This window comes from Pseudomonas sp. S36, from assembly GCF_016647875.1.
GTDB lineage: Bacteria > Pseudomonadota > Gammaproteobacteria > Pseudomonadales > Pseudomonadaceae > Aquipseudomonas > Aquipseudomonas parafulva.
Genome location: NZ_JACVVG010000003.1, coordinates 1 through 57,671 on the forward strand (window position 1 = coordinate 1; position 57,671 = coordinate 57,671).

Genomic DNA, 57,671 nt, shown 5'->3' on the forward strand with positions numbered 1-57,671 from the left:
TGCCCGTCACCTCCCTCCGCAATCCCTACGCTCGGCCTCCTGAAGTCGCAACCTGTGTTGCCTGAACTACCGCGCGCTTAGAAGCAAGAGCGGTCGACTTCATTTAATTAATACGTGGATATGTTTAGGGTTGCAGCTGCAGCTGCAGTTTTCACACTATAACGCTTCTTCATTAAAGCCGAATGAAAGTGATTCACCGTCTCTTACAGATGACATAAATACACCGATAAAAACCATCAACTTCAACCCTGGCCACCGACGGCGCTTTCGCACGCTCCGCAGCAAACGGTTAGACTGTGCCACCTGCCACCCACATTGGCAGGCCCTACCCCGACCCGCCGGAGCCCGTCACCCGATGTTCATCCTGAGCCGCCTCGACAGCGTGCCACCCGAGTCCTTCCAGAACCAGATCCGCGAGCTGGTGATTCATGCCGTGGGCACACTGAGCAGCGTCGCCATCACTGCCGACAACCCCCTCTACCCGCTGTACCAGTACGGCGTCGGCATGGAGGTGCACCAATACCTGCAAGCGCTGGATGGCACACGCGGCCTGTCAGTGGCCCTGACACTGGCACTGGACGCCGATGCACCTGACAAGCTGCTGGGCTTCGCCCTCACCCTGCCCGCCCAGGACGATGACCAGGCGTGCGAGCTAGCCTTCCTGGCAGTGCACCCCGACCACCGCCGCCAAGGGATCGCCCGGGCCCTGTTGGGCGACCTGCAAGGCCGGCAAGCCTGTGTGGAGCTGAATGCCTTCGTCAGCCAGGTACAGTGGTTCGAAGCCATGGGCATGCAGGTAGTGGCCGCCAACGGTCCGCAGGTGCTGATGAGCAGTACCGGTCAACCAAGCGGCGCCCTGATCGGCCGCCTGGACATCGCGCCCATCTACGAAACCACCGAGGTCATGCAGATTCACACCTACCTGCTCAACCAGCAGGGCGAAGATGCCATGATCGAGGCCGAACAGCAGCGCGACGAACGCCTGGACGCGTTGAGCCTGCAGGCCCAGGCCTGTGTGCGCCAGCGCCAGACAGTCCATTGAGGCGGCGCGGGCTGCCTGCGCAGCCCGTTTGTTTCAGGCGTGCACCCAGCGGCGATGCAACCCACGCGCCACGGCATCCAGCGCGAACCCCAGTACACCAATCAACAGCACCATGGCCATCAGCTCGGAGTACGCCAAGCGGTCGCGGGTATCAAGAATGAAGTAGCCCAGGCCCGCACTCACGCCCAGCATTTCGCAGGGCACCAGCACGATCCAGAGAATACCGATGGCTAGGCGAACGCCTGTCAGCACATGCCCGATCACCCCCGGCACGATGACCTTGCACAGGGTTTCCCAACGGGTGGCACTCAGGCTCCGGCTCAATTGCAACCAGCGCGGGTCCAGTTGGCGAACACCTGCTGCTGTGTTCAGCAAAATCGGCCACAGCGCGGCGAACGCCAGCAGAAAATAGATAGGCTGGTCCCCTACCCCCATCAGCATCACCACCACGGGCATCCAGGACAGGGGCGAGATCATGCGCAAAAACTGGAACGCCGGTGTGGTTGCGGCTTCCAGGTGGCGGTAGCTGCCCACCAGCAAACCCAGCGGTACGCCGATCAACAATGCCAGTAGCAGGCCCACCAGAATACGCTTCAGGCTCACCCAGATGTGCCCGTATACCTCGCCCTGCCCTAACAGTTCGACCAGGCTGGCCAGGGTCGCCGCCGGTGAAAACCGCGCCGACAGCCCATCGGCCTGGCCGAACACTTCCACCCCGGCCCACCACAGCACCAACAGCGCCAGCAACCCGGCCAGCCCGAGGCTGGCATGAACGACATGCTTGCGCATCAGACCGCGAACTCCTCACTGCGCTCGAAGTTGTCGGCGATGCCGAACACCGAGGGCCCACCTACTGCCGCAATGGCGTTGCGCACAAAGCGGTCATCCACCAGGTCGCGGGCTATGTGGGCAGGGTCCAGATTGGCCAGGAAGCGGTTATCACCCTCGATCAACGTCGTCTTCAGGCGTTTCACCAGTTCTTCGGTATAGCTCGGGTAAGGGTACGGCTGGAAGTCGATACGCTTTTCATCCCACTGCTGATGGCGGATGGCGCCGCTGGCGATGTACCCGGCACGGTCGTCGGCAGCGGGCGCCAGCACCTTGGCCAGCACGGCGGGCTCATGGGGCGTGTACTTGTTGGGGCCGGCCTTGGACAGCAGCGCGGCCGCCTCGGCGCGATGGTCGCGGGTCCATTGCTGGGCCTTGACGATGGCGTTGACCACCTTCTGCGACCATTCCGGGCGGTTGTTGAGGTCGTGCTCGTGCATGAACACCACGCAGCACGCGTGATTGCGCCACACATCGCCGGTAAAGCGCTGCACCCGGCCCACCTTGAGGTTCTCGGCCAGGGCGTTGAATGGCTCGGCAACGATGTAACCGGCGATGCGCTTGCTGGCCAGGGCCGGGGGCATGTCCGAAGGTGGCAGCACCAGCAGGTTGACCTGGTTGGCAGCCAACGGCGCATTGGCGGGTTTGGAAACGGCTTCAAGGCCATTGTCGGTCAGTATCTGCTGCAACACCACGTTATGGATGGAATACCAGAACGGGATCGCTACGGTTTTGCCGCCCAGTTGCTTGATATCGTTTATATCTGGCGCCACCGTCAGCCCCGAACCACCCACGTGGTTCCAGGCGACCACCTTGGCCGGTACTTTGCTGCCATAGCGAGCCCATACGGTCATGGGCGACAGCAGGTGGATGACATTGACCTGCCCGGAGATGAACGCTTCGATCACCTGCGCCCAACTGCGCAGCAGCACCGGCCGCTCGGCCTTGATGCCTTCGGCTTCGAAAAGGCCGTTATTGTGCGCCACCAGCAACGGCGTGGCATCGGTGATCGGCAGGTAACCAATGCGCACAGGCGCATCCGGCTCGGCGGCAGCGCGCGCTTGCAGGCTGGACAACAGCGGCAAGGCGCCGGCAGCGGTGAACATGGCACCGAGCTTTAGAAAATCACGGCGTGAAGAAGAGGAGCAGCAGTCATCCATGCACATGGACAGCCTCCGAGGGCAATAGGGTTGGGTGGGGTTCGACTGTGCGGCTTGCCCGCCGAAGGGTTTTCAGAATGTCGATGCGCAAGGCGCCCAGCGCCTCGACCTGCTGCGTCCGCGGTTGCGGCAGGTCAATGGGCCATTGGCCGAGGACATGCGCTGGGTGATCGCCCAGTAGCAATACCCGATCGGACAACAGCAGGGCTTCGTCGATGTCGTGGGTAATCAGCACCGCCGCCGTGTTATGGGTGGCGATCAGTTGCAGCAGCAATTGCTGCATATCGGCCCGGGTCACTTCATCCAGTGCCCCGAACGGCTCGTCCAACAGCAGCACCTGTGGCTGGCGCGCCAGGCAGCGGGCCAGCGCCGTGCGCTGAGCCATGCCGCCCGACAGCTGCGCCGGGTACTGGTTGCGCGCATGGCCCAGGCCCACGGCGGCGATGGCATGGTCGACCCGTGCGCGACGCTCGTGCGCGGCCAGGTTGGGCTGGCGCGCAAAGTCCAGGCCGAAGGCGACGTTCTTTTCAAGGTTCAGCCAAGGCAACAGGCTCGGGTCCTGGAACGCCACCGCCAGGCGCGGATGCGGGCCCTGCAACGGTTGCCCATGGAGGCTCACGGTGCCGCCGCTGGGCTGCTGCAGCCCCGCCAACACCCGCAACAAGCTCGACTTGCCCACACCGCTTGGCCCCAGAATGCTCACGATTTCCCCGGGTGCAAGCTGGAGATCGAACTGGGCGAGCACCTGCTGCCAGCCGCCCTCGCGAGGGTAACCCAGGCTGATATCCCGGGCTTCCAGCACTACCTGCGTCATGCCGAGGCGGCCTGGCGCTGCAGCTCGGCGCGAAGCTGTACAAGGCTCGGCGTCACGATCGGCACAAAGGCCGACTCGCGCCAGCGCCGGGTAAAGCCTTCGCCATACTCGCTCAGGTAGGCCTTGCCACCGCTGGCCTGAAGCTCCAGCTGTACAGCATCGGCCGCACATTCGGCCAGGGTGATGCGCAGCTTGAACAGGGCTGCCGGCTGCTGGCGAAAGCGCTCGTCCAACAGCCCCTGCTTGAGCTCGGCAACGGTGTTTTCCAGCCGTGCGGCCAGCACCTGCTGCGCCTCCTCAAGGAACGACGCCCGCCCCTGCAGGTGCAGTTGCACCTCCTGCAACGCCCGGCGCGCAAGGCCGATGGCCATGCCACACTGCAGTGCGAGAAACGCAGGCCGGACCTGAGGCAGGAATTCACGGGCGTTTTCATGCAGCAGCCAGTCGCGGGCCAGTTGCACCTGGTGGAAGGCCAGCGCCGCCGTATTGCTGGACTGCAGGCCCATCAACTGCAGGTCGTCGGACCGTTCCAGGCCCTGTGCCCCGGACGGGATAGCCAGCACGAACGGAGCCCCCCCGGCATCGTCCTCAATGGCTGCGGCCACCACGAAGCCGCTTTTGCGCAGGTTGGTCACCCAGTGCAGGCGGCCTTCGAGGTTCCAGCCGTCATAGGTGGGGCGCCCACGCACCTGCAGCGCCTCGATGCCAGACAGGAACTTCATGGCATTGGACAGGCCGGTGGCGCCGGCCAGTTCACCCTTTAGCAGCTGCGGCAGCAGCCGCTCGCGCAGGCCCTGGTTAGGGCTGTGCAGCAGGTACTCGATAAAGGCACGCTGCCCCCAGCACACGAACGCCGTGGCCAGCGAGCGGCTGGCGATGGCGGCAATTGCCTCGACGGCATCGGTGACCTGGCCGCCGACCCCGCCCAACGCAGGGTCAACGCCAACCTGCAACAGCTGCGAGTCGGCAATGTGCGCCAGCACCTGGTGCGGTTCGCACTGGCCCCGGTCGATGGCTTCGGCGTTGGCATCCAGCCACGTCCGAAATGCACAATCTTGCATGATCTTGCTCCTTGTAAAACGCCGCGGCCGCCGGGCGACCCCTATGCGGCACCAGGCCGCTCCTACACCGACCACCCACCTGGCAGCCCGTTGGGTGAATCAGGCAGACGGCTGATGCCAGCGGTATTTGCCCAGCTCGTCATTGAGCGGCGTCTGGGCGAACACATTAGCAAAGTTGCACAGGGTTGCGAGGCTCACCCCCAGAATCACTTCCAGGGCGTTACCTTCTGTGAAACCGGCGTCAAGGAACGCCTGGTAGGTCGCGTCACTGACATTGCCACGGGTGGCGATGACTTCACGGGCAAAGGCCGCCAGGGTTTCATAGCGTGCATCGGGCAACTCACCGCGGGCACGCAGTGCATCGACCACCTCCTGGGGCAGCTTGGCCTTGTTCAGCGCCACGGCCGTGTGGCCTGCCACACAGAAGTCACAACCGTGCTGGGTGGCGGCAATCAACTGCACCACTTCACGTTCGGCGAGGGTGAGTTCCGATTTGCCGTTCAATGCAGAAACGGTCACATAGGTTTCCAGCGCAGCCGGTGCATTGGCCAGCACCCCCAGCAGGTTGGGGATGAAGCCGGAGTTCTTCTGGGCGTTTTCCAAAAACGGCCGGGCTGCCTCGGGGGCGCTTTGCAGGGTATGTAGGGTAATGCGCGAGGACATGAGGTAGTCTCCATACTGGGTGTGCCTACAGTCTGTTGGTTATAAGAAATTCGCTCCATATTCATCAGTCGCTTTTACTTGCTCCAGAGTGTTTGTATTAGATGATTTGCGCCAGCCACCTCGTTGAATGGTTATTAGAAAGCCTGGAACTCGATGCCAGCCTGTTCCACGTGGGCCGCTATTGCGGCGGCTGGCACGCCAGCACCCATGGCATGGGCCACGCCAGTTTTCACCTGGTGGTACAGGGCCATTGCTGGTTGCACGCAGCCGGGCAAGCGCAACCGGTGCGGCTCGAGCGTGGTGATGCGGTGTTTCTGTTGCGTGACATCGAATACCGGCTGGCCAGTGAGCAGGACACCGCGGGCGCCTGCGCCCAACCGCGCCAGGCCATGCAGACGCTGGATGCCGAAGCGGTGGACGGCGTGGGGCTGGTGTGCGGCTTTTTCCACTTCAGCAGCGGGTTGTCTACGCTGATTGCCGAAGGGCTGGCCGACCTTATCGTGCTCCGCGCCGACGACCCGGCGGGCAGTGCAGCCCAGGCGCTGTTCGGGTTGATCATGGAGGAATGCCGGCGCCCGGCCGGGCCGTCACAGGTATTGCTGGAGCGCCTGACTCATCTGCTGTTCCTGTATGCGTTGCGCCAACAGGTGCATGCCGGGCAGAAGTATGGGGGCTTGATCGCCCTCGCCCGCCAGCCCAACTTTGCCGAACTGCTGGAGCAACTGATCGGTGACCCCGGGCAGCCCTGGACACTGGAACGCATGGCGGCGTGCACCGGCCTGTCGCGGTCGGCATTTTTCAAACGCTTCAACGAACTGGCCGGCCAGTCGCCTGGGCAGGTACTGCTGGCGCTGCGCATGCGCCATGCCAGCCAGTTGCTGCGGGCGGGGCACACAGTGGAGCAAGTGGCCGTGCAAGCCGGGTACCAGTCGGTGGCCGCGTTCACCCGAGCCTTCACCAAGGCCATCGGCGTGCAGCCTGGGGCGTACCGGCGCCAGCACGACAGCCGTTAGGAGCGCGGAGCGCTGTCCAGCGCGCCCTGCCACTCATGCCGTTACGTTGTATGACTGTTCAACAATAATGGCTATATGTAATCATCCAAAGCAAAACAGTATTCGTGAGGGTACGGTCCACTCCCTAATCCGCAGCGCTTCCAGAGCCTGGCGCCTTTCCGGTGACTTGGCATCGCGTCACCAGCTCCCGAGGCCTGCCTGCCACCGTAGGAGCATCTGATGCAGTTGAGGAATATGAAAATCGGCGTTCGCGCAGCCAGCGTGTTTGCCGTGCTGGGTTTGCTGGTACTGATACTGGGCATGACCGCCCTGTATGAAACCCAGAAGATGGACCAGTCTACGGATGAAATACGCCTGACCTGGATGCCCACCGTGATGTCGCTCAGCGATATCAACAGCAACCTTGGCCGGGCCCGCGCACTCACCCTGCGCAGCGCACTGGACGACGACCCCGCTGAACGCAGCCGCAACCTGGAGCTGATCCGGGGGGTAGAAGCGCAGTTGCAAAAAGGCATCGAAGACTACGTCGGTACCATAGTCAGCGAAGAAGACCGCGCCCTGTTCGAAACCTTTAAAAGTACCTACCGGGATTACCTGCAGGTCCAGACCGAGGTGCTGCAGGACATCTCGGCCGGCCGCCTGGACAACGCCAAGCAGTCGATCACTGGCCCGCTCACTGACCGCGCCGACACCATGATGCAGGCCATGACTGCCCTGATCACCTTCAATGGCAAAGGTGCCGAAGCTGCTTCCCAGTTGAGCAGTGACGTGGCCGATGAAGCGTATGTGGCCATCATCGGCGCGCTGGTCATCATCATGCTGGCCTTGCTGGCCATCGCCACCCTGCTCACACGCAGCATCGTGGTGCCCCTGGCAGACGCCGTGGCCGTGGCCGAACGTGTCGCAACCGGTGACCTCACCCAGCAGATCCGTGTGGTCGGCCGCGACGAGCCAGCGTTGCTGCTGGCGGCGTTGAGCCGCATGCAGGGCAACCTGCGCGAAACCATCGGCAAGATCGTCGCGTCGTCCGACCAGTTGGCGTCGGCGTCCGAAGAGCTGCACACCGTGACCGAGGACACCAGCCGCGGCCTCCACCAGCAAAGCGCGGAAATCGATCAGGCAGCCACCGCCGTGAACCAGATGACCGCCGCTGTCGAGGAAGTCGCCAACAACGCCGTGAGCACTGCCGATGCGTCCAAAGGTGCCGACCAGACGACACGCGACGGCCGTGACCGGGTCAACCAGGCGCTGGCGTCCATTGAGCAGTTGGTGGCGGAAGTGACCGGCACCTCCGGCGAGATCCAGCAACTGGCCAGCAGTGCCAACGAGATCAGCCGGGTGCTGGATGTGATCGGCGCCATCGCCGGGCAAACCAACCTGTTGGCGCTCAACGCCGCCATCGAAGCGGCCCGCGCTGGCGAGGCGGGCCGGGGCTTTGCGGTCGTGGCCGACGAGGTACGCGCGCTGGCCCACCGTACCCAGCAGTCCACCGCAGAAATCGAGCAGATGATCACCGGTATCCAGAACGGTACCGAGCGTGCGGTCACCGCCATGGGCAGCAGCCAGGACCGTGCGTCTGGCACGCTTGAAGTGGCGCAGGGTGCCGGCCAGGCGCTGGAAGTGATCGCCGAGGCAATCGCCTCGATCAACCAGCGTAACCTGGTGATTGCCAGCGCATCGGAGCAGCAGGCGCAAGTGGCGCGGGAAGTGGACCGCAACCTGGTCAACATCCGCGACCTGTCCATGCAGACCTCGGCCGGTGCCAACCAGACCAGTGCAGCGGCCCAGGACCTGTCGCGCCTGGCAGTGGACCTCAATGCCATGGTGGCGCAGTTCAAGGTCTGACCCATAAAGACCGGGGGCCGCATGGCGGCCCCCGGTCAATTCAGCCTGGCAGGGGGATCACTTCACCGTCACTGCCCGCCCCGCCTTCTCCACCTTGCCCCGGGTTGCCAGGCAGTAATACAGCGGCACCGTCACCAACAGGCCGAACAGCCAGGACAGGTCTGCCCCTTCGACGATGTTCGAGTACGGCCCCACATACAGCGATGTATTGGCAAACGGCAACTGCACCAGGATGCCGCAGGCGTAGGCAATGATGGCGTGGTGGTTGAAGCGGCCATAGATGCCGCCGTCGGCGCTGAAAATCGAGGCGATGTCGTACTGGCCCTTCTTGATCAGGTAGAAGTCGATCAGGTTGATCGATGCCCAGGGCACCAGCACCAGCAGCAGCGCCAGGATCAGGCCGATGAATTGGCCGATGAAGTCGGCCGACGCATTCAGGGCAACCAGGCCGCAACCCGCCAGAATTACGCTGGCCAGTACCACGCGTACCTTGATGCTGGGCGTCCAGTGGGCCACGAAGGTCTGGATGGCGGTCACGATCGACAACACGGCGCCATACAGGTTGAGGGCGTTGTGGCTGATGATGTTGAGCAGGAACAACACCATCAGGATCGGCCCCAGCCAGCCAGTGGCCTGTTTCACTGCATCCATCGCATCAGTGCCTTCCGGCACGCACAGCACCGCCACCGTGCCGAAGCTGAAGCACAGGATAGTGCCCAGGGTGGCGCCGAAATAGGTGGCCCAGAACGGCTTGGCGATCCCGACCTCACGCGGCAGGTAACGCGAGTAGTCCGAGGTGTACGGCGAGAAGCTGATCTGCCAGATGATGCCCAGCGAGACGGTGGCGATGAAGCCGGACAGGTTGAAAGCCCCGCGGGTAAGGAAGTCGGCGGGCAGGGTCTGGGCGAACATCATGATGAAACCGGCCAGCAGCGCCGAGCCCATCACCCAGGTACCGATACGGTTGAGGGTATGGATGAAGCGATAGCCGATGACGCCGATGGCCGTGGCGCTGAGGGCACCGATGACGATCGCCCCCGGCATCGGCACGCTTGGGGCGATGCCATGAATGGTCTTGCCTGCCAGCACGATGTTGGAGATGAAGAAGCCGACGTAGATCAGCGCGGTAAAGAAGACGATCAGCAGCGCACCGTAGCGGCCGAACTGGCCGCGGCTCTGCACCATCTGCGGAATGCCCAGCTGCGGTCCCTGCGCAGAGGCAAGGGCGATGACCACGCCCCCGACCAGATGGCCCAGCACGATAGCGACCAGCCCCCACAGCAGGTTCAGGTGAAACACCTGGACCACCATGGCGCCGGTGACAATGGGCAGTGGCGCGATGTTGGTGCTGAACCAGAGGGTGAACAGGTCGCGCGCCTTCCCATGGCGCTCGGCAGGTGGAACGTAATCGACCGTGTGATTCTCGACAAACTGGTGTTGCGACGACGGTTGGGACATGGTTTTTAGCTCGAAAGGTCGTTTTTATCTTTGTAGGAAACCGCATCAAGGCGGCCTCTCAGCTGCGGACCATATTATGGTATTCCAAACTTTTGACAACACTGATACGCATTAAAAAAACCCGGCTGATCCGTTTCCGCAGCCGATGGCAAAAATCAACTTGGTGCTCAACCCCTTTATATACGTGGCCTGCAGCCGTTCATCGCGCATATTCCACGTACAAAAATTCCGCTTGCAAAATAGGTATTACGGTATACCATCAGACACATCAACGATAAAAACCGCGGCCCACCGCAGCTTTAGAGGTACACAAGATGATCGACGCAACCGTCTACAAAAACGTCCTGGGTTCCTTCCCGTCCGGCGTTACCGTCATCACCACCCTGGACGACGACGGCGCGGTCGTCGGCCTGACCGCCAGCGCGTTCTCGTCGCTGTCGATGGACCCGCCACTGGTCCTGTTCTGCCCCAACTACACGTCTGATTCCTACCCTGTGCTCATTCGCCAAAAGCGCTTTGCCATTCACCTGCTCTCCGGTGAACAGCAAGCGCAGGCTTATGCGTTCGCTAAAAAAGGCAAGGACAAGGCTGCCGGCATCGAATGGTCGCTGAGCGCCTTGGGCAACCCGATCCTGGCCGGGGCTACCGCCGTGATCGAGTGCGAGTTGTGGCGCGAGTACGAAGGCGGTGACCACGCCATCATGGTCGGCAAAGTGCACAACCTGATTGTCCCGGATGAAGCGCCGCGGCCAATGGTGTACTGCCGCGGCAAAATGGCCACCCTGCCGGCGTTCGCCTGACCCCTTCCCCCTATCAAAGCCCATGGCGCCAGCCCTGCCCGGCGCCAGACATTTTCAAGCGTTGAGGAACCCCCCATGAAATTTTCGTTGTTCGTGCACATGGAACGTTGGGATGAACAGGTCAGCCACCGCCAGTTGTTCGAAGACCTCACCGAACTGACCCTGATGGCCGAAGACGGCGGTTTCAGCACCGTGTGGATTGGCGAACACCACGCCATGGAATACACCATCTCGCCAAGCCCCATGCCACTGCTGGCCTACCTGGCGGCACGCACCGAGAAGATTCGCCTGGGCGCCGGCACCATCATCGCGCCGTTCTGGAACCCCATCCGCGTGGCCGGCGAGTGCGCCCTGCTCGACGTGATCAGCAACGGCCGCATGGAAGTGGGCCTGGCCCGGGGTGCCTACCAGTTCGAATTCGACCGCATGGCGGGTGGCATGCCCGCAACTGACGGCGGCAAGGCCCTGCGCGAAATGGTGCCGGTGGTGCGCAAACTGTGGGAAGGCGACTACGCCCACGAGGGCGAGGTGTACAAGTTCCCCACCTCCACCAGCGTACCCAAGCCGTTCAACGCCACGCCGCCGATGTGGATCGCCGCCCGCGACCCAGACTCGCACAACTTCGCCGTGGCCAATGGCTGCAATGTCATGGTCACCCCGCTGATGAAGGGCGACGAGGAAGTGCTGGACCTGAAGAACAAGTTCCAGGCAGCCCTGGACAACAACCCGGGCGTGCCGCGCCCACAACTGATGGTGCTGCGCCACACTCACGTGCACAGCCCAGACGAGCCGGAAGGCTGGAAGGTGGGCGCGCAGGCCATTTCGCGCTTCTACCGCACCTTCGATGCCTGGTTTGGCAACAAGACCGTGCCTGTGAACGGTTTCCTGGCGCCGAGCCCGGAATCGAAGTTCGTCGAAGTGCCGGCGTTCCAGCTGGAGAATATCCGCAAGAACACCATGATCGGCACGCCGGAAGAAATCATCGCGCGCATCCGCTACTACCAGGAGCTGGGCGTCGACGAATTCAGCTTCTGGTGCGACAACAGCCTGCCCCACGCCGAGAAGAAAAAGTCGCTTGAACTGTTCATCAAGGAAGTGGTGCCGGCGTTCGCCTGATTCCCATTGCCTGACTGATTGCGGGATATGCCCGCTCCCGTGGGCCTTAGCGGCCCGCGCGAGCGGGCTTTTTAGGTGTACGCCACTAGCTTTGTGTTGATTGGGCAGTCAAGGGCCAAGCGTTCGCGCGCAAATGGCGCAGGAATAATTGGCCCGAAACAAGCGTAGGAGCGAGCGCAGCTCGCGATGCGCCGCGCGGGCGGCGCTCGATCTCCCAACCACCACCACACCCAAGCCCGCCACCTTTCGTCCCCGCGAACGAGAAATTTCCAGGCCCCTCTTGCACAACAAATATTATGGTATACCATCAGACAACAAGAACTGATCAACCTCACTAGGAGCGCTCCATGAGTTTCGAAATTCGCAAGATCGTCACCTATTCCGAAGAGACCCGCATCGAAGGCGGCAAGGCCACCGACAAGCCCGTGACCATGGTCGGGCTGGCAGTGGTCATCAAGAACCCTTGGGCCGGTCGCGGTTTTGTTGAAGATCTGAAGCCCGAGATTCGTGCCAACTGCTCGGAGCTGGGTGCACTGATGGTAGAGCGCCTTACCGCTGCCATCGGCGGTGCCGACAAGATCGAGGCCTATGGCAAGGCCGCCGTGGTCGGTGCAGACGGCGAAATCGAGCACGCCTCGGCCGTGATCCATACCCTGCGTTTCGGCAACCATTACCGCGAAGCGGTCCAGGCCAAGAGCTACCTGAGCTTTACCAACAAGCGCGGTGGCCCTGGCACCTCGATCCAGATCCCGATGATGCAGAAGGACGACGAAGGCCTGCGCTCGCACTACATCACCCTGGAAATGCAGATCGAAGACGCGCCGCGTGCCGACGAGATCGTGGTGGTGCTGGGCGCTGCCGACGGTGGCCGCCTGCACCCGCGCATCGGCAACCGCTATATCGACCTCGAAGAACTGGCTGCCGAAAAAGCCAACGCTCAATAACAATAACCAAGACGGGCCGGGGCGTGGCGTGTGTACCCGCCGCGCCCGACCTTCAAGGAGCGCCCTCCATGATTCAGCCTGTCGCTGAACGCACCCCCGCCGGCACCAGCTACCTGAGCGTGGGCCAGGGCCAACCTGTGGTACTGATCCACGGCGTGGGCCTGAACAAGGAAATGTGGGGCGGGCAGATCGTTGGCCTGGCCAACGACTACCGCGTCATCGCCTACGACATGCTCGGCCACGGCCACAGCGCCCTGCCAGCTGCCGACACCGGCCTGGAGGGTTACGCCGCCCAGCTGGCCGAGTTGCTGGACCACCTGCAGATCCCCCAGGCAACCGTGATCGGTTTCTCCATGGGTGGCCTGGTGGCCCGTGCCTTCGCCCTGCATTACCCACAGCGCCTGGCTGCGCTGGTGGTGCTCAACAGCGTGTTCAACCGCAGCCCCGAGCAGAGCGCCGGCGTTATCGCCCGTGCCGCACAGGCCGCGGAGCTTGGCCCTGACGCCAACGTCGACGCCGCGCTCGAGCGCTGGTTCAGCCGTGAATACAAAGCGGCCAACCCCGCCCAGGTGGCCGCCATCCGCCAGGTGCTGGCCGGCAACGACCCGCAGGGCTACCACACCACCTATTCACTGTTCGCCACCCAGGACATGTACCGCGCAGGCGACCTAGGCAGCATTCAGGTGCCCACGCTGATTGCCACCGGCGAGCTCGACGCCGGCTCCACGCCCGCCATGACCCGCCAGCTTGCCGCCAGTATTCCAGGCGCCCACAGCGTGGTGCTTGCTGAACAACGGCATATGATGGCAGTGGAAGCACCACGTGAAGTCAACAAGATGCTGCTGGACTTTCTTGCAAACGCCCGCAGCCTGACCGAATCCGCCAAGGGGATTGTTGCATGACCCTCGTTCGTTTCCAGATGTGCATCGACGGCCAATGGCACGATGCCCAGAGCGGCAAGACCTTCGACAGCCTCAACCCGGCCACGGCCCAGGCCTGGGCACAACTGCCCGACGCCGACGAGGCCGACGTGGAACTGGCTGTGCAGGCCGCCCAGCGCGCCTTTGACAGCCCGCAGTGGCGCAGCATTACCGCCACGGCACGTGGCAAGCTGCTGCGCCGCCTCGGGGACCTGATCGCCGAGAACAAAGAGCACCTGGCCCAGCTGGAGAGCCGCGACAACGGCAAGCTGATCCGCGAAACCCGCGGCCAGGTCGGCTACCTGCCGGAGTTCTTCCACTACACCGCGGGCCTGGCCGATAAGCTCGAGGGCGGCACCCTGCCCCTGGACAAGCCGGACCTGTTCGCCTACACCGTGCACGAGCCCATCGGCGTGGTAGCCGGGATCATCCCGTGGAACAGCCCGCTGTACCTCACCGCCATCAAGCTGGCCCCTGCCCTGGCAGCGGGCAACACCATCGTGCTCAAGCCTTCCGAGCATGCCTCGGCCACCATTCTCGAGCTCGCCCGCCTGGCGCTGGAGGCTGGCTTCCCTGCCGGCGTGGTCAACGTGGTGACCGGCTACGGCCCCAGCACCGGCGCTGCCCTCACCCGCCACCCGCTGGTGCGCAAGATCGCGTTCACCGGTGGCGCCGCCACGGCACGGCACGTGGTGCGCAGCAGTGCAGAAAACTTCGCCAAGCTGTCGCTGGAACTGGGTGGCAAGTCGCCGAACATCATCTTTGCCGACGCTGACCTGGACAGCGCCATCAACGGCGCAGTAGCCGGTATCTATGCCGCCTCCGGGCAAAGCTGCGTGGCCGGTTCGCGCCTGCTGGTACAGGACGAGATCTTCGATGAGTTCATCGAACGCCTCATCGCCCGGGCCAAGCGTATCCGCATCGGCAGCCCGCAGGATGACGCCAGCGAGATGGGCCCCATGGCCACGGCGCAACAGCTGGCAGTGGTCGAAACCCTGGTGGCCGCAGCCAAGGCCGAAGGCGCCAAGCTGCACATGGGCGGCAAGCGTGCCGAAGTAGAAGGCGACGGCTGGTTCTACGAGCCCACCCTGTTCGAGTGCGACAGCAACTCGATGACCATCATGCAGGAAGAGGTGTTCGGGCCGGTCGCCGCGGTGATCCGCTTCAAGACCGAAGCAGAAGCACTGGCCATCGCCAACGACTCGCAGTTCGGCCTGGCGGCCGGCATCTGGACCCGCGACCTGGGCCGCGCCCACCGCCTGGCCCGCGACGTGCGCTCGGGCATCATCTGGGTCAACACCTACCGCGCCGTCTCGGCCATGGCACCGATCGGCGGGTTCAAGAACAGCGGCTACGGCCGTGAAAGCGGCATCGATTCGGTGCTGGCCTATACCGAGCTGAAGACCGTGTGGATCAACCTGTCCACCGCGCCCATGCCCGACCCGTTCGTGATGCGCTAAGAGGTAACACCCGATGATCGAACCTGGCATCTACAAAGACGTGATGGGCTCGTTCCCGTCCGGCGTGACCGTGGTCACCACCCTGGACGCGGATGGCGGCATTGTCGGCATCACCGCCAGTGCCTTCAGCGCGCTGTCGATCGACCCGGCGCTGGTACTGTTCTGCCCCAACTACGCGTCCGATACCTACCCTGTGCTGCGTGACAGCAAGCAGTTCGCCATTCACCTGCTGTCTGCCGAACAGACCGCAGAAGCCTATGCCTTTGCTGGCAAGGGCAAAGATAAAGCCAAGCACCTGGAATGGCACCTGAGCGAACTGGGCAACCCGCTGCTGGCCAAGGCTACCGCGATCATCGAGTGCGAGCTGTGGCGAGAGTATGACGGGGGTGATCATGCGATCATCGTCGGCGCCGTGAAAAACCTGGTGCTGCCGGCCGAGCCGGTGACGCCCATGGTTTATCACAAGGGCAAACTGGGCGCCTTGCCGCCCCTGGGCTGACGCTGGCGTAGCCGGGGTTGCTGTGCAGCCCCTGGCCACCCAATCACATAGGAACACCGCGCATGAGCAACGAAAAATACGAGAAAGGCCTGCAAATCCGCACCCAGGTACTGGGTGAGGAATACGTCAACCGTTCTATCCAGAACGCCGACGAATTCACCAAACCGCTGCAGGAACTGGTCACCGAATACTGCTGGGGGCACGTGTGGGGCCGTGAAGGCTTGTCGCTCAAAGAACGCAGCATGATAAACTTGGCCATGATTTCCGCACTCAACCGGCCCCACGAGCTCAAGCTGCACATTCGCGGTGCACTGCGTAATGGCCTTAGCCGCGAGCAGGTACGCGAAATCCTGCTCCAGGTCGGCATCTACTGCGGCGTACCGGCCGCGGTGGACAGCTTCCGCCTGGCCCGGGAAGCGTTCGCCGAGGCCGATGCGGAGCCCACCCGTTAACACCGGGCTGTTCGAACCCGCGCAAGGAGCACCCCGGTTCATGGTGCTGTTGCGAGCGTGATCGGGCAGCCTCTTTCAGAGCGCACTTGATGAAACGCCAGCCACTCGACGACAGCTTCAAGGTCAACCGCAACCCCGTCACCCTGCGCGAAATCGTGCTCGACAAGCTGCGCGGTGCGATCATGAATTTCCACCTGCTGCCGGGCGATCGCCTGGTCGAGCGCGACCTCTGCGACCGCCTCGGGGTCAGCCGTACCTCGGTGCGTGAGGCCCTTCGCCACCTGGAGTCCGAAGGGCTGGTGGAGTTCGCAGACGCCAAGGGCCCTCGCGTGGCCATCATCACCCTCGAGGATGCCCGCGATATCTACGAGCTGCGCTGCGTGCTCGAGGGCCTGATCGTGCAACTGTTCACCCTCAACGCCAAGGCCAAGGACATCCGCGCCCTGGAACGTGCGCTGGAGGTAAACCGCGAGGCCCTGGAAGAAGGCGAACTGCAACAGGTACTGGATTCGGTGCAGGGCTTCTACGACGTGTTGCTGGAAGGCTCGGGCAACCAGGTGGCGGCCCAGCAGTTGCGCCAGTTGCAGGCGCGCATCAGCTACCTGCGGGCAACCTCGGTGTCGCAAGTGAACCGCCGCGGCGCCAGCAACCTGGAAATGGAAAAGATGGTCGAGGCGATCAAGGGCGGTGACCCTGTGGTGGCCCACCAGGCCTGCGTAGAGCATGTACGCGCTGCGGCCAAGGTCGCCCTGGAATACCTGCGCCAGAAGCAGGACGACACCACCAAGGTGCGCGACATCGTCGAGCCCCTGGCCCTCAAGGAACCCCGCATAGGTCGCTGATCATGCCCAATGCCCCGCGCTACTGCCCACACTGCACAACGGAACTGGCACGGGGCGTTCCCACCGGCGATACCCACGAACGCTTGCACTGCAGCGGCTGTGGCTACATTCACTACATCAACCCCAAGGTCATCGCCGGCTGCATCATCGAACGCGACGGCAAGTACCTGCTCTGCCAGCGCGCCATTCCACCGCGCCCGGGCACCTGGACCCTGCCCGCCGGTTTCATGGAGGCCGGCGAAACCACCGAGCAGGCAGCGCTGCGCGAGGTGTGGGAAGAAAGCGGCGTACACGCCGAAATCGTTTGCCCCTATTCGATTTTCAGCGTGCCGAAGATCAGCGAGGTGTACATCATCTTCCGCGCCATCGCCACCGAGGAAACCGGCCAGTACGGCCCGGAAACCCTGGCCTACCGGTTCTTCGAGCCCGACCAGATCCCCTGGGACGACATCTACTACCCCGCCATCCGGCAGATCCTCGAGCGCTATATTCTCGAGCGCCAGGCCGGGGTCTATGGCATCTACACAGGCAATGACGACACCGGCAAAGTGCATTTCATTCGCTAGCGCACAAACTGCTCGCCAACCACGTATTCTCGGTGCACCCTAGGGGCCTTTGTATTCACGATCGGCAGAACACATGGCGAAGTGGCTAGAGGGCGGTGGCCTCATGGGCGAGCGTATCCGTCAGCATGACTGGGCATCCACCCGTCTGGGCCCGCTCGATGGCTGGCCCGATGCGCTCAAGACCACACTGGCCTTGTGCCTGGCCTCGCGATTTCCACAGGCAGTGCTGTGGGGCCCCGACCTGATTACCCTGCACAACGATGCATTCTTGCCGATTCTGGGCCAGAAGCCGCTGGCGCTGGGCACCCCGTTCAGTGAAGTCTGGCGCGAGGCCTGGTCGGACATCCGCGTACTGGCAGACCGTGCACTGGCGGGCGAAGCAGTCTTCATCGAGAACTTCCCGCTGCTCATCGACCGCGATGGCACGCCCGAGCGTGCCTATTTCACCTTTTGCTACAGCCCCATACGTGGCCATGATGGCCGCGTGCTGGGGATGCTCGACACCGTCACCGAAACCACCGCCAACGTGGTCAGCAACCAGCGGCTGAAGTTTCTCGACAGCCTGGCACGGGCGGTGGCCGAGGCTTCAGCACCCGAAGACATTCTGGCGATCACCACGCGCATGCTGGTGGAACACCTGGGGCTTTCCAGCTGCGCCTATGCGGTGATGCAGGCCGACCAGGACACCTTCACAATCTGTGGCGAAGCGGTGGCCCCCGGGGCCCCTCACCTGCTGGGCGATTACCAGTTGCATGACTTCGGCCGCCTGGCGGTAAACCGCCTGCGCAACGGCCAACCCCTGATCATCCACGACAGCCACCGCGAACTGGCCGCCGACGAGGCCGCCACGTTCGCCGCCATCGGCATCGCGGCCACCTGCTGCATGCCGCTGATAAAAGCCGGCAGGCTGACCGCGCTGATGGCCATCAACAACGGCGCGCCGCGCGCCTGGACCGCCTACGAACGGGCGCTGATCAGTGAAGTGACCGAACGCAGCTGGGCGCATATCCAGCGGGCTCAGGCCCACGGTGAAGTGCAGCAGGCAATCGCAGCGCTGGAAACCCTCAACGCCAACCTCGAGCAGCGGGTGCAGGAGCGCACCGCCCAGTTGCTGCACACCGAGGCCGAGTTGCGCCAGGCGCAAAAACTCGAAGCCATCGGCCAGCTGACTGGCGGCGTGGCACATGACATCAACAACCTGCTGACCATCATCCGCGCGTCGCTGCATTTTCTGCAGCGCCCCAACCTGGATGAGCAGCGGCGCGATCGCTACATCAAGACCATATCCGAAACCGTGGAACGCGGCGCCAAGCTCACAGGCCAGTTGCTGGCCTTTGGCCGGCGTCAGGCGTTGAACCCGCAGGTGTTCGAAGCCAGCGAGCGGCTGGAGGCAATGGCCGACATGTTCGACACGGCGGCGGGTGCGCGCATCCACGTGCAACTGCAACTGCCCGAGGCGCCGTGCCATATCCGTGCCGACATCAGCCAGCTGGAAACCGCCGTCATCAACCTGATGCTCAACGGCCGCGATGCCATGGGCGGAGCAGGCACACTGCAGCTGCGCCTGCTGGCCGATCAGCACCTGCCCGCAGCACAAGGCCAGGCGCCACAGGCAGGTGCCTTCGCGGTCATTTCGGTGAGCGACACCGGGGCCGGTATCCCTGCGGAATTGTTCGAGCGTATCTTCGACCCCTTCTTCACCACCAAGGCACCGGGTGAAGGCACTGGCCTGGGCCTCTCGCAGGTGTTCGGCTTCGCCAAGCAGTCCGGGGGTGATGTCAAGGTCAACAGCATTGAGGGCCAGGGCACCACGTTCACGCTGTACCTGCCCCAGCAGGCGCAAGACGCTGCGTTACCGGGCGAACGTTAACGCTTGGCCGCCAGCAACTGCGCCACACTCTGCGCCAGTTCCATGCGCCGGTAGGGTTTGCGCAATACCTCGAAGCCGCTCAACTGGGACGGCGTAAGGTTGGCGTAGCCGGTGATGATCAACACCGGCAATTCGGCATGCCGCTGGCGCATCTGCTGGGCAAAACGCACCCCGGTCATGTCCGGCATCACGTGGTCGGTTACCAGCAGGTCCGGCAACCAGCCTTTGTCTACCAGGCGTAGCGCGGCGGCCGCACTCGCCGCCTCGGTCACTTCGTAGCCCAGGTCGCGCAGCTGCAGGGCTGTGGCATGGCGCACGATTTCCTCATCGTCCACCAGCAGCACCCGGCTTGGGCGGGTGGCCGTCGGTGCTTCAGCGCTTTCACTGCCGCGGCAGGCAGCCGAGGAATTGCTGGCCGGCAGCCACAGGGTAGCCTGGGTGCCCTGCCCCGGCGTTGAGCGGATGGCGAACCCTCCGCCGGACTGTACCGCCAGCCCCTGCACCATCGGCAGGCCCAGCCCAGAGCCCTTGCCGATACCCTTGGTTGAGAAGAACGGCTCCATGCAGCGGCGCACCTGCTCTTCGTCCATGCCGCAGCCGTTGTCCCTGACCTCGATCCATACCAGGCGCTCAGCGGCCATGCCTTCTGGCGGTAAAGGGCAATGCGGGTCATGCCCGGCAACGATCTGCAGGTAGCCCCCATCCCCTGTAGCATCACGGGCATTGACCACCAGGTTGAGCAACGCCAGCTCCAACTGGTGAGGGTCGACCACCACAGAGGGCAGTGCCGGGTCGATATCCACGTGCACGGTCAGGGTGGGCCCGATGGAACGTGCCATCAGCTCACGCATGTCGTCCAGCAGTGTCGCCAGGCACACGGCCTGGGGCTTGAGTGTCTGGCGGCGGGCGAAGCTCAACAGGCGCGCTACCAGGTTGCGGGCCCGCTCTGCAGCTTGCAGCCCGCCGTCGATCAACCGGGGGGCGCGTTCGGCGTTCGGCTGGCGGTGCAACAGCTCGAACGAGCCGATGATGGGCGTGAGCATGTTGTTCAGGTCGTGGGCGATGCCGCCAGTCAATTGCCCGATCATTTCCATCTTGTGGGCTTCATGCAGCTGCACCATGGCCGACTCACGCTGAGCCAGTGCCGCCGCCACACGTTCTTCCAGGCTCTGGTTGAGCAAGTGCAAGGCACGTTCGGCGCGGGCATGAATGATGGCGGCCCAGGTTTGCTTGGCGGTTTCTTCCACCAATTGGCAGTCTTCCTCAAGGCACTTGCGTGCGTCGCGGAAATACACGCCCAGCACCGCTTCCAGGCGGCCTGCACGCACCACCGGTACATGCAGGGCAGCGCCCAGGCCTGCCAGGTGCGGCGGCGCCTTTTCATACACCTGCAGCACCGTCTGCTCAGCCGCTAACTGCTCATGGAAGTCAGCACCGAACGCCTGGTACGGGTGGGTACCGACCACTGAAGGCACGCCGTCGACCCAGTCCTGGCTGACCGTGAAGCACTCGCCGTCACCCTGGTCTTCCCCAAAACAGACCCGCGCAGCGCCAAGTTGCTCGGCCAGACGTTGCACAGCGTAGGCCTCGATGCGCTCGGCACTACCCAGCCCTGGCAACGTACGGCCCAGCTCCAGCAAGAAGGCCTGACGTTGCTGGAAGCGCACCCGCTCGGTGGTTTCCGATACCAGGCACAGAATGCCACCCACGCTGCCGTCGGCCTCGCGCACCGCCGAATAGGACACGTCGAAATACACCGTCTCGCCATGCCCACTGCGTTCTATATAGAAAGGGCGATCCTTGGCCGAGAAGGTCTGGCCTGTCTCGCGCACCCCACGCAGCAACGGCTCAAGGTCGTCCCACAGCTCAGACCAGTTCTCCTGGGCGGGCCGGCCCAGGGCTTGGGGGTGTTTGTTGCCGATGGTGGGGGCGTAAGCGTCGTTGTACAGCGCTACATAGGACTCGCCCCAGAACAACACAACCTGCGCCTGGGCGGGCAACAGGGTGGCCATCACCGCTTGCAGGTGCGGTGACCAGCCATGGGGCGGCCCGAGCGGTGAATCGCCCCACTGCATCGACTGCATCAAACCGCCGATGGTGCCGCCGTTCAGCAGGAAGCACAGCGGTGGTTGCCCTGCATCCACAGGTAGTTGTTGAAGGGATTTCATTTCGGGGGAATCCGCGGCTTGTGCCATCCGTCTTCGGATAAGAGCGGCACAACCGGCGTTCGTTCCCCGTTCATTGAACGCTCGTTCAACGCCGACCTTCGGCGAGCATCCTTACAGCCAGTGCCGCCAGCACCGTACCCATCAACCACCGCTGAACCTGCTGGAACAGCGGGCGCCCCGCCAGGAATACGGCGATGGAGCCGGCCATCACCGCGATCAGCGCATTGACCGTTACGCTGATGGCGATCTGCAGCGAACCCAGTACCAAGGATTGTGCCAGCACACTGCCGTGCTCCGGGCTGATGAACTGCGGCATCAGCGACAGGTACATCACGGCGATCTTCGGGTTGAGCAGGTTGGTGACAAAGCCCATGGCGAACAAGCGGCGCGGGCTGTCGGCAGGCAGATCACGCACCTGGAACGGTGAGCGCCCACCGGGTTTGACCGCCTGCCAGGCCAGGTACAGCAGGTACAGGGCGCCGCCAATGCGCAAGCCGTCGTAGGCGTAAGGCACAGCCATGACCAGGGCAGTGATCCCCAGGGCCGCACAGAGCATGTAGAAGACAAAACCCATGGCCACACCGCCCAACGAGATCAGGCCGGCCATGCGGCCCTGGCAGATGGACCGCGAGATCAGGTAGACCATGTTAGGCCCGGGGGTGAGCACCATGCCCAGGGATATCAGGGCGAAGGCCAGCAGTTGGGTGGTATCGGGCATCAGGCACATCCTTGTCGCGCAATGGGAGGTGCCAGCTTAGCCGAAGCTGTTGCGCACGGGAATTCACCGGCGTGCCGCCGGCACAGCTGTTTTTTATGCCCTGTGTTGGCCCGCCACGCACCAATTCGGCCCATGGGCAAGCGGGCGCCATCGGGCTAGGGGCTCTGCAGCGGGGCCTTCAGGGCACTGGCACCCTTCTTGCTGCCGTCCACCGCTTAAGCTTTTGTCAGCCTTAGGTTTTTTAAGGTTTATGGGTACATATTTACTAATTTCTCGTTACCCCCGCGCCCCGCATCATCGCTCCAACAAGAACGCGTTGCCCTTCGCCGGCACGCCCCCGGGCAGTTCCCGATGCCCTACCTTGCCTTGGAGTCAGTCATGACCAGTGCAGCCAGCTCGGCCCCTCTCATCGAAAAACACACGATCGGCTATGTGCCCCCGCAAGACCGCCATGGAAAGGTAAGGGATCTGTTCACACTGTGGTTCGGCGGCAACATCGCGCCGCTCCCCATCGTCACCGGCGCCCTTGGCGTGCAACTGTTTCACCTGAACCTGGTATGGGGCATCGTTGCCATCCTGGTGGGCCACCTGGTTGGTGGTGTGCTGATGGCGCTGCATTCTGCCCAAGGCCCGCAAATGGGCATCCCGCAGATGATTCAAAGCCGCGCCCAGTTCGGTTCGCTCGGCGCGCTGCTGGTAGTGGTGATCGCCGGGGTGATGTACATCGGTTTCTTCGCATCCAACATCGTGCTTGCCGGCAAGTCCCTGCATGGCGTAGCCGAATCGGTGCCGGTGCCCGTGGGCATCGTCATCGGTGCGCTGGGGTCGGGCATCATCGGCATCATCGGCTACCGCTTCATCCACGTGCTCAACCGTATCGGCACCTGGGTGCTGGGCATCGGTATCGTAGTGGGCTTCGGCTACATTTTCAGCCATGTGCAGAGTGACGACTTCCTCACCCGCGGCGGCTTCAACCTGGCCGGCTGGCTGGCCACCGTTTCACTTGCAGCCCTGTGGCAGATCGCCTTTGCCCCCTATGTGTCGGACTATTCGCGCTACCTGCCGGCTGATGTGAAGGTCAGTTCGACGTTCTGGACCACCTACCTCGGTTCGGCCCTGGGCTCCAGCCTGTCCTTCATCTTCGGCGCAGTCGCTGTGCTGGCGATCCCGGCTGGCATGGACACCATGGAGGCGGTGAAGCTGGCCACCGGCAGCCTCGGCCCGCTGATGCTGGTGCTGTTCCTGCTCAGCGTCATCAGCCACAACGCTCTCAACCTGTATGGGGCAGTGCTGTCGATCATCACCCTGGTGCAAACCTTCGCCTACCGCTGGATCCCCACCGCCAAGAGCCGTGCGGTGCTTTCATTGATCGTGCTGGGCGCTTGCTGCGTGGCGGCGGTGTTCGCCTCGGCCGACTTCATCGGCCACTTCGTGGACATGGTGCTGGTGCTGCTGGTGGTGCTGGTGCCCTGGACGGCCATCAACCTCATCGACTTCTATGCCATTCACAAAGGCGACTACGACATTCAGTCGATCTTCCAGGTGGACGGCGGTATCTACGGCCGCTACAACCCGCAAGCCCTGCTGGCCTATGCGATCGGTATCGCCGTGCAGATCCCGTTCATGAACACCCCGCTGTACGTGGGCCCGATCTCCGAGCACATCAATGGCGCCGACCTGTCCTGGCTGGTTGGCCTGGCGGTCACCTCGCCGCTGTACTGGTGGTTGGCGAGCCGCGACAGCGCCTACCGTCGTCGCCAAACCAGCGCCAAGGTAGCACTGGGCCACTGACCGTACCGCTCAACCGCCCTCAGGCAACAGGCTGCGGTCGAACATGAACGGCCGCTCGCCCTGGGGCGTGTACTGGTACAGCTGCTGCGGCCGCCCCAGCCGCGGCTGATTCTTCTGCCCGGTGTCCCTCACCCAGCCCAGCTCGCGCAGGCGCTCCAGCCGCTTGCGCAGCGAGGTGCCATTCACCGGCTGCCCCAAGCACGCCTGCACAGCGCCCAGCGCATCCAGCACGGTGAACCTCTCCCCCATCAGGTACAGCGGCAGGCTGCTGTATACCGTCTTGGCGGCCAGCCGATCACGGGCACCCTGCACCAGCAGGTTGTGGTCGAACGGCAGTAGCACCTTGCGGTCAACCACGCTGCCCAAATCGAAGAAGCCCAGTTGCTCACCGTCCACCGCCTGTTGCGGGCCCAGCAATGCCAGGTAGCAGGTGCTAAGCGACCAGCCACGCGGGTCGCGGAAGGCATTGCCTTCGGTGCCCACCTGTTCCAGGTAGCAGGGGGTTACCCGGGCTTTTTCACGCAAGGCGCGATCGGCAGCGCCATCCAGGCTGGTGTCAGGGATGCGGCCATTGATGATGACCCCGGGCAATGCCCACTGGCCTGCATGGGGTTCACGCTCGCGGCGGTGCAGCAGTACCTGCAATTGCTGGCCATCGGGCGACAGGCGCAAGGCGACGATGTCGACGCTGGCCAGTACTTCGGCTGTACTCAAAGGGTGGCTCCTGGTTGATGGCCGTGATAATTCACCAGAGCTGTAAAGTAATGCAAGCTTAAAACGCTTATCAGATGCGGCTTGACACACATAATACACCAGGTGGATTATGTAGCCATTCCAGCGAGGAGATCCGCCATGAAGATCGCCAGTTTCGATGTCGATGCGCAAAACGGCTTCACCGCCAACGCCCCTCACGAGCTGCCGGTGCCCGACGGCGACGAGATCGCACCCGACCTCAACGCCATGGCATTGCGCGCTGACGTGCGCCTTGGCAGCAAGGACGCCCACCCGGCCAACGCCAGCTGGGTTGTGGCAGACCCTGCACACATGCCGCAACCGCTGAGCCTGGCCAACGCCGACCTTACCTGGGTCAGCCACTGCGTACCCGGCACCCCCGGTTTCGAGCTGCTACCGGGGCTGCCCGCCCCCATCGACTACGACTACTTTGGAACTTTTGTGGAATGCATGATCTTGTCAACTACGCCTGAATGCCCTATTGTACCTGACATAGAAGCAATCACAGCAAGGAGAAACCATGTTGACGACCATCAACAATAACCCTCAAGCCCACGTATTCCGAGGCCTAGCGACCAATCAAGCTTCGCGCCCGAATCAGATGGCCATCACGCCCTCCTTGCAGCTCCACCCACCAACCTCCTCTCTCGCCATAGCACCCTGCCGCTCCATACGCCCCTCCCACTGACCGCACCCGACAAATTCTGCAATCGGCTTGGCACCTCTAGCCGTTATCTGCACGGGGACAGCGCCTGCCTCGCACGGCCTCCCGCGCGCGCTATTTATATTGAGGAAGACAAAATTGATTATTGACACACACGACCGCTTGAGGGGCTACCAGCACCGCATCCTGCCCGAGGCTTTTGTGAACTTGATGAAGGAGCAGGCGCTTGCGCACAAGCAACCTAATTGCCCGACGGCGCTAAAACTCTTTGAGTGCTATTGCGATCTCACGCAAACCCCATTTAACTTCACGACGCTTTCACATGAAAAATTTAGAGGGATCATTCAAGGATTCGTCGGCGCATTACTTTCAGATAATTTTGTGAGCGGCACTTTCCCAACAAGAGATCGCTGGGTTAAAACCTTCACTAATACGCTATATTTTCTAAAAAAGAACATCCCCAGCATGCCAGACCCTATCGAAGCATCTTCAGTTTACAAAGACTGCAAGAAGGTGTGGCATGAGCAATCCCGTAACAACTTCCATTACCTGGATCAAATGGCCTTGCGTTATTGGCAAGGCTGGACGGTCACTTATGGTAACGGCACAGAGAACTCGCTAATTCTACAGCCACTATGGTTCTCTCATGGCCCGTCGTTTACGCAGAGCGTATACGAGGGCTGGAAAAATATGACAGCGAATTATTCAATCACCCCGTCAACCGAACTCAATCGTTTTGTAGAATTTATTGCGCGCAACAAAGATAAATGGACAGAAGACGCATTCCAAGACCCTGTAAAACTAAAATTCATGTTTATGGAATGGAAGCAAGAGTACATGCGCATCGGATTAGAGCAAGGCAGGAAAATGCTACAAGAAATTTGGAATATGTTCATCAATAAAATTGAAAGTGCATTCATCAAACCTGGCATTTGGGCAACTCCGTTCACTGTTCTACCACGCCAAACCGGGAGCGCCGTTGAAAACTTCGGAACTAAGATCAGAAAGAACAAGGACAATGAATTTGTCCAAGACCAACTGTTGACAGAAGTGCCGCTGCAAGTAACCGACAACCAGGCCATTGAGATCATCTTTAAAAAGCTTAAAGGCGACATCCAAGCTGTAAAATCTTGGGCACTAGCTCAAACGGAAGATTTGTACAATCGAGCGCAGCGACGCGTTTACTTAGCAAAAAAAGGCAAAATTTTGCTCCATGGCAAAAAAGATGGAGTATTTCCAGAATCTCTTGAAGACAAGTGCGCAACCTTTGAACACTGCGGAATGAGTGACAACACAGATCGTATTCGAGAGATTTTCGGCTACCACGCACTGAAAGAGAAGCTCGCGTACGACCTAGGCATTCCAACTAAATCAACTCTGCTGCCCTATCAGTGCTTGCTTGTCTCAGAACACCCGAAAATCACGCCGTTCTACCTCTACGGCCTTGAATTGTATAATAAACGGGGCGTATTGAGCGGCTTCTTGCCCACCGATCAAGGACACCAGCTTATTGGTTTCAAGGATCGCCGAGGCCCCGAACTTAGCGAGATCAAAGTTGACCTGACAGAAAAAAGTGCCAAATGGGTGCAGGAAATCATTGAAATTACTACACCATTGCGCACATTACTGCGCTCACGCAATGATGATAGGTGGCGAATGCTGTTTTTAACAACCGGCGCTGCATTTAGAAATCCATCGCCGGATGCAAATAGAAACCATATGGCAGGTATGAAGTCTCATCCAAAACTCGCCGCACGCATGATGAAGCAATTTGAGCCATTCGTAGAATTACGAGGCGAAGATTTGATGAGATTCGTTTCGCGCGTTTGCCCTTCCAGGGTAAGGGCGTCCTGCGGCGTAGCGGTATATCTTGAAACGCGCGATGTTAAAAAGATGTCAGAAGCGCTCGGCCACGCTAAACACTCCGCAGGTTTGCTTTCACATTACTTGCCAGAATCAATCCTTGCATTTTTTGAGTCACGGTGGGTGCGTATCTTCCAGCGCGGCATGATTTGCTTGGCGATGAAAGACAGTCCATTCTTCATTGAGGCAATGGGTTTCGCGACGATGGACGAACTCCACTCGTTCCTCGAAAACCATGCCATCAAAGAGATCCCCACACACATTGAGGATCCTGAGCACATCAACGATGTGACCAGTCGCCGCTCGCCCAAAGATAAAGCAAGCTCGATCATTAATGTGCAACAGATTTACATTCAAGTTGAGCCAGGCATGCTGACTACCCTGCTATCACTCGAAGAAGCTGTAAACAGCGCCATGGAGCCTTCCAGGGTTTCCGGAAAAGCTCGTTACTGGGCAGAGTTTTCTAAACTGGTGTGCGCAGAAATCGTTCGCGATAACGATGGCCTGCTGCAAAGCTACCTGGACACCGCCATGAAAAATGTCGACCCCGCTCGTATGGAGGCACTGATTTATGATGCCGCCTAACGCTAACACGCAGCTTGAACGCCTTTCTGAATACCTCGCAGATCCAGCGGCAATGTTCCGACATGCGCGATGGCTGCTATCGGATTTTAACTCCCCTATCTGGGAAATCAACATTGACACAAAAGCCAATCAATTTATTGATTGGGATGTCATGCTTGAGGATGGTTCTACCCTGCTGACCCCAAAGAACGCAGGCCTTATTGCAGGCCTCCGGACTTATTTGGTGGCCGTCACTAGAAACTCAACTGACATGTCGATCGAAACAAATTCGAACAAGTTCCAGCGCGTCGAATTTGACAGAGCATGTCACATTATCGATCACTTGCTGCTCAATAGCCATTACTACGAGCTCGGGAAATATGGACTGGAGGCACTAAACAAAGACCATCTTATTTCCATCCTCAAACGAACGTGCGACTTCGGAGATCCGGAAGGCTTTTTCGAATGGCAACCATCAGTGGGAAAGCTTGCTCAGGAGCTGATGAGCGTTACGCCGCCGGAGTCTATTGATCAAGTGTTGAGGGACACACCCGGCATTGAGGATGTCACCTTTGAGCAAGAAGATGAGAACCTTTTAGGCATCGCGCCGAGAGACCTCCCGCGCGCACGCGCTGCCTTGTTCGTTCACGGCTATATGCACAAGGTAGGAACGGTCTGGAAGCCAAATCATCTTTTACTTTCTGGGAAACTCTATAAGAACACATTAGTGCTTAAGACTCGACACCGAGGGCCTATCGATGCCTTGTGCTTCGGAGGTAAGCCTTCAAAGGTAATGCGTGAATACCCTGCAGTGGCTTGGTCGACCCGCGACGATGAGCTCCCCGCTTACGAAAGGCTAGCGAGTTATCAACGCACGATTTATAAGCTCGGCGTTCTGCATGAGGCAGCCCTTCCAGCCCCCCCGATCCTCGGTTTGAGAGAGACATTGCTTTATGAGCACAAGCTGGCTAAAGGAGGTAGGCATCGCTCACTCCCAAGCGCTGTAGCCCTAGGCGCTATGAGGAAGAGCATCGAGTTTCACTTGCAGCATGGCAAGCACCTGGTTGATAGCTTTTGTTTACTGGCGCTACACAGCGTACGCACAGGGAAACCGCCTGCCCATTTCAAGAACGACGCGCTTGCAAAAATCATCCGAAAGGAAACGACTCAGCTAGGCGTTGACCGCGCCGCCGCGCAGATCCCAACCACAAGACCGAGCCTGGAAGAGTACCACTCTAGATTTCGAGAGCACCCCAGCCTCATCGAACTTCTTAGGGTGTATATCGGATCCGTCCAGATCGTTGTTGGAGCACTGATGGCTCGCCGGGTAGGCGAGCTTAAAGACCTGAAGACTTTAGGGTGCCTTGATTCGTCCGAGCTCTGGTTGATGTTTCTCAATAGAAAAAGTACAAAAGGGCTGCGTGGACTTCGACAGCTTAAGGCACGCCCTATTGACCCGCTTGCGGCGCAAATGATTAAAAATTTGATTCGCATGCAAAAAATCTTGAAACGCATTGGTTACATTGACTCTATACACACACTTTTCGCAACCCCGTGCAGCAGAGGATCTAAGAACTTTTCCAACTCCACAAAAGAGATCTTCACAAAGAATCTTGACATTTTTTGTGATTTCTTTGAAATGCCCTTGAATGCTCAAGGTCAGCGATACTATATCCGACAACACCAGCTAAGAAGATTTTTTGCTATGCTATTTTTCCATACTAACAGTTTCGGCGGCTTGGAAACTTTACAGTGGATGCTGGCTCACACAGACAAGAGTCATGTCTGGCACTACATTACCGAAAGCTTGGATGGAGTGGCATTGATGGGCGCAAAAGCCCAGTTTGTCGCGGAGCAGATTCAACACGGCGACAACAAGAGCTATCAGAACCTTGAGAAATTACTTCAAGATCGTTACGGCACCGCAGATTTCGCACTTGTTGACGCGGACGAACTGGAAGACGAGATCACCGAGCTTTTGAAGGACGGTAGTGTTACTATTGAACCAGTTTTTTTCAACGACGAGAATGGCGAGCAAATGCGCGTGATTGTCAAAGTTATAGGTGATGATAATGAGTAAACCCAACGCATCATTCACCAGGAACGCTAATTCATTACTAGCGCTACGCGACCTGCTGCTGTTGATCATAAGGCAGCCAGCTCCGTTCGCTGAAAATGACATGCTTAAAAAGGCACTGAAAAGCCAAGCCGGGATAGCTGCACTTGAAATCAGCTTCGAGGATGACGGACAGGTCAAGCAAAAGGAGCGCTTGAGCGTAAACACATTAAAGTCTCATAGTGCGAATGTATTCGAGCAGGGATTTGAGGGGCTAGACGCGTTACGAATCGCTGCGCTTGACAAAATTGAAGAGTTCAATGAGAGGTTGAACGCCTCAAACAAGAGAACCAAGGTGGGTCTATCACAGCGAACCTTGGAATTGGAAGAGCAACTCCAGTACCAGCAGCGAATCAATATGGTTCTTTTGCAAGGTATATCCCACGCAATTGGCACCTTGCGTACGATACGACACGATGTGAAGCCGCTCCTACTTGAAAAGAGAGCCAAGGATCAGGTTGATGCGCTTTTAGCTTTGCTGACAATCAACCCGCCGCCGTTCAATGCCCCTTCTTTTGATACTCGAGCACAAGTCAATGACGTTCAGGACGATATCAAGGGCAATGTGGCAGAGTTGGATGACTATCGCAAATGAGAGAACTTCAAAAGCGAAAGCTGTACAAGTCACTGGATTCCTTGGTTCTTTACGGGCATTTTGCCATTGACAAGCTGGTCACTAAAGACGGCTCTGGCCTTCCATTCATCAACTGGCCAGATGGCAGAGCCTGCTGTATCGCTAACCTGTACATGCTGGCATTACGCGATCGACCAGGTAGAAATGGTACTCAAGGTCTTTCTAGGCGAGGCGAGGGCGGTGGCACAATTGGCGAATATGCTTCAAAGATCAGCCCTTTGATACGCTACGCGCATAAGACAAATACTGACTTCATTGACTTCAATGATGGTCATTTCTCAGAGTTTATTCGTGAAATGCGCGCAGAGAGATCATCTGAGAATCCTAATGTTCGCGCCCGCTCTGAAGCAACCCTTCTGGAAATAGGGCGCGTGTGCATTGATTTTCTACAGTTTGTAGGACGCCTACATGGTGACCCCCAGTTTGTTGCGCCGGGCGGGACAATTCGGGTGGAAGAAAAACAGCAGATAACTACGGGCAGAAACGGTCAGGCAGTCAAGAACATCTACCTCCACCATCATTCGCTGCCGGTTACTGGCCGACGCAAACATAGCCGAAATCCGATCACCGAGGAAGATATCCAAAAGCTTCGGAACTCCGTAAACAGTATCAGCTCGTCCAGGAATGTTCAGCTCAGGCGTAATCTTATGCTCTCACTCTACGAGCATACTGGAGCACGGCGAGGAGAGATTGGAGAGCTCCGCGTCGAAGACGTCAAGAATGCACTACGCCTGAAAAAGCCAATGCTTCGCATGATCACGCTAAAAAATGGCATGCAGGAAGAACGCTATATTCCAATATCGCGTGCAGTGCTGACCGAAGCTAATAAATATATCCAGATGGCCAGAGCCAAGTCCATGCGCAAGTACGGGAGGAAAGACCATGGCTTTCTGTTTGTCCAAGAGCTGACCGGTATACCACTACGCTCTGAGACGTTCAGTAAGGAAATCGGGCTACTTAGGAAGCATGCTGACATTGAGCATCAGGTTTGCGGTCATATGTTCCGCCATGCATTTATTACCAATCTCTTTGTATTGCTTATCAAGCGTCACAGATTCAAAAATCAGGATGACTTCCGTAATGCTTTCCTGAACACCGCCCATTTTATGGCCGATGTGATGATGTGGACGGGGCATCGTAGCGCTGCGTCTGTCGAACGCTACATCAACCTCGCTTTTGCGCGACTAGATGGCTACGAAGAAACTTCAAGTACCGTACACATCATTCGCGTGAACCGTACCTACGACCGAGCCGAGGAGGCGCTTCTGAAACAGCTGCAGGACGGACTCGATGCAGCTGAGTACGTGATGAGGCTGCAAGAGCTGAAGCGCCAGCGTAAGGCCGATCTGCTTGATGAAGCCAAGTCGGGCACAGAAGCTTTGAAAGCAATCCAGGAGACGTACCTCGAGGACGAATAGAGGCAATGGTCACAGCCCCAGATCGCGAGCCAGCGCAAGCTCGCGATCCTCGTCGCTAGCGTGACCATCCGCAGTCAGCTTTCGCATGAGTACCTGCGTAAAGTCGCCCCAGCCCATTGAGCTAAGTTTCAGCTCCGCTATCGCCCTTTCACCTTGACCAACATTAACCTCGTAAAGCGCTGTGCAAAGTGCCACAACCGCCGTATAGGGCTCCTCATCGTCACCCTCCTCCATGCTTGTACGAGCAGTACCTCGCATCGCCGGACTGAAGATGGGGTCTAGCGATTGTCCCTGAATGGATTCTAGAAAGAGCGCATTCAGCTCCATTTCTGTGTAATGCGCGCCGGCTAACCTCCAAACACGGTCAATGGTGCGTAGCGAAAATTTGCTCTGAACTCCCCCCACCAACACGAGTTGCTGCGCGGCTTCTGGAATCAAGCACACCAACCAAGGCTTACGCTCGCCTCCTGCCTCGTTAGGGAAACCTTCAAGATCTACCAAATCCAGAAAGTCTGAGACAGCAATGAAGTAGTCCGATCGAAGCTCCTCATAGCATTGTTCAGATGCATTCACATCCATAGTAACCATCCATTTTATGCTCGGTGATTCGCTTGGTGACCTGCAGGTGCAGTTGGGGCGCATCCTCTCATGCTTGCCGCCTTCGGCCAACCGCCCTGAGCGACTCAATGATGGTTCCCTCGCCCAGTCCCCATAAGCAGTCACAATCGGAACAGTCCTCCGACGATCACGCTACCTACCTAACACGGTATTAAAGACCCTACACAGTCGCCGTGAGCGGTGGTCAGCTAGGCAGCGGCCCCAAAAGCCCACGCGTGACGACTCCCAGGAAAAATAACCATTAGCTCGCCAAGAGCCCAGACACAGGGAAACGCCACAGGCGTCATACGAGACGAAAGTGTCCGCGACGCGGGAGAAGCCTCGCCACGGATCTTCTGAACCTTATCAACGCCTGCTCTGCCAGCGTCTGCCTCCGCATCAAAACCGCGATCCGCAACAAATCACGTTGTGCCCGGCTACTGATTTATCCCTTTCGCATGCTGCCGATAACCTTAGAAATAGCATCTGCAGCATCGTAGATGCTCGGAGGCACAGAGGTATCGCTGGAGAGCTCACTGAACACCAGGTTCTCGAATTTTGCGAGCGTTGACTTGTCCATCTCCTGAGAGTTGCGCGCATAATCACTCGCAAACGCACACATTTGATGCCTCAAATTTAGCTGTAGCAATTGATGCTTTACCAAGGCCCACTGAGAGTAAATTATCCTGAAGTAATAAAGGATTAACACCTCGAGGGCGATAGAGAACACCAACGACGCGATGGCATCCACCTTATACACACCCGAAACAAGAGTTGTTAACTTATCCGAATTCCCCATTATCAAATAAACGAACGGTATGAACGCAGCCAGGCACCCCACTGACACAAGCGCCAAAAACGTCTTCTCTAGTTCCTTATTTTTAGCTTCCAGCAGAGTCGTAAACGCCTTCGCCAAGCCAAGATAGTTATTTTTGCCAAGCACCCCTTCATATCGCCTCTCGCTATCAGCAACGCGCGTTTCCCAGTCTACAAGCCCTCCTTCCCAGGCTTCGACCTTACCGTGTACCTCTCTGATCTTCTTGAGCCCATTCTCGTAAGGAGCAAGTACAAATTTTAATGGAACATCGAACCTTATTTAGTCAATTTTCTTGTATTCGATTTGCGGGTACTTTTGATCAAGGTAAAAACGAACTATCGAATGCTCATTAAAGTTATGAAACCCACCATAGCTTAGATTTCGGAGGAAGGAAGCGATTTCAAAATGAAGCTCCTTGAGCGAACCCTCATTCAACTCCCGCAAAAGCCTTTGCTTTATTGAGTCAAAAGCCGAGTTAAAATAATCATCCCCCCTGTCGAACGACATTAGCTCCAAATCGGACTCAACTAGAGTTATGATTTCGCTTACCATTGCTCTCAAGTATTCACTCGACACTGAAGAAACGAATGTCTCGTTGAGTTTTCGCAGACGAATCAAGCATGAGCTGCGCTCATCCTGAGTGAGAAACATTGTATTGCTCCGACCTTTGAGTTTATTTAAGTATTAGTTGATCGCTATCACTCGAACTCCTGAGGCATGCTGCTTGATTCGCCGGCATCCTCAGGCGATTGCTCTTCAGCGATAACAGCTCGATGTATAAATGCGAATTGATGAGCCGTTATCTTCGCTGGCTCTCCATCCTGATAATAATCTGGATCGTCCAGCTCGCCCCCATAGCGAGCACGAAGATTATCGAATATGTAGCCTGGCGAAATAATAGAGGCGATACTGTTGTAGTTTTCTCGGCCCAGATCCGACCTAACCGGTAAACCACTTTCTACTTCCCATCCTTCCCCGATGTAGGTATCAAGAAAAACATCGACCATTGCTGGATCTTTATCAAAGATCGCGCGCAAGCCCGCTTCGATTTCTTCCTGAGTACCTCCCAGTAGCCAGCGCCAGTAGAGGTGCGGTGCGTCTTTCCCTTCCTGGATGAATAGAGGCATAGCTTCATTCGCGTCGCGAATTCGACACGCGAACATATGGTAGAGCCCCTCGTTCGCGGCATCTGGGAGCACTCTGCGCTCTTCTGGCCTATCTTTTGAATGAGTTAGCCAGCGAAGGCATTCCATACCCATGACCAGCGGAGAGGCCGATCCGAGTACGGCCTCTACAGCTGCTTGTCTCTCCGATAAGGGGATGCGCCTGATGAGATGACAAATCAGGATTCCAGCCGACGTCATCGTCCCCCCCATGACAAACGCACCGCGCTCGCGTGGAAGCAGATCACCATTGCTCGCAACGGCAGTCGCGATGGCTAACGCTGAAGCTCCATCCAGAGTATCCGTTCGGTTCCGAAGCGCTTGGATCAATTTCGGCATCGCACGCATGGTGTATGCGCTCAACAGGTCGCGCTGCGAGCCAGCATCGGCCACGACGAGAGCATCAATCAAGTTAGCAATACTTCCGTCCGACACCTCCCCTGCAGGCACCCCGTAAACAAAATAACGTTTGAAATACCGGTTGGAGCAAATTCTTTGTTCATCAGCCCACTGCTTCTCCCAATCTCCACCGTAAAGCGTGTTGCCGATACGTGGAAATAGTGGTGTCAAAAGGCGCTCTCGCAACTGATTTCTTTCTTCTGATGTAGTATGAGGCATTGCACCTTCGAGGATTTGATCAACGGCGGATGGCGCTCTCTCCAAACCTCGCAAACCATCTCGTGACTCACCTTGCAAAAATAGCTGAGGGTTATCACGAATGGCCGCGTGCAGCTTCGGACACACGACCCTCAGCCCCTCAACAAGCATGAATTCTGCAATATTGACTTCACCTTTAACGAGAGGGAGCGCAAAGAGGAGAGCGTTTGTGTACAGCTTCGCAACTCTCGGTGTTTCGAACCGTGACTCAAGACCGTCGACAAAATGGCGGGTGAACACATGGACTTGACGCTGATCGAGGACAATCCCAGCTTGCTTAACGGCGTGATCAACGCCTTCGAAGGTTATTTCACGTAAGCTAATTTGGTCAGCGGGCGGCAGGTGCAAAGGCACTTGAATGATCTTTTCCAGGAAAGCCCGACCTGCTTCTTGCCCTCCATCACCGTAGCGATCACCCAGCGCAGCAGCAACGACTTCGTCATCGAAGGCCAGAACGTAGCTGGTGTATTTGAAGCTTGCGGAGAGCTTTACCAGCTTGAAAATCGCATGGGTTTCTTGCCTGTCCAGTCGGTCGATGTCATCAATCAAAATGACCAATCTTTTCCCGCTCTGACCTAGAAGCGCGTCAATCTGATCTTTCAGCTTGTCGAGACTGACCTTGGATAATGACTCTCCGATCTGCTTCGCTGCTTCACCAGGATTGATCTCGACTCCCGGAACGGTGACCGAAATCACCGATAGAATTCCGCCGTAAGACTCAAGCAGCGCTGCCGCTTTTTCTTTGAATGCCGGCTCCTTACCCAAGGCTGCAGTCATGGTGGCGAAGAACCCGCGCAACAGCGCATCCTCGGTAGAGAAGTGCCAAGGATTGAACCGAATGGTGACGATGTGGCCGTGCTCTTCAAGCGACTCCTCCATCATCTTGAGCACCGAGGTTTTCCCGTCCCCCCAAGGCCCGAACAAGCCGATGACAATGCTGGAGGGATCGCGACGCTTGGCGATGGTGTCAGCGATACGCACTGCGTAAGGCGCTCGCCCGAACCGATCTTGAAGCTTCGACGAAATGGGCTCGTCAGAGAAGTACTGATCACTATCGTCATCGTTCAGTTGCTCCTGCCCCACCTCTTCAGCAGCAGGCGCATCCGAAGAAGGCGCCAGGCTTTCAGTAGACGAGCCGAAAAGCTTGCGAAACCAATTCATGCCACCCCTCCTCCTATCTCAACCTTCCTTGGAAAGCCCGCTGCGAACGCCAAGCAGGCTGGGCTTCCCTCCCTCATGCTAGTTATGCAGGCACACCTCAACGATCTTCTGGAAGATCGAGGTCTTGGCCGCTTCACGAAGCCTCACGATGTCGTAGGTGAAACTTGAGAAGAACAGCTCGCCCAGGGGATGGTTCAGGACAGGAATGCGGACACCGGCCTCATCGGTGATGACGACGTTGTAGACCAAGCTCTGCTTTGCGATGGTTCCGTTGGTGGCCTGGTTGGACGCGACGAAGAACCACGCACCTTCCTGACCATTGTCCTGGATGAACACGCTGTGGCGCTGATTTTGTTTGGTGGGCGTGAGGTAGTAAGGCAGCGAAGCCACTTCAGCGCGAACCTGACGGGATGGGGAGGTACCGTCGTCTTGCCGCTCCTGATTATCGAACAGTGCGTTGCCAATGATGCAGGGTACTCGCAGCGTGTTGTAGGCGTTCAACCAGGTGTTGGTGTCCTTATCACGGATCAGGAATGCGCCATTCCAGAGGACATCGAAGGCCTTGGCGCCCTCTTTCCCAAACACCGCTCCAAGCTGCTTGAACTCATAGTTGAATTCGCCTTTGCACGTGTCATCGAAACGGCGGGATCGTTCGATCTTGATATGCTCGCCGTTGACCGATACGTCCAACACCTGGATGTAGACGTTCTCGCTCCAATCCCTCCGGCAGCTTATCAACTGCAAGGCATGCGCACGCAAAACCGCGCCGGTGATGGTCACGGCCTTGTCTCGGAAGATCGATTCTTTGAGGGCCAGCTCCTGCAGGCATTTCTCGATAGCGGATACAGAAGGCGCTTTTTCGAGCGCTACATCGAAGCCTTGGCAGATGGTATCGACGGATGCCGTGAAGCGATGGAGCTTCACTGAGGTGTAGTAATCGAACTGGGCTTCCGGACTACGCTGGCTGTCATTGAGTGCTTGCCAGAAGCTGTTGTACGACTCCGAGCCATCAGCCTTGGTTTTGGAAATGCTCGACCCGTTTTTGCTTTTACCCGGGGTTCTGACCTTTTCACTGACGACGAGGTAGTTCGTGCTTCCTACATCAAGCTTCGTTGGCAATGGCAGCCCTTCCCCCCTCAACACCTTGCTCGCACCGAATTTCTCCGCCAGGGTGTCAATGGTGTTTTCCCAGGCTTCATTGCCCGCGGAGTCCTTCGCCGTATCAAGCAGCAAAAGCGGATTCGACATGGTCGGCAACCCTTCCAGGAATGCCCTGACCTGGTGGGTGGCCTCATAAACGATAGGACTGAACTGCACGCCTGCACGCTTGAGAATTCGCTCGATGCGGTTGAGGCAATCCGTTTGGTGGTAGTTGATGCTGTTGTAATACAGGTCGAGTGGCTTCGCCTTCGGGCTGTTCGTGGCAAACGCCATGTACTTGCGATCACTGTTGGTAGTCGCATTGAGAGCCTGTACACGCTGGTATCGCTTGCCACTCCAATCAAACATCAGCATGCCGGAGTCGGTGACCGGCCTACTCACCGCCTCCGCGGACGCCGCACACTCCATGACGGCACGCTTGAGCGAGATCACAAGCTCCTGCTCCTTGGAGAAAAACAGGTCGTACTCCAGGGCTTCGAACACATCGTTGCCGTTCTTTTTGACAGGCCGGCTGAACACAAGCCCGAGGTAAAGATTGGCGTTGAACTCGACAGGAGCAATCTCGTAATGCTGGTGAACATCCTTCAGGTACGAGAGCTTGAGCTTTAGATCCAGCAGCGCCTGGATCACATAGCAGGGATTGAGTGAGTGCTCGGTTATCACTTGGCGGACATGGCCAGGCGCTGGAGCATGAGTGCTCAGGTACAGAAAGCCAAACACCCCTTTTCTGCCACTGAATTTGCTGTAATGCACCTTGGTGGAAGCAGGCACACCCAGCGCTTTTCGGATGAAATCTTTGATGGTGGCGTCGACGCGCGGGTAGTACGCCTCGGGTTCCTCACCGTACGCCCTGGTGACCTCAACCACTGCTGCATGAATGTGACCATGCCCTTCTTCAGGGGCAGACACACGATCAATGATGTCATTGAGATCGCCTGGCAGCTTCAGCATGTTCGTACGAGCCTTGGCTACAGCTCCAGAATCCAGCAGGTTGATTGTCATTGCGCGTTCCTTAGCAGTTGTACCAATGTGGGGTTGATCATCAGTCGGTCATCGACTTTATGGGTGGTGCTCGCATCCGACAGCGGCACATACCGTGTGATGATCTTGAAGGCATTGAGGAAGTGGATCGACGATCCGTGAGTAAACTCACGCTCAGCATTGAGCGCGTTGTCGTCCGGCTGCGTGTTGACGTACAGGAAACGAGGGATAAGGTTCAGACCAGCACATAATTCGTGCATGTCGGAGCGCTTGGTTTCGGCACGGCGAAGTGTTTTTAGAGAAAGCTCTTCACTGTCCAGGCCTCCCGACCACCGTTTCACGTCGATGCAGATGATGGTGTCATCAACGCGAATAAAGATGTCGTAGCTCTCGTAGACCGCGGGGCCCAAGAGCTCGACGAGCTCATCGAGGCTCAGCGGTTTGATCCCGAGCGCAGTGAGCACGCTGGAGAAGATGAACTCTCCCACGTTGCCCTTTAGCAGAGGTATGAGCGCAGGGTTAGGCAAGTGGACGTCGATGCCCTCGCTGGCCATGCTACAGGCCAGGTTGACAATGCCGGTTCCTGGATCCCGGTCATCGCCATCGTTGCGTATGTAATCAGGAACAAGCCACTTCCCGGGCTGGTATACAGCCTGCCCATGCAGCAGGTCGCTCAGGTGGTGGAAACTGTCGGGCGTCGTGCAGGTGGTGACATGATCCGTCACCGTCCGCGGCAAGTAGAACGCGCTGATGATTTCTTGATAGTAGGCCGAAGCTTTTACAAGCGGTGAGGCCAGCAGCTTGCGTACGTAGCTGTCTGGCGCTGTGATGCTCTCTGGTGACCTGAGCATCTCGTTAAACCTCATCGCATCGCGATTACCCTCCCGAGCACTTCTGAGGATCTTGCTTCGGAAGGCGCCTTTGAAGAAATTGTCGATATCCACGGCATCGGCAGCAACCTTGGAGGTGAACTGATCACGCTCCTCTTCCGTGGCAAAGCATCGGCTCTCGGCCTGCTGTAGACAGAACTGCATAAGCCTGTGGTTTAGCAGTGAGAGGCTGTTGATCAAGAGGTCATTGCCTTCTCGCCGAAGCCGGCTGTAACGCACCACCAAATCGTCAATGACGTCGCTGGGCAGGAAGATTTCGGTGCGCAGGTGCGTGTCACGCCGCTCTACCCGTCCCACTGCCTGAATAATGGCTTTGAGCACTGCAAGGTCATGCTCCAGATTCAGGATGCGCCGATTTTTAGGCTGCATGAGGTTCGAGTCGAACTGCGACAAACGAACCGCCTCGCTCTCACCGGAGGAAATGTGCTTGAGCAATAGGATGTGGTTCTTAACGGTATTGAGGCCTGTGTCCTTCTCACGTATCGCACTGTAGAAAGGCGTGTTCACCAACACCAAGCGATCAAAATCGTGATGGAAACCATCCGCAGCTCGCTCGACGAACAGGTTTAAACCTGTGCCGGCGCTGCCGTAGGAAGAGATCAGGCAGATACGGGTGTCGGCCTCCACCTTGAGGTAGTCGTCAATGTTGACGTCCTTGGCTAGCTGGGCGCTGAACAGGATGACCCGTATCTTGGTTCTACCCTCGAACGGTTTCAGCGTGAAGATCTTGTCTTGGTACTCACGTTGCAGGCCTTTGATACGGCCCTCGACGCTTTGCGCAAAGAGATCTTTAAACAGCTGTGCGAAGCGATTATTGAGCGAGAGGACAAACGTATTCCTACCGTCCCAGGCCGCCATCAGCATTGCCTCAATCTGCCGCCGGTAGGCCGAGATCCGGTACTTGTTATCTCGGAAGCCAGGTGGCAGCAGTGACTTCGACCAGAAGCTGTAAGCACTTTTGAAGACTGGGTCGGCACGCAAATCGCTGATGTCATCAGCAGAGGTCTTGTAAAACGGTTTGACCTCCATCGTCCTTGCTTTGGCCCGAGCTGCCCGGAGATCGGCCATGGCATCTATGTCGGTGCCGGAGCGCGTGACGACACGAACATCCAGGTTAGCCGTTCGCTCTTCACCGTATCGAGCCAGCATTCTTCTTGAGAAATTGCCAGAGTAGGAGTTCTTGAAGCCTGTGGTTGCGCTCAGGCACATCGCGCTGTTTTGCGTGGCGTGCAAGATACGTAGCAGCTTGACCTCTGGTAGCTCTAGGATCAGATCCAGGTGGAAATCAACGAACACCCGATTCTTCACAGCGTCCCCGCCGAAGGGGATTTCCTCCACCTTGATCAGCGAAAAGACGATTTTCGGGGCAAAAAAAGTGAAGAAGGCATCCACGAAGATTTCAGCATCTTTGGCACGGTCGAACACCGAGGCGACATAGGATTGATGCTGCCGGGAGGTTTTGATGAACTCCAACAGAGGCGCGTTCTGACTGGCCTCTTGACCCAGCTCCAAGAGCTGCTTGAGGGGGCTTTTCTGAGGCACCTTGGAGCATGCGTAGAGCGCGCACAGCATGACCTGCAAGAAGTCGTGCAAGGTAGGATCTTTAGTGGGGCCACCGTCATCGAAATAGAGGCGAATCTCGCTGTTGCCGCACACAGATCGCATCCTGATCCGCTTGAGCGCCTCCTCGTTATAGAAGCGTCTCGGCGTGAGGCTGAAGATGTTGCGTGACAGCGAAAGGATCTGCTCGACATCGCGATTGTTGATCGTGATATGACCAACGTTGCCGGAGCACATCGTCAGGATGGCATCGAGAGGGACACTGGTCTGGCAATCCTCATTGTAATGCCGACGCAGATCATTCATCAGCTCAGTTGTTTCGTTGAACGCGATAGGTTGCTCGTCATCTGGGCCGTACTCCTCCGAGACCATCTGCATCAGGCGGTGCAGGCCTGCAATGACGTGGGGTGGTTTCACCCTCTCGTTAACCAGCTTTTTCTTGCTCTCTTCGAAGATCCTGTCGTAACTGTCGTGCTCCTCATCGACGACGAGGTTGAAGGTAATTCCGTGAGCCTTGAAAAAATTTGCCTCATCCGAGATGAAGAAGTCGTCTCTTAGGTAAGCGATTTGCTCGTCGTGGGACAAACTGCAGGCCGCGCCTATCGGCGCGATGCTGTCTTCTTCAGCATTTGTGGGTGATCGCTTTGCACCCAGGATGGCGTCAAAGCTCAGCTTCTTGATGTTTGGCTCTTTCTTCTTGTCGATGTAGGCAATGAAAGCGCGCTTCAGGAATCGAGCGGTGGTGGCGACGAAGATGGTTGGCCCAACCTTGGCTCGCTCAAAGGGCAGAACATGATCGACCACTGCAATTTTCGCGACGTCTCGATCGGTGCGAGCATCCTTGAATAGGTCTTGAACGCTCACGAATTTAGAGCCGACCTTTTCCCTGATCACGGCTTTAGCCAGATCCTGTAATGCGAAGAGTAAGCGTATTTTCGAAGCTTCGATTCGACGTTGCAGCTCAACGTCACGAAGATGATCCGCCACGCCCAAACTCAGGTATCGCATGTACTCAGCATCAGTGGACTTCACTCCACTGAGCGCACTGCTCAGTTCGCTGATTACCTCGCGGTAGTACTCAGTGCTCAGGGCCTTGATCCAGCCATTGTAGAGGTCTTCATTCCGTACCTGGGTCACCCAACCGACGAAATTGAGGTCAGATAAATCTCTTTCGGCCAAGAAGCTCAGGATGCTCACGCCACGAGCTGCGGCTTTCTCCTGAGTGACTAGGGAGACGTCGATCTGAGCCTTGTGTGGCGTGATGAAGAACAGGTTTCGATGGCCACCACTGTCGTTGCGCACCGCAGAATGCTCGACGAATTGATCGAACACGTTGTAGGACTTGCCAAAGCCAGTGCCATCGTTAGCAAAGCTTACTGACGGATTGGATTTGGCATTGCCATTGAAGAACGGCGCCAGGCGGGCCCGATGCGAATTGATCTCTTGGCTAAGTCCTGCACTGATGCGACCGCTGCTTTCATCCATGGATAGTCTCAATGCCCTGTTGATGATGGCAATTTAATGCATACCAACAACCGAGGGTGCTGGCAATATTTATGTAATGCAAGCGTCCAGGTGGCGCAGGCAGCCGAGGAATTTTCACCTTCGTGGCTATCCGCGTCGCAACGCTAATCCCTGAAAATGAGTCAAGCAAAAGCCAGAAGGGTACATTTGTACTCTTTCCCTAATGCACAATACCTAATCCCGGGCAGGTGGCACGTCGCTGGACAGGTACTCAGCCCAAGGCGCGCCGGTCGATGGTAAGAAGAAAAGACCGTCTGGTTTCCACTGCCGGCGTAATGACGAGTGAAGGCAGAAACTGAAGGCGCATACAAAGGCCAAGCCGAATGATTGGCAAGCAGCCCGGCCAGCATTCTCACATGGACATTTTGCGCTCAAAACGGAACATCACCTCATCCAACCATTGCCGGTAAGCCGCTGGTGTGGCGGGGATCAGCAGACTCCGCTCTTCCAGATTTACGGTTGAACGGAACGGTGTCGAAATGCTGTTGGCCGGGACTGCTGGCGGCTCCGCAAATAGCTTGTAGCCGACGCCATAAAGGCCAATCTGGAACCACCCTCCTTTCCCTTCACTCAACAAGCTGAACGCAGCCTCTGCGCCTTGCCTGACCCTCGAAGGTGAGAGGTAGTAGGAGTCCATGATGTTCCGCGAGCTCGTGGTGTTGGCGAGGGATAGACTTAACCAGCTGAGCCCACTCTCATGGTGCCGCCACTTCGCTTCTGCGGTATCGATCCCAGTCTGGTCAGCAGAGTCAAAATCCTTGTATCCGCCCTTGATAGAACCCAGCACGGCCTGACAAAGCTTGAGGAAAAACGCCTCATGTTGAGTATGTGCGGTGCGCAGTGTGCCCGCTGTCTCTGGTTGCGGAAAGAAGGCCACCTCTATCCGAGCTTCCTGGTCATAACCGCCCCAGCGCCCATTGCCGTTGCGCTGCTGAAGACGTTGCATGAACTCCTGCTCAGAGATGGCCTGACGGGTTACGGAAAGCTGGTTAAGGCCTTGGATGATGCCGTCGTACAGTGCAGACTGATCGGTGAAAGTCACTCGGAACAGGCCATCAACGTAGTCCGATACCTCCCAAGAAAATGCCTTCTGGCGCTCGTCCATTGCCACGTTCTCAAGGAAGGCCAGGATTTTTTTGCCGGAAGCCTTTGCTCGCCGGAATTCCTGCTGCGTGACCGACTCCCCAGTCTCGGTCTCATAGCCGAAGTTGGCACCCAGGATAAGAACCACGACATCTGCTTGGTCGACCTCGGTCATGCACGCATGCTGTGAGGAGTGTGGCCGCGCACCAAAGTCCTCGCACATCACAGGTGTGTGGCCCAGGAGCATAACTGCCTTCCTGGCCGCGGCACGATAAGGCTCAAATCCACTGACAACGGAGCTAACAAATATCTTCATCGCAATCTCCAGAGACGCCAATCAATTCCTTAACTCCAGCGCTCAGTCACAGCCGCACTGCTTAACCTCGGACGGCAGGAGCGGCGCCCCTGCTGCAAAGAATCCTCTGCCTTAGCAGCTTCTGTTATCAAGCACTGCAGTCAACGCTCAAAGCTCGACATCGCACACCCGATTTAGCGACCTCGCTTGCCACCACCTTTTCGACGCTGCGCGCTCGCCTGTGCTCGCCGCTCAGCCCGATTGCCAGGCCCCACCTTCACCTGGCCAAACCCCATGATCGACTTGGGCTCAGGAAACTCCTGGGCCAGATACTCAGTTTCCGTCATGGCGGAATCTTTCATGATGCCAAGTTCATCGCAATCCTTGCGGGCAGCGGCCAGCTCTTCAGTTGTCGGTGGGCCCAGGAAATCCAGGTAGACAACATCCTGTGAAGTGACATCTGTTGTCACAGGGTCGATCGCAATTCCAATCACTTCCCTCGCATCAGGATGCTTCAGCCTTACACCGCGGCAGTAGGCGGTAAGCACCTGCGCCCGGTTCTCTCTATAAACCTGATAGTCCACCGACGGTCTACGCCCCATCACTGTGAAGGCGTAATACCGATTCGGTACCGAGAGACTTTGGGCTCGGCGGGTAAACTGCTCACCAGGAACGACTGGGCGACGCACGACGCCGTCAAATGCATCTACCAACATGCGCCGACCGAAGCGGGTTTCACTCGCCATTGCCCTGACAAGCTCTTCTTGCTGATCCACGCTGTTCTCACCCCCCAACACAGAAACGGACTGGGCAGACCTGATGAACTTCGACTGATGCTCGATGATGTGATCCCACTGATAGCTCCGTCTATTAGCAGCGTCACGCGCGGCGCGCTTCGAGCTCACATTGAAGGTCTTCCATCCACCCTCCGGCACGGTGATCATGCTGGAGCCGGCAGCGATGTGCGGCGAATATGCCGGCCATCGACGACGGTCGTCTGGTAGAGCGCAATCAGCTCTTCCTCGCCCGGCACGATGATGTATTTAGCGCTGTTGAAGAAACGCTCCTTTTCCGAAAAGTACTCGACCAAGTCAGCGACAGTGTCGAGTTCGCCCAACAACACATCCAAGGTCAACTCATCGAGCACGTGAACGAAACGATCTCTTCCGGCGGGCCAGCCAATGGCGAAGGGCGTCTTCAGATGTCCTGCTTTTCCTTCAAGCTCTGTGTTGATCATCAAGCTGGTGCTGCTTTCGCCCTTCCAACGCGCAACGGCAGCGTCATACGAGCCTCGGGTGACGGCTATGCGATGAATGACCGCCTCTTTCATGTCCGGCAAACGGAAAGGAAACGGCACGCTGCACTGCTTGTCCAGGTAGAGCCGATCGGGATGTTCGCGGATGAATTTTTCAGCACCCAACAATTGGCTTACCGATTTATCAACAGCGCGTTTGTACCAGCGCCCCCAAGCCACCAAAGGATCAGCGTGAGCGGTGTACGCACACTCCTTGTCCGAGAAAATCAATATGTGGCTTCCAAACACCACGAGCAGGTCGCAGAGCTCTTTGCCATCCCCTGATTCCGAGGTTTTGCCTTCGTCGGTGTGAACATTGCCATAGCACCACAAGCTCAAGAACGCACGGTGCGCAAGCTGGCTCAAGTAACGTTCAGAGGCGGTCTTGGGCTCAACCTCAATCGCAGCTTCCCACGGTGTTTTCCCCGGCATATCGGCTTTCCTGGCTTCTCAAAGGGCATATGGCATGGCGCAACACCTCTCGGTCTGGAACGGAGGCTAAGCGAAGTGACCAGAGCAAGCGTAACCAGAAACGCTGAGCAAGCGAAGCCTATCCACACGAAATATTTTTGGTGTAAAATCGCGCTCATCGAAACCAGAGGTCTCAACCGATGACCCCAAAACCTGCTCTCTCCATTCCCGAACTGATCATGGCCAACGTTCCGCGCGACCTGCTGATGGGTATCGAGGACGCACTGGATGCCGGCGCCATGCGCGCTTTCACAGCAACGAAAGACCTGGTCACAGGGCATCGCAAAAATGCTTTGGGCCAGATGCGTCATTTCCACATGAACGAAGTGTTCAATGAGGCGCTGTTGGCTGCGGGTGCGGAAATGGTTCCGCTGAAGGGGAATGGTGTTGTGGTGGGCCAATCTGGCATCTTCAAACTGTGCCGCCTGAACATCTCGGAAACCGCCTGGAATAACAGCAGCCGCAGCGTCACCCGTCGCCGTCTCGCTGAAGACAACCAGGCGATTGCTCACCTGCTGCAGCCCTCGTTGTTCGGCCCAGTCGAGATCGAAAGCGGTACCCTGTTCATCGTTGCTTGTTTCAGTGGCTCGCTGAGCCACCACCCCGAGAAACCGTTGAAAATCTATATCGCCGTACCTGACGACACCCTGGAGGACTGGCTCTTCCGCGAGCCGCTCGAAACGTTCCTCTCTCGGTACGAACAAGCGCCGAAGCAAGTAGACCGTGCCCAGCCCAAGCTCAAGACGAAGGTGCTCGACACGGGGCGGCAAACTGCATCATGAGCCGCGGAATTATCGACTTTCAGCCCGGGCGCCTGATACAGGCGCTCGCGGCTCGAGCATTAACTCAAGTCCAACTGGCTGCTGAGGTCGGTGTCTCCACCGCTACGATCAGCAAATGGAAGAATGGCCTGCAGGCGCCAGAAGTAGAGGCACTCACAAACCTGTCTCAAGCCGTCGGGGTGAGCCCCGAGTGGTTCACTCGACCGCTGCCAGAAAAATGCTCACTGCCCCTGTTTCGCAGCAACGCATCAGCTCACGCTGCTGCGCGATCAATGCTGGAAGCTCGGCTGGAATGGGCCCAAGACGTTGTTCTGTCCCTGGGTGAGTTCGTCGACTTCCCTGAGGTAAATCTGCCTACCCGCTCCTTCACCGATCCCGAGCAAATTACCAGCTCGGATATCGAAGACGCGGCCTCCGAATGCCGTGACCTCTGGAGCCTTGGCCGCCGTGCAATTCCTGACCTGGCACTTGCAGTCGAAGGTGCCGGCGTGATTGTCGTGCGCGAAGAGACGGGAGTGGCGACCATTGAAGGCCTCTCCGCTTGGAGCCATGCACTGGGCCGCCCATTTGTGCTGCTCTCCTCTGACAAAGGGAATGGATTCCGCAGTCGCTTCGACTTGGCGCATGAACTTGGCCATTTGATTCTGCACAAGGGGATTGCGCGCTCAACAGATCCTGATCGCTACAAGCTGATGGAGGATCAAGCTCACCGGTTCGCCGGAGCATTTTTGCTCCCCGCAGAGACGTTCGCTTCGGATGTGAAAACTCCTGTGACGCTCGACAGCCTTCTGCTGTTGAAACAGCGCTGGGGAGTGTCGGTTGCAGCCATGGTGATGAGGTTGTGGGCACTCAAGGTCATTGATGATGATGCCAAGTCCCTTTTGTTCAAGCGTCGCTCTGCACGTTGGGGTGTCAAGGCAGAGCCGGGAGACGATGGCCGAGCACCTGAGCAGGTTCGTCTACTTAAACGTACCATCGAGCTGCTGGCGTCGTCTGGCGTTCTCCCCCTGGAGTCCGTTTCGGGGTACGTAGGTTTGGCAGCCGGAGACATCGAAAAACTGACTGGGCTGCCTCAGAACTACCTCACCAACAAGGCACCAGTGATACATCTTGCCAAGCTAAAGAGTTCCGTCAATCGACCCGCCACTCAGGCACAGGAAGGCGGCGTGGTGCTGCCCTTCAACAGAGACCGTTAAACATAACTGCGCGACGGAGCACTACCGTCGCGCCACTCTTTCTCCCAGGGCTCTTGCATGCTCATCCAACTAGATCTGAATACCAACGATTGTGAAGCCTTGCTCAGGCATTGCCAAAGCTTTCGCCCAGAGTCTGGAGATGCCAGAGAAGACCGTCGCTTGGCTGATGCGCTGGAGGAGTTGGCAGAGCAGGTTCAGCAGTATTTGGATTCCCCCGGCCACAGCTAAAGGCCGCATCTAGAGACGACCTTCAGGTGGCCCTTACGCATGACGAAATGAAGGCTGCGCAGTAGCCAATCAAGCGAGATCTCCAGCTCAGGGATGCGTTTTCCAAAGCCCCGTATATCCCAGAAACTCAGCGTGTGCCGTACGACTTGATTTCCAGTACCCGAGACCAGCAAGGTTCTCTCGATGGCTCGCTGTCGTCACCACCAGCCGCCTCTCGGCGCGCGATACCCCAACGAAGAACGTGCATCGCACCTCTTGCGGATCGTTGCCAAAGTAGGCTTGATTTTCGACCCCAAGCAACACCACTGTATCAAACTCCAGGCCTTTGCTCTTGTGCACTGTCAATATCCGAATCGATTGATCATCAGAGAGCTGTGCCAAGGCCTTCAAAAGGTCAGGCTCTTTCTTCAAGGCTTCGTCGATGTACTCCTTCACCTCCAAGACGAGCTCTCTGAGGCGCCCTGGCGTTTCATAATCGTGCGAGAGCCCCACGAGCAAGGGCGTGCCTACCATCAGGAAGAACTCTTTCAGAAGCGTCCATCGCTGGTCGTACGTGTTGCCGACCAAATCTTCTGAGGCGGATTTTCGTGCCTCCTTGATGAACCTGCCCCAATTGGTTTTGAAGCTCCCCGCGACATCATCCTCGGGTGGGACAATGCGGCGCATGAGGCGCGTCCACGCCTGAGGCTCTCGTGAACCATAAATGCACAGCAGGTAGTCGACCACGACTAATGCGATAGGCTCGGTTGACAGGTCTTGCATGCGGCTTTCATTTCGATAGCTGATGCCCCACTTCTCGAGTGCCGCGGCCAACCTCACGGTGTAAGCTTCGGGCTGGATACGCACCAGAACTGCGATTCTGGCCGGAGCAATACCTTCAACGTTGATCCACTCGCTGATCTTCGCGGCCAAATCCTCAGCTTCATCTTCGCAGTCTGCGTAATGCAGAAGATGCACCTCTCCCCCGTCCCCTTCCAGGAGTTCAGCAGGCATCTCAGAAACGGGGTCGAGTACTTTCACGATCTCGTTTTGCAACCGCAGCAACTGCGGCTGTGAACGAAAATTCCGGTAGATGTTGAGGCGCAACGCGTCGAAATCACCCGCGAACGTGCCAAAGATTCCCTCCAGAGCACCTGCCCATCCCATGATCTTCTGCTTCGCATCACCGACCGCAGTCACACGCCGCCCGGATCCCAAGAAAATCTTGCTGACCAACGCGTACTGCTCTTCGGTGCAATCCTGAAACTCGTCGAGGAACACGTCGCTGTAAGTCTGTCGGATTGCATTGGCAGCTTGAGGATAGGCCTCCAGAATTTTGATGGCGAGCGGGATGAGCAGCTTAAACTCGGTTTGCTCCGGGTGCGCCTTACCGCTCCCAACGACCTTGAAACCAGAATCCAGAGCATTGGCGCCAGTGAGTACCGGTCGGAATCGATCAATAATTTTCTTCGCAAAACCATGGAACGTGTAGCTATCGAAACGCCCTGCATACGCTGAGCCGCACCGACGCCATACGCGCTCCTTCAGGTTGTTACTGGCGTCGATCTTGAATGCAATGGCCAAAATCCGTTTGGGGTAACGACAGGCGCCTGTTGTAAGGAGGTAATCAGCTCGCTGAGCCAGCAGCTCCGACTTTCCTGCCCCAGGCCCCGCCGTCAATGCCACGCAACGCTGCTGCTCGCGCACAGCAATTTCAGCATTAGGCTCAAGCACGATGCCTTCTGATGGACTCCAATCCTCGGGCTTGATCATTCGTGAAGTTCCTTCACTCGCTCAATCACCCGGTCAGCCAGCCGTCCAAGCGATGCCGGCATTTTCTTGATGAGCTCTTCGTTGTCGAGGCTCGCTAGGGCCTGGATGTGCGACTTCGGCTTGCTGTCGAGTTTGAACAGCTTGTGATAGGCGCCGAAATAACTGCGTTGAAGCACGCTGTACTGGGTCTTATCGAAAAAGCTGTCGCCCAGCACTGATTTGACCGTACCTACGTTGGGTGCAGTCAGGTCAGCAGTCTCAACGCCAAAGGCTTTGGGAAATGCGCACAACATGGCGAAATCCAAGTCCATCGGCGCAGAAAAGAAGATGTCCAGATCCTCCAATACACCGATGTAACTCGTGCTTTTGGGGTCTTTCTCGACCTTGAGAATCTTGTTTGTGGCATCGTTCCATTTCGGCAGACCTTTGATCTCGGCCATGGACAGGAATTGATCATCCCGGCGGTGTTCCAGAAGCTGCTTAGCCACATATTTGATACGCCCCCACCCACCTCCGAAACGTGCGACATCGAGATCAACGAGCGTCACATAGGGGATATCCAGACCACTCAAAAGGCGCCAGAAATGGTTTACGTGCCGACCGCCAAGAGGCGCGATGCAGACGGCGGCCTCGTCCACAAGAAGACCTTTGGCAGCAAGCAGCCTCGGCAGTACGATTTCCTCACTGTCGCCCTCGCCAAGAATAACCAGCCTGGCAAAGTACACCTCGGGGAATGCCTGAACAGCTTCGCGCACATACTTGTATTGCTCGCCGTCCTTTTCTCTCGGCATCTTAATGGTCGTAACCACTGTACGACGGGACTCATCAAGCCTCAGGTAACGGATATTCTCGGGCTCTACGCGTCGCAGCATCGAGGGTGCATGCGTTGCAATCAGCGCTTGAGCGTCCGGGGACTCTTCATCCTCCACCAATACTTTGAGCGCCGATACGATTCGCCCTAGGTAGTGAGGCGATAGGCTGTTCTCTGGCTCCTCCAGCGCAACGATGGTGAATACGGCAGGCCTTAATTTATCAACGTCGAATGAGTCATCATCGCCCTTGAGCACGGCCCTGCCGACAGCCTGGGAAGACAGCACCAGCGTCAGGTAAAGCATCGACTTCTGACCGTCACTCAACCTGGAAAAGTCGACCTGCTGCTCGCCATGGCCAGGGGTAAAAGATACCGACAAATGCCGCAGCAGGGATTCGATTTCGCTAGCGACGAACGTCAGACTCGGGTCTTTAAAAAAATGCCCTTTGTGCAAATGTCCCCACGCCTTAGCGATTCCCTCCCCCAGATTGCTGACCGACCGATTGTTGCGAAGGCTTTTTGAAATATTTTCAGAAAGCTTGCTGATCTCTTCCCGTTGATCCGTCCAGTTGACCGCTCGCAGCAGGCGTCCCAATAGTGCATTCGCACCGTATGTGATGTGTTCGGCGGGGTCTCGCCGCGCCGGCAGATAATGCACTTGAATCTGGTTGCGCTCGTCGCGTGGTACCGGGGCTGTAATGATGGGAGTGCCATCTTCTTCTGCTTCTGAGACATAACGCAGGGTCTGCTCGATCTCATCATCAAGGCCAAGCGTCGCGTCCAGGCGATACCGCACACGGGGAACACCACCAATGTCATCCAGGCGCATGTGACCAAAATTGCAGGGGATGGTGGGATGCTCTTGGGTCTGATCAGCGATCTCTGGGAAATGAAAATCAGCCTCGATCCACAGCTTGCGCTCCTTCGGCACCTCCTCTTCATCATGAGGAACGAAGAAGTCAGATCTACGCAGACGACGCTGATTGGGGTCAAACGCAAACAGGCGGCACAAGGCCTGCAATGTCGCTGTCTTGCCAGATCCATTAGGGCCGATGAAAAAAGTCAGCTTTTCGAAATCGATGATAACCGGCTCGCCGCCAAACGACTGAAAACCACAGACGCGCATTTTTTTGAGTAACAACGCTCGATTCCTTTCTGGCTTACCAATAGCGGCGGCCCGGGCAGTCCGGCACGCTCAGTGACATTGCAACTGGCCAATCCTAGCCCAGCTAATGAATCAGTGGTAGCCATATAGTGGCGCACCAGCTGATAGCTGGAGGCATAGCAATCAATATCTGGGAAGAGGTTTTGTGCGCGAGGGCCGCACAATGTTGCTGGTTCGAACAATCAGCAATCGATACTCAGACAGTATCAAGCATCTTGGCTACCTGCAGGACATTGGGAAAGGACGATGGACAAGCTCTGCTTCCAGCTCGTCCTCAAGCTCACGGAGCTTTCAATGCGCTAAGACGATACCCAAGGGCTTCGCAATCCTCCAACATGGTTTACATCATGCTACGAGCAGCATGATCTGGTTGCCCGTCGATGCTCGATCCAGCAAACCAGGATGCTCAACCTCCAAAGTGATGACATCGGCCTGATAATTGAGAGCGGGCCTGATCTGTTTTCCGCGCTGCAGGAAGCCGGTCAACTCTGCGAACTGTTCTTGAGTGACTGAAGAGGCCAGCTGTCGGTCACTTGCCAACGCCTCAACGCGCAGAGCATTGAAACGGCTGAGATCACCCTCGAGCCGCAAGAGGCACTCATGGCCAAATTTGGCCGCGCCGATCTTCATTTGCACATGCGACATCATCAGGCTGAGGTGGATGAGGCGATCTTGCAGCAGGCCAATTTCACCCAGACGCTCGAGACTACTCCGTGCGATGGGGGCATGCTTTTCCAACACCAACCTGTTGTAGTGATACTGCTCATGGAACTCCGGGATGAGGTCTTTCAGTTGGTCAACATCATCGCACTCACAGAATTGGCGCGCGCTGTCTCGAAGAGACTGAAAGCGCGCCTCATCTAGCATCAAGCCCCTGTCATGGATCTCCCCAACCACTTTGAGCGTCTGAGCGATGCCTTGCGATTGGGCTTCGATCTGCCCGCTGATCTTGTTGAGCTTTTCATATACCACGACGAACCCTACGGCGGTTACCGCAATGTTCAACCCTGAAAGCAGAAGGTTCGCGGACTGTAGCCCCTGGAGCACGCCCATACTCTGCTGAAGCTGACCTACCCCGAATTGCAAAGACCCCAACCCGCTCGACAGCATGGACTGTAAATTCTTTAGGCTTTCCTGCGTCTGCAGCGCATCGCCAGGGAAAAGCAGGTGCCCAACAATCTGTCCTCCTTTGCCCGTGCCAGACGCATGCCGGACTACACCACCACATAGCGTGTAGAGCCCGCTTTGGATTTTGGCCAGGACGTCAGGAAGGTCAGGTAATGAGCGCAGGAGCGCATCGGTATTTACAGGCATGCGCGTAGGGCCTCCTCATAAGCTGAGAGATCTTTATCGAATCGCATTTTACGAATTCGAGCTATCTGTATGACCGCGGGAACGGTGATACGAGACGCCGGTGCGGCCACCTGGTAGATGGCTAGCCCCGCGATTGTCGCTAGCAGCGCGGGATTGGTCAGCGGGAAAACGCGCTTAGTTAAAAAACTGGACACACCCGCCACGCTGCCCTTTGCTGTAAATCCGCGAATAGATCCGGCAGATAAGAGCAGATTTCTCACGATCTGAGCCGTCTGAGCCAGCAAAGCAGCTCCCTTAAGAATCCCTGCATGTGGGCTGAACTTGCTAACGGCTCGATCCAGAATGATCTGCTCGACGTCGAAGATGTCATGCGCGTTCGAAGGCTTACCGCCTAGCTCTCTGGCGACGTCGACAATAAGTTCTCGATAGCTCACACCGCCCGATCTGAAGGCATTGGCGATGCTATTGCCTCCGAACGCTTGAATTTCGGCGATCAGTACCTCTGGGATGGATTGGAGGGTTCCCATCGCTCGACGGCCCACGATCTTGCTTTTTACTTCGCTGTCGAGGGCCACCCTGCCCCTGCCACCATCTGTAATGATGTCAGCCAGTACCTCCAGGTCTTCCGAGGAAGCGTTCGCTAGCAGGTCGGACAACTGCCGATTGCGTGGCACAACGAAATCCATTTGATCACCTTTATCTAAAAACCTACGGCACGCACACGGCGCACCAGTGACATCAATTAGTTTAGCTACGGATTGGGGAAAATCGGATCGCGCTTCGTTGATAGCTCATCGCCCCCCGTCGATAATTGCTGCCATTCGAGCAGAAATCGTGCGCACAAGCGCCATCACCTACAGAGGCCCGCATCATGGAAGTCGTCCTGCTAGCACACTTCAACCTCAATCGAATTGGTTCAGCAGGTGGTAATGGCTGGTATGCCAAGCAACGCACTCAGATATTCTGCACTGAGGTCGTAAATGCCGAGCGCTCAACACTTCGAAACCTCGTGATCGAGATCGCGGAAGCGAATGGCGAAACCGTGGGTGCCTTGGAAAGCATAAAGTTCGAGCAGGGGTATTCAGGCTCGGTCATTTTCGACATCCAAGGGCCCAACGTTTCATACAGCACCCCCTACGCCGAGTGCAAAGTCATCCATGCTCTGAAGGCTAACGGAAAATACTTCATGCTCGAGGAGGTGGATCAGCGCGGGGTCACTCCGTTTACCTCTTCCCGCCGGTCGACTTAAGCGCTGCGAGATAAATAGTCGCTCTGCTCACTCGACAGAGCGGCTACGAAGGAACGCCGAAATCAGGTGTGCTCGGGATCATCTGGAACCTACCCGCGCCTCTCACTCATGCCTTGAAAGGTGACGAGGTTAGCCATGGATAAGCCCCAGCCGAAAGAGTACAAATGTACTCTTGTCAGGACGCGGCCAAATACGGCGCTCATACCCATAGCGTCATCGACTCTGGCATCTGAGCGCCGTCTTCTGACACGCCCTGAAATCCACCATGAGTGAGTGTCGTATTCAGCAAGCAAACGGAAGCTAAATGACGAAAAATGAGTTTCTGACAGATCCCGACACCCAGGCTTTCATGAACTGGTTTGAGCCTGCCGTGGTAGGTATACGTCCCATAAACTTCCCGTACAAGGGTGGAATAGATCAGTTTCTGAGCGGAGCCTTCGAGCGCTACCGATGGCCAATCAAGCAGATTGACCTTGTGACGCCTCAGGGCGTCGAAAGCATTTCAGCTTACTCAAGCTTTTACGAAAATGCCGTTTTGCTTGGGAAACTCTCCGATGGCATCCAAAGTTGCCTGAACGCGGGGCCCGCAGAGCCTGGCGAACTAGCTGGTTGGGCGAGAGTGATAATGCAATGGGGAGGCGTGTTCACACGGCCTGGTAACGGCGCCTGGCTGGACAAAATGGCTGACAATCTGGATGACTATTTTAAGCGCGCGCTCCCTGCTTTGATCGCGGACGATTCACAGGATCTAATGGAGGTTGTCGATTTACGCTCCAATGCCGGCACAACCAAAATCCACTCATTGGCCCTACCAAACTTTGTAATCTACGACAGTCGCGTAGCTGCTGCGCTCGCATGGTTCGTGAAGTCCTGGGCTGAAACAAGCGCACGCGCAATTCCCGTTCATTTGCGTTTCGGCTGCATGCGCGCCAACACGAAGAAGAGGCCGCTAACGCCCAGAACACCCGACGCGCAAGTGTTCAAGTACTTCTCTCCTTCTGGGAAAATTAGAGAGCATCGCAAGCACGCTACTTGGAATCGCAGAGCAAACTGGATCATAGAGCAGATGACTAAGGCTCCGACCGTCAACGCGACAGCTGAAAGGTTACCCAGGATATGGTCGGGCCGGGAAATTGAGGCGGCCCTGTTCATGATGGGAGAAGACCTTACCGAAGCGCTTAGCTAGAAAACTGGCAGCGTGCATCACCATTTAAGCGAGACCGCTCAATGAAGCGGCCCTACTCGCCCACCAGTGACACGCAACAGGTAGTCTGAGACAGCCTGGAAAAGCGACTCAGCCTCATTTTTCAGACGTTCCACCTCTACCTCCGGTGCAGCCGCATCGATTGCCTCGTGATAGCGTTTGAGCGCGTCGATCGCACTCTGCATCAGTGGATCGTCGCCCTCCAAAAAACGAATCAGATGCTTGTCCAATCGCTCTCTCCACTGTCCAAGTCAAGCTTTCAGGTCTTCAGTACACACGATTGCCACGCAGCTTCACCGCCCCTCCTGACTTGCCTGATGTACCAGAAGTCGGCTTAGGCGCGTTAACCCGATTCCAGTATGGCTGAGTCGCCTTGATATACCGGCTCGCCCGCTCGACCGCAGGCTTCGAGTCATCGTCCAAGTACCAGTAGCAATAGGTGATAGCCCGCGTGATCGCCACGTAAGCGGTGCGAAGCGCCTCTTCACCCTGAGACGTGTCATAGCCACATGGATCACCGGGACGGTTGAGGCCAGCCTGGGTGTACAGATCATTCTTCGAAGGCGAAGACGTCTTGAGGTCGCAATCTCCAAGAAGGAAAACGGCTTTAGCCTGCAGGCCCTTCGCTGAATGGTAGGTAAGGAATTTGATCTGCCTAGAACGCTTTTCCATTCTGGCCCTATCAAGCAGATCCTCCAGCTTCTCACGCGCGTCTTCCTTGACGGAGTTTGAACGTGTCAGCACCAGGATGGAGTCACCTGCATCGTAGTGCCGTTCGACATCTGAGACGATCTGCTTCCAGTCGAGCTCCCGCACCTCAACAGGTACTTGATGACCAATGACAGCGCTGTTTTTCGCAACCCCGTGTTTGTTAGGGACACCGCCAGGTGTTCGCTTGACGATCTCCTCCGCCGCATCGATGACCATCTGGTGCGAGCGATGGTTCTCCTGCATAAGCACCCGATTCGGCTCAGGCGACTCGAACACCTTATCGAAGTCGATCAGATAGTGCGGCGAGCTCCCGCGCCATCCATAAATGCTCTGCCAATCATCCCCGACAGCCATGAGTGATGCATAGGCGGGAGAGCCATTGGAGGGTACTGACAGGTTGCGTCGTTCGATCTCGGCGAAGGTGGCTCGAATCCACGAAATGGTATTCGCACCGACGTCTTGGAATTCGTCGACGAGCAACGTTGTCATCGGTCGCAGAACGCTCGGGGTAAGGGCTTTAAGGTTGTGCGGTTTGCGCTCACTGAAAATGGCGAACATGGTGTTGAACGTCATGACGGGCGGGGTCATGTTGAACAACATACGTGTGAATTCGCTCCAGTAAATCGCCAAGGCGTGGAAGAAATCGCGATCCACATCGTCCTTGAGCAGGCGCATGGCTCGTATAGCTTCAAACACATCCAAGCCAAGGTTTTCCATGTATGACGCAGCGCCGTAGAACGCCTCTGTGATGTACTGCGGAGCGATATCACCCTCGAGCTTGTAGGCGAACTTCGGACAAGTGTTCACCAAGCTGCGGATTGCCTCTATCGGACTGGCTGATTCGACATAGCTTTTGAGGTAGATAACTGGTCGAGAGCAATGTGCTTGGAACAAGACTCGCTTGTGCTTCACATCCACAGTGAGGAAGGGGAACCGCCCTTCCTTTGCCTTCAAATCTGCAGGTTCTGATTTATCTACGCCCAAGATGACAAACGCGTCGAGCTCTGGAATGTATCCGTTGACTTGGAAATCCTGCCCCAAGAGCTGGATCACTTTGCGGGTAGGCTCGACGCCTTCGATTGGCCATTTCCCTGCCGCACGCCACAACCTCTCCAAGGTGTCGCAAATGTCCTCGTCAGCTTTTGCCAGATCGCGAGCTTGACGTTGTGCCTTCAAGGCATCAGGGCTATCGGCGTTTACTTTCTCCATCGCCAATGCGTGGCGATAGAGCTTGCCGATGAGCGCTTTGAATTCAGGATTTTTGTCATAGAGACGCATGTAGCATTCGTTCATCAGCTCAAGCTGGGGTTCTCCCATTTTGACCTGGAACATTGAGCCCTTCTCCTTGGTGCTTCCATCCTTCTCAAGGAACTCGAAGGGCTGAACGCTTCCCATGCCTGGCAAGCAGCGCGCAAATGACAGGATTCTCGAGTGGAACGTACGGACGATTTTCATTGAGTCGTCGTACGAGATGTCATAGCCCCACAGGGAAAACACCTCCCTGACTTTCTTCGCGAAATCCTTCTTGGACTCGACGGTGAACGTAACAACGGTGAGGTTAGAAAAGTCGATTCCCAGATAATG

45 protein-coding genes and 1 pseudogene (1 of these 46 running past the window's edge) are annotated in these 57,671 nt (G+C 57.6%); 23 read left to right on the plus strand and 23 right to left on the minus strand.

Features of this window, described 5'->3' with window-relative positions:
- The first annotated feature begins 355 nt into the window (after nt 1–355).
- Nucleotides 356–1,042, plus strand: a complete 687-nt coding sequence (locus IAE36_RS02170; protein ID WP_201210030.1) for a GNAT family N-acetyltransferase — start codon at nt 356–358, stop codon at nt 1,040–1,042.
- A 33-nt stretch (nt 1,043–1,075) separates the two neighbouring features.
- Here IAE36_RS02170 and IAE36_RS02175 read toward each other — a convergent pair whose 3' ends face one another.
- From IAE36_RS02175 to IAE36_RS02195, 5 genes are all read right to left on the minus strand, one after another.
- Nucleotides 1,076–1,831: an ABC transporter permease gene (locus IAE36_RS02175; protein WP_028633796.1), complete on the minus strand. Its 756-nt coding sequence runs from the start codon at nt 1,829–1,831 to the stop codon at nt 1,076–1,078.
- Nucleotides 1,831–3,036, minus strand: coding sequence for an ABC transporter substrate-binding protein (locus IAE36_RS02180; RefSeq protein WP_201210032.1), 1,206 nt, complete (start codon nt 3,034–3,036; stop codon nt 1,831–1,833). The genes IAE36_RS02175 and IAE36_RS02180 overlap by 1 nt, the downstream gene beginning before the upstream one ends.
- Nucleotides 3,023–3,844 (minus strand): ABC transporter ATP-binding protein, encoded by an 822-nt coding sequence (locus IAE36_RS02185; protein WP_201210033.1) that lies wholly within the window; start codon nt 3,842–3,844, stop codon nt 3,023–3,025. Before IAE36_RS02185 ends, IAE36_RS02180 begins: the two co-directional genes overlap by 14 nt.
- Nucleotides 3,841–4,905 carry an acyl-CoA dehydrogenase family protein gene (locus IAE36_RS02190; RefSeq protein WP_201210034.1) on the minus strand — a complete coding sequence of 355 codons (1,065 nt, stop codon included), beginning with the start codon at nt 4,903–4,905 and terminating at the stop codon, nt 3,841–3,843. The genes IAE36_RS02185 and IAE36_RS02190 overlap by 4 nt, the downstream gene beginning before the upstream one ends.
- A 99-nt stretch (nt 4,906–5,004) precedes the next feature.
- The gene (locus tag IAE36_RS02195; protein ID WP_201210035.1) at nt 5,005–5,568 is read right to left on the minus strand and encodes a carboxymuconolactone decarboxylase family protein; all 564 of its coding nucleotides are present in this window, start codon (nt 5,566–5,568) and stop codon (nt 5,005–5,007) included.
- A gap of 101 nt (nt 5,569–5,669) precedes the next feature.
- Here IAE36_RS02195 and IAE36_RS02200 point away from each other — a divergent pair, with 101 nt between their 5' ends.
- A complete protein-coding gene (locus tag IAE36_RS02200) occupies nt 5,670–6,581 on the plus strand; it encodes an AraC family transcriptional regulator (RefSeq protein ID WP_201210036.1) in 912 nt (303 codons plus the stop codon).
- Nucleotides 6,582–6,800: 219 nt separating this feature from the next.
- Nucleotides 6,801–8,426 (plus strand): methyl-accepting chemotaxis protein, encoded by a 1,626-nt coding sequence (locus tag IAE36_RS02205; protein ID WP_201210037.1) that lies wholly within the window; start codon nt 6,801–6,803, stop codon nt 8,424–8,426.
- A 57-nt stretch (nt 8,427–8,483) separates the two neighbouring features.
- Here IAE36_RS02205 and IAE36_RS02210 read toward each other — a convergent pair whose 3' ends face one another.
- A complete protein-coding gene (locus IAE36_RS02210) occupies nt 8,484–9,884 on the minus strand; it encodes a purine-cytosine permease family protein (protein ID WP_201164676.1) in 1,401 nt (466 codons plus the stop codon).
- Nucleotides 9,885–10,198: 314 nt separating this feature from the next.
- Here IAE36_RS02210 and IAE36_RS02215 point away from each other — a divergent pair, with 314 nt between their 5' ends.
- From IAE36_RS02215 to IAE36_RS02260, 10 genes are all read left to right on the plus strand, one after another.
- Nucleotides 10,199–10,684: a flavin reductase family protein gene (locus IAE36_RS02215; RefSeq protein WP_028633788.1), complete on the plus strand. Its 486-nt coding sequence runs from the start codon at nt 10,199–10,201 to the stop codon at nt 10,682–10,684.
- A gap of 75 nt (nt 10,685–10,759) precedes the next feature.
- Entirely contained in the window at nt 10,760–11,800 is a 1,041-nt protein-coding gene (locus IAE36_RS02220) for an LLM class flavin-dependent oxidoreductase (RefSeq protein WP_201210038.1), read from the plus strand.
- A 347-nt stretch (nt 11,801–12,147) separates the two neighbouring features.
- The gene (locus IAE36_RS02225) at nt 12,148–12,744 is read left to right on the plus strand and encodes an amino acid synthesis family protein (protein WP_003256068.1); all 597 of its coding nucleotides are present in this window, start codon (nt 12,148–12,150) and stop codon (nt 12,742–12,744) included.
- Between the two features lie 68 nt (nt 12,745–12,812).
- Nucleotides 12,813–13,646, plus strand: coding sequence for an alpha/beta fold hydrolase (locus IAE36_RS02230; protein ID WP_201210040.1), 834 nt, complete (start codon nt 12,813–12,815; stop codon nt 13,644–13,646).
- Entirely contained in the window at nt 13,643–15,124 is a 1,482-nt protein-coding gene (locus tag IAE36_RS02235; RefSeq protein WP_201210042.1) for an aldehyde dehydrogenase, read from the plus strand. Before IAE36_RS02230 ends, IAE36_RS02235 begins: the two co-directional genes overlap by 4 nt.
- Before the next feature lie 13 nt (nt 15,125–15,137).
- Nucleotides 15,138–15,623 carry a flavin reductase family protein gene (locus IAE36_RS02240; RefSeq protein WP_060483148.1) on the plus strand — a complete coding sequence of 162 codons (486 nt, stop codon included), beginning with the start codon at nt 15,138–15,140 and terminating at the stop codon, nt 15,621–15,623.
- Nucleotides 15,624–15,685: 62 nt separating this feature from the next.
- Nucleotides 15,686–16,075 (plus strand): carboxymuconolactone decarboxylase family protein, encoded by a 390-nt coding sequence (locus tag IAE36_RS02245; RefSeq protein ID WP_201210048.1) that lies wholly within the window; start codon nt 15,686–15,688, stop codon nt 16,073–16,075.
- An 89-nt stretch (nt 16,076–16,164) separates the two neighbouring features.
- On the plus strand, nt 16,165–16,917 hold the full coding sequence (locus IAE36_RS02250; RefSeq protein ID WP_060483146.1) for a GntR family transcriptional regulator: 753 nt from the start codon (nt 16,165–16,167) through the stop codon (nt 16,915–16,917).
- 2 nt (nt 16,918–16,919) lie between these two features.
- Nucleotides 16,920–17,483, plus strand: coding sequence for an NUDIX hydrolase (locus IAE36_RS02255; protein ID WP_201210050.1), 564 nt, complete (start codon nt 16,920–16,922; stop codon nt 17,481–17,483).
- Between the two features lie 73 nt (nt 17,484–17,556).
- Nucleotides 17,557–19,353 (plus strand): ATP-binding protein, encoded by a 1,797-nt coding sequence (locus IAE36_RS02260; RefSeq protein WP_201210055.1) that lies wholly within the window; start codon nt 17,557–17,559, stop codon nt 19,351–19,353.
- Here the strand turns inward: IAE36_RS02260 and IAE36_RS02265 are convergent.
- Nucleotides 19,350–21,521 (minus strand): response regulator, encoded by a 2,172-nt coding sequence (locus IAE36_RS02265; RefSeq protein WP_201210057.1) that lies wholly within the window; start codon nt 21,519–21,521, stop codon nt 19,350–19,352. The genes IAE36_RS02260 and IAE36_RS02265 overlap by 4 nt on opposite strands.
- A gap of 85 nt (nt 21,522–21,606) precedes the next feature.
- Nucleotides 21,607–22,239, minus strand: coding sequence for a LysE family translocator (locus tag IAE36_RS02270; protein ID WP_028633778.1), 633 nt, complete (start codon nt 22,237–22,239; stop codon nt 21,607–21,609).
- A gap of 378 nt (nt 22,240–22,617) precedes the next feature.
- Here IAE36_RS02270 and IAE36_RS02275 point away from each other — a divergent pair, with 378 nt between their 5' ends.
- Complete coding sequence (locus tag IAE36_RS02275) at nt 22,618–24,030, plus strand: purine-cytosine permease family protein (RefSeq protein WP_060483143.1); 1,413 nt, start codon at nt 22,618–22,620, stop codon at nt 24,028–24,030.
- A gap of 9 nt (nt 24,031–24,039) precedes the next feature.
- Here IAE36_RS02275 and IAE36_RS02280 read toward each other — a convergent pair whose 3' ends face one another.
- Entirely contained in the window at nt 24,040–24,744 is a 705-nt protein-coding gene (locus tag IAE36_RS02280; protein WP_028633776.1) for an NUDIX hydrolase, read from the minus strand.
- Between the two features lie 138 nt (nt 24,745–24,882).
- Here IAE36_RS02280 and IAE36_RS02285 point away from each other — a divergent pair.
- From IAE36_RS02285 to IAE36_RS02305, 5 genes and pseudogenes are all read left to right on the plus strand, one after another.
- A pseudogene (locus IAE36_RS02285) lies at nt 24,883–25,194 on the plus strand (nicotinamidase); the annotation flags it as partial.
- Nucleotides 25,195–25,564: 370 nt separating this feature from the next.
- Nucleotides 25,565–27,874: a hypothetical protein gene (locus IAE36_RS02290; RefSeq protein WP_201198440.1), complete on the plus strand. Its 2,310-nt coding sequence runs from the start codon at nt 25,565–25,567 to the stop codon at nt 27,872–27,874.
- On the plus strand, nt 27,861–29,933 hold the full coding sequence (locus tag IAE36_RS02295; protein ID WP_201198439.1) for an integrase: 2,073 nt from the start codon (nt 27,861–27,863) through the stop codon (nt 29,931–29,933). Before IAE36_RS02290 ends, IAE36_RS02295 begins: the two co-directional genes overlap by 14 nt.
- A complete protein-coding gene (locus tag IAE36_RS02300) occupies nt 29,926–30,564 on the plus strand; it encodes a hypothetical protein (RefSeq protein ID WP_201198438.1) in 639 nt (212 codons plus the stop codon). Before IAE36_RS02295 ends, IAE36_RS02300 begins: the two co-directional genes overlap by 8 nt.
- Nucleotides 30,561–32,021 carry a tyrosine-type recombinase/integrase gene (locus IAE36_RS02305; RefSeq protein WP_201198437.1) on the plus strand — a complete coding sequence of 487 codons (1,461 nt, stop codon included), beginning with the start codon at nt 30,561–30,563 and terminating at the stop codon, nt 32,019–32,021. Before IAE36_RS02300 ends, IAE36_RS02305 begins: the two co-directional genes overlap by 4 nt.
- A gap of 9 nt (nt 32,022–32,030) precedes the next feature.
- Here the strand turns inward: IAE36_RS02305 and IAE36_RS02310 are convergent, their stop codons facing one another.
- The 8 genes from IAE36_RS02310 to IAE36_RS02345 all read right to left on the minus strand — a co-directional run bounded on the left by IAE36_RS02310 (nt 32,031) and on the right by IAE36_RS02345 (nt 45,636).
- The gene (locus IAE36_RS02310) at nt 32,031–32,600 is read right to left on the minus strand and encodes a hypothetical protein (RefSeq protein WP_201198436.1); all 570 of its coding nucleotides are present in this window, start codon (nt 32,598–32,600) and stop codon (nt 32,031–32,033) included.
- A 463-nt stretch (nt 32,601–33,063) separates the two neighbouring features.
- Complete coding sequence (locus IAE36_RS02315) at nt 33,064–33,561, minus strand: hypothetical protein (RefSeq protein WP_201198435.1); 498 nt, start codon at nt 33,559–33,561, stop codon at nt 33,064–33,066.
- Nucleotides 33,562–34,133: 572 nt separating this feature from the next.
- Nucleotides 34,134–36,416 carry a KAP family P-loop NTPase fold protein gene (locus IAE36_RS02320; protein ID WP_201198434.1) on the minus strand — a complete coding sequence of 761 codons (2,283 nt, stop codon included), beginning with the start codon at nt 36,414–36,416 and terminating at the stop codon, nt 34,134–34,136.
- A 78-nt stretch (nt 36,417–36,494) separates the two neighbouring features.
- Nucleotides 36,495–38,579 carry a hypothetical protein gene (locus IAE36_RS02325; RefSeq protein WP_201210059.1) on the minus strand — a complete coding sequence of 695 codons (2,085 nt, stop codon included), beginning with the start codon at nt 38,577–38,579 and terminating at the stop codon, nt 36,495–36,497.
- Nucleotides 38,576–42,493 (minus strand): hypothetical protein, encoded by a 3,918-nt coding sequence (locus IAE36_RS02330; protein ID WP_201210061.1) that lies wholly within the window; start codon nt 42,491–42,493, stop codon nt 38,576–38,578. The genes IAE36_RS02325 and IAE36_RS02330 overlap by 4 nt, the downstream gene beginning before the upstream one ends.
- A gap of 391 nt (nt 42,494–42,884) precedes the next feature.
- Nucleotides 42,885–43,931, minus strand: a complete 1,047-nt coding sequence (locus IAE36_RS02335) for a DUF4062 domain-containing protein (protein ID WP_201210063.1) — start codon at nt 43,929–43,931, stop codon at nt 42,885–42,887.
- A 173-nt stretch (nt 43,932–44,104) separates the two neighbouring features.
- The gene (locus IAE36_RS02340; protein WP_201210064.1) at nt 44,105–44,854 is read right to left on the minus strand and encodes a hypothetical protein; all 750 of its coding nucleotides are present in this window, start codon (nt 44,852–44,854) and stop codon (nt 44,105–44,107) included.
- Entirely contained in the window at nt 44,851–45,636 is a 786-nt protein-coding gene (locus tag IAE36_RS02345; protein ID WP_201210065.1) for a hypothetical protein, read from the minus strand. Before IAE36_RS02345 ends, IAE36_RS02340 begins: the two co-directional genes overlap by 4 nt.
- A gap of 179 nt (nt 45,637–45,815) precedes the next feature.
- Here IAE36_RS02345 and IAE36_RS02350 point away from each other — a divergent pair, with 179 nt between their 5' ends.
- Nucleotides 45,816–46,457 carry a hypothetical protein gene (locus tag IAE36_RS02350; protein ID WP_201198428.1) on the plus strand — a complete coding sequence of 214 codons (642 nt, stop codon included), beginning with the start codon at nt 45,816–45,818 and terminating at the stop codon, nt 46,455–46,457.
- Entirely contained in the window at nt 46,454–47,653 is a 1,200-nt protein-coding gene (locus tag IAE36_RS02355; protein WP_201198426.1) for an XRE family transcriptional regulator, read from the plus strand. Before IAE36_RS02350 ends, IAE36_RS02355 begins: the two co-directional genes overlap by 4 nt.
- Nucleotides 47,654–47,968: 315 nt before the next feature.
- Here the strand turns inward: IAE36_RS02355 and IAE36_RS02360 are convergent, their stop codons facing one another.
- From IAE36_RS02360 to IAE36_RS02375, 4 genes are all read right to left on the minus strand, one after another.
- Nucleotides 47,969–49,633: a UvrD-helicase domain-containing protein gene (locus tag IAE36_RS02360; RefSeq protein WP_201198424.1), complete on the minus strand. Its 1,665-nt coding sequence runs from the start codon at nt 49,631–49,633 to the stop codon at nt 47,969–47,971.
- A complete protein-coding gene (locus tag IAE36_RS02365) occupies nt 49,630–51,585 on the minus strand; it encodes an ATP-dependent nuclease (protein ID WP_201198422.1) in 1,956 nt (651 codons plus the stop codon). The genes IAE36_RS02360 and IAE36_RS02365 overlap by 4 nt, the downstream gene beginning before the upstream one ends.
- 369 nt (nt 51,586–51,954) lie before the next feature.
- Nucleotides 51,955–52,923: a hypothetical protein gene (locus tag IAE36_RS02370; protein ID WP_201198420.1), complete on the minus strand. Its 969-nt coding sequence runs from the start codon at nt 52,921–52,923 to the stop codon at nt 51,955–51,957.
- A complete protein-coding gene (locus IAE36_RS02375; protein ID WP_201198418.1) occupies nt 52,914–53,609 on the minus strand; it encodes a hypothetical protein in 696 nt (231 codons plus the stop codon). The genes IAE36_RS02370 and IAE36_RS02375 overlap by 10 nt, the downstream gene beginning before the upstream one ends.
- Before the next feature lie 185 nt (nt 53,610–53,794).
- Here IAE36_RS02375 and IAE36_RS02380 point away from each other — a divergent pair, with 185 nt between their 5' ends.
- Entirely contained in the window at nt 53,795–54,172 is a 378-nt protein-coding gene (locus tag IAE36_RS02380; RefSeq protein WP_201198416.1) for a hypothetical protein, read from the plus strand.
- 304 nt (nt 54,173–54,476) lie between these two features.
- Nucleotides 54,477–55,358 carry a hypothetical protein gene (locus IAE36_RS02385; protein WP_201198414.1) on the plus strand — a complete coding sequence of 294 codons (882 nt, stop codon included), beginning with the start codon at nt 54,477–54,479 and terminating at the stop codon, nt 55,356–55,358.
- 38 nt (nt 55,359–55,396) lie between these two features.
- Here the strand turns inward: IAE36_RS02385 and IAE36_RS02390 are convergent, their stop codons facing one another.
- Together IAE36_RS02390 and IAE36_RS02395 are read right to left on the minus strand one after the other, a co-directional pair.
- Complete coding sequence (locus IAE36_RS02390; protein ID WP_201198481.1) at nt 55,397–55,606, minus strand: hypothetical protein; 210 nt, start codon at nt 55,604–55,606, stop codon at nt 55,397–55,399.
- A gap of 37 nt (nt 55,607–55,643) precedes the next feature.
- Nucleotides 55,644–57,671: the 3' portion of a UvrD-helicase domain-containing protein gene (locus tag IAE36_RS02395; RefSeq protein WP_201198413.1), read on the minus strand. It continues 609 nt past the right edge of the window; 2,028 of the gene's 2,637 nt are visible here — the last part of the coding sequence; its start codon lies off the right edge, out of view; it ends in the stop codon at nt 55,644–55,646.

Bases quoted from the DNA above. Each gene is read 5' to 3' on its own strand.
- IAE36_RS02295 (WP_201198439.1), top strand. From the start codon at position 27,861: ATGATGCCGCCTAACGCTAACACGCAGCTTGAACGCCTTTCTGAATAC.
- IAE36_RS02200 (WP_201210036.1), top strand. From the start codon at position 5,670: ATGATTTGCGCCAGCCACCTCGTTGAATGGTTATTAGAAAGCCTGGAA.
- IAE36_RS02205 (WP_201210037.1), top strand. From the start codon at position 6,801: ATGCAGTTGAGGAATATGAAAATCGGCGTTCGCGCAGCCAGCGTGTTT.
- IAE36_RS02275 (WP_060483143.1), top strand. From the start codon at position 22,618: ATGACCAGTGCAGCCAGCTCGGCCCCTCTCATCGAAAAACACACGATC.
- IAE36_RS02265 (WP_201210057.1), bottom strand. From the start codon at position 21,521: ATGAAATCCCTTCAACAACTACCTGTGGATGCAGGGCAACCACCGCTG.
- IAE36_RS02260 (WP_201210055.1), top strand. From the start codon at position 17,557: ATGGCGAAGTGGCTAGAGGGCGGTGGCCTCATGGGCGAGCGTATCCGT.
- IAE36_RS02320 (WP_201198434.1), bottom strand. From the start codon at position 36,416: ATGAATTGGTTTCGCAAGCTTTTCGGCTCGTCTACTGAAAGCCTGGCG.
- IAE36_RS02245 (WP_201210048.1), top strand. From the start codon at position 15,686: ATGAGCAACGAAAAATACGAGAAAGGCCTGCAAATCCGCACCCAGGTA.
- IAE36_RS02360 (WP_201198424.1), bottom strand. From the start codon at position 49,633: ATGATCAAGCCCGAGGATTGGAGTCCATCAGAAGGCATCGTGCTTGAG.
- IAE36_RS02210 (WP_201164676.1), bottom strand. From the start codon at position 9,884: ATGTCCCAACCGTCGTCGCAACACCAGTTTGTCGAGAATCACACGGTC.
- IAE36_RS02340 (WP_201210064.1), bottom strand. From the start codon at position 44,854: ATGATCACCGTGCCGGAGGGTGGATGGAAGACCTTCAATGTGAGCTCG.
- IAE36_RS02225 (WP_003256068.1), top strand. From the start codon at position 12,148: ATGAGTTTCGAAATTCGCAAGATCGTCACCTATTCCGAAGAGACCCGC.
- IAE36_RS02175 (WP_028633796.1), bottom strand. From the start codon at position 1,831: ATGCGCAAGCATGTCGTTCATGCCAGCCTCGGGCTGGCCGGGTTGCTG.
- IAE36_RS02180 (WP_201210032.1), bottom strand. From the start codon at position 3,036: ATGTGCATGGATGACTGCTGCTCCTCTTCTTCACGCCGTGATTTTCTA.
- IAE36_RS02385 (WP_201198414.1), top strand. From the start codon at position 54,477: ATGACGAAAAATGAGTTTCTGACAGATCCCGACACCCAGGCTTTCATG.
- IAE36_RS02255 (WP_201210050.1), top strand. From the start codon at position 16,920: ATGCCCAATGCCCCGCGCTACTGCCCACACTGCACAACGGAACTGGCA.
- IAE36_RS02230 (WP_201210040.1), top strand. From the start codon at position 12,813: ATGATTCAGCCTGTCGCTGAACGCACCCCCGCCGGCACCAGCTACCTG.
- IAE36_RS02305 (WP_201198437.1), top strand. From the start codon at position 30,561: ATGAGAGAACTTCAAAAGCGAAAGCTGTACAAGTCACTGGATTCCTTG.
- IAE36_RS02190 (WP_201210034.1), bottom strand. From the start codon at position 4,905: ATGCAAGATTGTGCATTTCGGACGTGGCTGGATGCCAACGCCGAAGCC.
- IAE36_RS02325 (WP_201210059.1), bottom strand. From the start codon at position 38,579: ATGACAATCAACCTGCTGGATTCTGGAGCTGTAGCCAAGGCTCGTACG.
- IAE36_RS02220 (WP_201210038.1), top strand. From the start codon at position 10,760: ATGAAATTTTCGTTGTTCGTGCACATGGAACGTTGGGATGAACAGGTC.
- IAE36_RS02335 (WP_201210063.1), bottom strand. From the start codon at position 43,931: ATGAAGATATTTGTTAGCTCCGTTGTCAGTGGATTTGAGCCTTATCGT.
- IAE36_RS02215 (WP_028633788.1), top strand. From the start codon at position 10,199: ATGATCGACGCAACCGTCTACAAAAACGTCCTGGGTTCCTTCCCGTCC.
- IAE36_RS02345 (WP_201210065.1), bottom strand. From the start codon at position 45,636: ATGCCGGGGAAAACACCGTGGGAAGCTGCGATTGAGGTTGAGCCCAAG.
- IAE36_RS02380 (WP_201198416.1), top strand. From the start codon at position 53,795: ATGGAAGTCGTCCTGCTAGCACACTTCAACCTCAATCGAATTGGTTCA.
- IAE36_RS02185 (WP_201210033.1), bottom strand. From the start codon at position 3,844: ATGACGCAGGTAGTGCTGGAAGCCCGGGATATCAGCCTGGGTTACCCT.
- IAE36_RS02355 (WP_201198426.1), top strand. From the start codon at position 46,454: ATGAGCCGCGGAATTATCGACTTTCAGCCCGGGCGCCTGATACAGGCG.
- IAE36_RS02330 (WP_201210061.1), bottom strand. From the start codon at position 42,493: ATGGATGAAAGCAGCGGTCGCATCAGTGCAGGACTTAGCCAAGAGATC.
- IAE36_RS02250 (WP_060483146.1), top strand. From the start codon at position 16,165: ATGAAACGCCAGCCACTCGACGACAGCTTCAAGGTCAACCGCAACCCC.
- IAE36_RS02375 (WP_201198418.1), bottom strand. From the start codon at position 53,609: ATGGATTTCGTTGTGCCACGCAATCGGCAGTTGTCCGACCTGCTAGCG.
- IAE36_RS02270 (WP_028633778.1), bottom strand. From the start codon at position 22,239: ATGCCCGATACCACCCAACTGCTGGCCTTCGCCCTGATATCCCTGGGC.
- IAE36_RS02240 (WP_060483148.1), top strand. From the start codon at position 15,138: ATGATCGAACCTGGCATCTACAAAGACGTGATGGGCTCGTTCCCGTCC.
- IAE36_RS02300 (WP_201198438.1), top strand. From the start codon at position 29,926: ATGAGTAAACCCAACGCATCATTCACCAGGAACGCTAATTCATTACTA.
- IAE36_RS02235 (WP_201210042.1), top strand. From the start codon at position 13,643: ATGACCCTCGTTCGTTTCCAGATGTGCATCGACGGCCAATGGCACGAT.
- IAE36_RS02350 (WP_201198428.1), top strand. From the start codon at position 45,816: ATGACCCCAAAACCTGCTCTCTCCATTCCCGAACTGATCATGGCCAAC.
- IAE36_RS02370 (WP_201198420.1), bottom strand. From the start codon at position 52,923: ATGCCTGTAAATACCGATGCGCTCCTGCGCTCATTACCTGACCTTCCT.
- IAE36_RS02170 (WP_201210030.1), top strand. From the start codon at position 356: ATGTTCATCCTGAGCCGCCTCGACAGCGTGCCACCCGAGTCCTTCCAG.
- IAE36_RS02195 (WP_201210035.1), bottom strand. From the start codon at position 5,568: ATGTCCTCGCGCATTACCCTACATACCCTGCAAAGCGCCCCCGAGGCA.
- IAE36_RS02310 (WP_201198436.1), bottom strand. From the start codon at position 32,600: ATGGATGTGAATGCATCTGAACAATGCTATGAGGAGCTTCGATCGGAC.